Annotated in this window: 56 protein-coding genes and 1 pseudogene (2 of these 57 running past the window's edge); 31 read left to right on the forward strand and 26 right to left on the reverse strand. The window is 40.0% G+C overall.

Translation table 11 applies throughout. The features are described from left to right. Positions 1–680, reverse strand: partial view of a curlin gene (locus D172_RS17775; RefSeq protein ID WP_007378425.1) — the 5' end (the start) only. Its footprint begins 823 nt before the window's first position; 680 of the gene's 1503 nt are visible here — the first part of the coding sequence; the start codon lies at positions 678–680; its stop codon lies off the left edge, out of view. A 582-nt stretch (positions 681–1262) separates the two neighbouring features. Between D172_RS17775 and D172_RS17780 the strand changes: the two genes are divergently transcribed. Continuing rightward, a complete protein-coding gene (locus tag D172_RS17780; RefSeq protein WP_007378423.1) occupies positions 1263–3767 on the forward strand; it encodes a S8 family serine peptidase in 2505 nt (834 codons plus the stop codon). A 102-nt stretch (positions 3768–3869) separates the two neighbouring features. On the opposite strand, the gene puuE is transcribed toward D172_RS17780, so the two are convergent. The 8 genes and pseudogenes from puuE to xdhA form a co-directional block, all read right to left on the reverse strand. Continuing rightward, positions 3870–4802: an allantoinase PuuE gene (puuE, locus tag D172_RS17785; protein ID WP_007378422.1), complete on the reverse strand. Its 933-nt coding sequence runs from the start codon at positions 4800–4802 to the stop codon at positions 3870–3872. A gap of 1 nt (position 4803) precedes the next feature. Beyond that, on the reverse strand, positions 4804–6015 hold the full coding sequence (locus D172_RS17790) for a urate hydroxylase PuuD (RefSeq protein WP_007378421.1): 1212 nt from the start codon (positions 6013–6015) through the stop codon (positions 4804–4806). Between the two features lie 5 nt (positions 6016–6020). Further along, the gene (gene guaD, locus D172_RS17795) at positions 6021–7385 is read right to left on the reverse strand and encodes a guanine deaminase (RefSeq protein ID WP_007378420.1); all 1365 of its coding nucleotides are present in this window, start codon (positions 7383–7385) and stop codon (positions 6021–6023) included. 2 nt (positions 7386–7387) lie between these two features. Next, positions 7388–7726 carry a hydroxyisourate hydrolase gene (gene uraH / locus D172_RS17800; protein ID WP_024595278.1) on the reverse strand — a complete coding sequence of 113 codons (339 nt, stop codon included), beginning with the start codon at positions 7724–7726 and terminating at the stop codon, positions 7388–7390. 8 nt (positions 7727–7734) lie between these two features. Beyond that, a pseudogene (gene uraD, locus D172_RS17805) lies at positions 7735–8234 on the reverse strand (2-oxo-4-hydroxy-4-carboxy-5-ureidoimidazoline decarboxylase). After that, entirely contained in the window at positions 8231–9121 is an 891-nt protein-coding gene (gene xdhC / locus D172_RS17810; protein WP_007378417.1) for a xanthine dehydrogenase accessory protein XdhC, read from the reverse strand. The pseudogene uraD and the gene xdhC overlap by 4 nt, the downstream one beginning before the upstream one ends. Next, a complete protein-coding gene (gene xdhB, locus D172_RS17815) occupies positions 9114–11453 on the reverse strand; it encodes a xanthine dehydrogenase molybdopterin binding subunit (protein WP_007378416.1) in 2340 nt (779 codons plus the stop codon). Before xdhB ends, xdhC begins: the two co-directional genes overlap by 8 nt. Next, a complete protein-coding gene (gene xdhA / locus D172_RS17820) occupies positions 11440–12939 on the reverse strand; it encodes a xanthine dehydrogenase small subunit (RefSeq protein WP_007378415.1) in 1500 nt (499 codons plus the stop codon). The genes xdhB and xdhA overlap by 14 nt, the downstream gene beginning before the upstream one ends. A 225-nt stretch (positions 12940–13164) precedes the next feature. On the opposite strand from xdhA, the gene D172_RS21360 reads away from it, so the two are divergent. The 4 genes from D172_RS21360 (at position 13165) to D172_RS17835 (ending at position 15417) form a co-directional block, all read left to right on the forward strand. Further along, positions 13165–13335: an ATP-binding cassette domain-containing protein gene (locus tag D172_RS21360; RefSeq protein ID WP_007378414.1), complete on the forward strand. Its 171-nt coding sequence runs from the start codon at positions 13165–13167 to the stop codon at positions 13333–13335. Between the two features lie 105 nt (positions 13336–13440). Then, positions 13441–14037 (forward strand): RDD family protein, encoded by a 597-nt coding sequence (locus D172_RS17825; RefSeq protein ID WP_007378413.1) that lies wholly within the window; start codon positions 13441–13443, stop codon positions 14035–14037. A gap of 247 nt (positions 14038–14284) precedes the next feature. Next, positions 14285–14524 (forward strand): hypothetical protein, encoded by a 240-nt coding sequence (locus D172_RS17830; protein ID WP_007378412.1) that lies wholly within the window; start codon positions 14285–14287, stop codon positions 14522–14524. 257 nt (positions 14525–14781) lie between these two features. Next, complete coding sequence (locus D172_RS17835) at positions 14782–15417, forward strand: trimeric intracellular cation channel family protein (protein WP_007378411.1); 636 nt, start codon at positions 14782–14784, stop codon at positions 15415–15417. Between the two features lie 2 nt (positions 15418–15419). On the opposite strand, the gene D172_RS17840 is transcribed toward D172_RS17835, so the two are convergent. Continuing rightward, positions 15420–15854, reverse strand: a complete 435-nt coding sequence (locus D172_RS17840; RefSeq protein ID WP_007378410.1) for a GNAT family N-acetyltransferase — start codon at positions 15852–15854, stop codon at positions 15420–15422. Between the two features lie 97 nt (positions 15855–15951). Beyond that, on the reverse strand, positions 15952–17418 hold the full coding sequence (locus D172_RS17845) for a DASS family sodium-coupled anion symporter (protein ID WP_007378409.1): 1467 nt from the start codon (positions 17416–17418) through the stop codon (positions 15952–15954). A gap of 284 nt (positions 17419–17702) precedes the next feature. Between D172_RS17845 and D172_RS17850 the strand changes: the two genes are divergently transcribed. From D172_RS17850 to D172_RS17870, 5 genes are all read left to right on the forward strand, one after another. Continuing rightward, positions 17703–18542: a DUF417 family protein gene (locus D172_RS17850; RefSeq protein WP_007378408.1), complete on the forward strand. Its 840-nt coding sequence runs from the start codon at positions 17703–17705 to the stop codon at positions 18540–18542. A 16-nt stretch (positions 18543–18558) separates the two neighbouring features. Continuing rightward, on the forward strand, positions 18559–18810 hold the full coding sequence (locus D172_RS17855; protein WP_007378407.1) for a Rho-binding antiterminator: 252 nt from the start codon (positions 18559–18561) through the stop codon (positions 18808–18810). 249 nt (positions 18811–19059) lie between these two features. After that, complete coding sequence (locus tag D172_RS17860; RefSeq protein ID WP_007378406.1) at positions 19060–20178, forward strand: ISAs1 family transposase; 1119 nt, start codon at positions 19060–19062, stop codon at positions 20176–20178. Positions 20179–20520: 342 nt separating this feature from the next. Continuing rightward, entirely contained in the window at positions 20521–20937 is a 417-nt protein-coding gene (locus tag D172_RS17865; protein ID WP_007378405.1) for a hypothetical protein, read from the forward strand. A gap of 124 nt (positions 20938–21061) precedes the next feature. After that, on the forward strand, positions 21062–22045 hold the full coding sequence (locus D172_RS17870; protein ID WP_007378404.1) for a hypothetical protein: 984 nt from the start codon (positions 21062–21064) through the stop codon (positions 22043–22045). Between the two features lie 28 nt (positions 22046–22073). On the opposite strand, the gene D172_RS17875 is transcribed toward D172_RS17870, so the two are convergent. After that, a complete protein-coding gene (locus tag D172_RS17875) occupies positions 22074–23342 on the reverse strand; it encodes an IS110 family transposase (RefSeq protein ID WP_058230573.1) in 1269 nt (422 codons plus the stop codon). Between the two features lie 636 nt (positions 23343–23978). Continuing rightward, positions 23979–25133: an IS110 family transposase gene (locus D172_RS17880; protein ID WP_058230574.1), complete on the reverse strand. Its 1155-nt coding sequence runs from the start codon at positions 25131–25133 to the stop codon at positions 23979–23981. Positions 25134–25692: 559 nt separating this feature from the next. Here D172_RS17880 and D172_RS17885 point away from each other — a divergent pair. Further along, positions 25693–26274, forward strand: coding sequence for a hypothetical protein (locus tag D172_RS17885; RefSeq protein ID WP_007378557.1), 582 nt, complete (start codon positions 25693–25695; stop codon positions 26272–26274). 63 nt (positions 26275–26337) lie between these two features. Next, the gene (locus tag D172_RS17890; RefSeq protein ID WP_007378556.1) at positions 26338–26841 is read left to right on the forward strand and encodes a GNAT family N-acetyltransferase; all 504 of its coding nucleotides are present in this window, start codon (positions 26338–26340) and stop codon (positions 26839–26841) included. 22 nt (positions 26842–26863) lie between these two features. Here D172_RS17890 and D172_RS17895 read toward each other — a convergent pair whose 3' ends face one another. Beyond that, positions 26864–27820, reverse strand: a complete 957-nt coding sequence (locus tag D172_RS17895; protein WP_007378555.1) for an IS110 family transposase — start codon at positions 27818–27820, stop codon at positions 26864–26866. Between the two features lie 547 nt (positions 27821–28367). Here D172_RS17895 and D172_RS17900 point away from each other — a divergent pair. The 7 genes from D172_RS17900 to D172_RS17930 all read left to right on the forward strand — a co-directional run bounded on the left by D172_RS17900 (position 28368) and on the right by D172_RS17930 (position 32775). Beyond that, positions 28368–28715, forward strand: a complete 348-nt coding sequence (locus D172_RS17900) for a hypothetical protein (protein ID WP_007378554.1) — start codon at positions 28368–28370, stop codon at positions 28713–28715. Between the two features lie 109 nt (positions 28716–28824). Next, a complete protein-coding gene (locus tag D172_RS17905) occupies positions 28825–29337 on the forward strand; it encodes a hypothetical protein (protein WP_007378553.1) in 513 nt (170 codons plus the stop codon). Positions 29338–29487: 150 nt separating this feature from the next. Then, positions 29488–29712 (forward strand): ribosomal protein L7/L12, encoded by a 225-nt coding sequence (locus D172_RS17910; RefSeq protein WP_007378552.1) that lies wholly within the window; start codon positions 29488–29490, stop codon positions 29710–29712. A 335-nt stretch (positions 29713–30047) separates the two neighbouring features. Further along, positions 30048–31412 (forward strand): glucan biosynthesis protein, encoded by a 1365-nt coding sequence (locus tag D172_RS17915; protein WP_007378551.1) that lies wholly within the window; start codon positions 30048–30050, stop codon positions 31410–31412. Between the two features lie 411 nt (positions 31413–31823). After that, positions 31824–32186 carry a 2OG-Fe(II) oxygenase gene (locus D172_RS17920; RefSeq protein WP_007378549.1) on the forward strand — a complete coding sequence of 121 codons (363 nt, stop codon included), beginning with the start codon at positions 31824–31826 and terminating at the stop codon, positions 32184–32186. After that, the gene (locus tag D172_RS17925) at positions 32180–32428 is read left to right on the forward strand and encodes a DUF1272 domain-containing protein (protein WP_033023835.1); all 249 of its coding nucleotides are present in this window, start codon (positions 32180–32182) and stop codon (positions 32426–32428) included. Before D172_RS17920 ends, D172_RS17925 begins: the two co-directional genes overlap by 7 nt. Positions 32429–32472: 44 nt before the next feature. Continuing rightward, entirely contained in the window at positions 32473–32775 is a 303-nt protein-coding gene (locus D172_RS17930; RefSeq protein WP_033023834.1) for a hypothetical protein, read from the forward strand. 128 nt (positions 32776–32903) lie between these two features. Here the strand turns inward: D172_RS17930 and D172_RS17935 are convergent, their stop codons facing one another. The 7 genes from D172_RS17935 to D172_RS17965 all read right to left on the reverse strand — a co-directional run bounded on the left by D172_RS17935 (position 32904) and on the right by D172_RS17965 (position 40527). Then, positions 32904–34187, reverse strand: coding sequence for an allantoate amidohydrolase (locus tag D172_RS17935; RefSeq protein ID WP_007378547.1), 1284 nt, complete (start codon positions 34185–34187; stop codon positions 32904–32906). Positions 34188–34201: 14 nt separating this feature from the next. Then, the gene (locus D172_RS17940; RefSeq protein ID WP_007378546.1) at positions 34202–35431 is read right to left on the reverse strand and encodes a pyridoxal-phosphate-dependent aminotransferase family protein; all 1230 of its coding nucleotides are present in this window, start codon (positions 35429–35431) and stop codon (positions 34202–34204) included. A gap of 3 nt (positions 35432–35434) precedes the next feature. After that, on the reverse strand, positions 35435–36259 hold the full coding sequence (locus D172_RS17945; RefSeq protein ID WP_007378545.1) for a sulfite exporter TauE/SafE family protein: 825 nt from the start codon (positions 36257–36259) through the stop codon (positions 35435–35437). Then, positions 36247–37848 carry a gamma-glutamyltransferase family protein gene (locus D172_RS17950; RefSeq protein ID WP_007378544.1) on the reverse strand — a complete coding sequence of 534 codons (1602 nt, stop codon included), beginning with the start codon at positions 37846–37848 and terminating at the stop codon, positions 36247–36249. The genes D172_RS17945 and D172_RS17950 overlap by 13 nt, the downstream gene beginning before the upstream one ends. Then, the gene (locus D172_RS17955; protein ID WP_007378543.1) at positions 37845–39050 is read right to left on the reverse strand and encodes an amidase family protein; all 1206 of its coding nucleotides are present in this window, start codon (positions 39048–39050) and stop codon (positions 37845–37847) included. The genes D172_RS17950 and D172_RS17955 overlap by 4 nt, the downstream gene beginning before the upstream one ends. Positions 39051–39387: 337 nt before the next feature. Beyond that, a complete protein-coding gene (locus D172_RS17960) occupies positions 39388–39870 on the reverse strand; it encodes a putative 4-hydroxy-4-methyl-2-oxoglutarate aldolase (RefSeq protein ID WP_007378542.1) in 483 nt (160 codons plus the stop codon). A 3-nt stretch (positions 39871–39873) separates the two neighbouring features. After that, positions 39874–40527: a TetR/AcrR family transcriptional regulator gene (locus D172_RS17965; protein ID WP_004334664.1), complete on the reverse strand. Its 654-nt coding sequence runs from the start codon at positions 40525–40527 to the stop codon at positions 39874–39876. 447 nt (positions 40528–40974) lie between these two features. Here D172_RS17965 and yddG point away from each other — a divergent pair, with 447 nt between their 5' ends. Next, positions 40975–41895, forward strand: coding sequence for an aromatic amino acid DMT transporter YddG (yddG, locus tag D172_RS17970; protein WP_007378541.1), 921 nt, complete (start codon positions 40975–40977; stop codon positions 41893–41895). Between the two features lie 56 nt (positions 41896–41951). On the opposite strand, the gene D172_RS17975 is transcribed toward yddG, so the two are convergent. Together D172_RS17975 and D172_RS17980 are read right to left on the reverse strand one after the other, a co-directional pair. Next, complete coding sequence (locus tag D172_RS17975) at positions 41952–42467, reverse strand: ankyrin repeat domain-containing protein (protein ID WP_007378540.1); 516 nt, start codon at positions 42465–42467, stop codon at positions 41952–41954. A 99-nt stretch (positions 42468–42566) separates the two neighbouring features. Then, the gene (locus tag D172_RS17980; protein WP_007378539.1) at positions 42567–44093 is read right to left on the reverse strand and encodes a catalase; all 1527 of its coding nucleotides are present in this window, start codon (positions 44091–44093) and stop codon (positions 42567–42569) included. A 427-nt stretch (positions 44094–44520) separates the two neighbouring features. On the opposite strand from D172_RS17980, the gene D172_RS17985 reads away from it, so the two are divergent. The 5 genes from D172_RS17985 to D172_RS18010 all read left to right on the forward strand — a co-directional run bounded on the left by D172_RS17985 (position 44521) and on the right by D172_RS18010 (position 51506). Beyond that, positions 44521–45195 (forward strand): HAD family hydrolase, encoded by a 675-nt coding sequence (locus D172_RS17985; RefSeq protein WP_007378538.1) that lies wholly within the window; start codon positions 44521–44523, stop codon positions 45193–45195. Between the two features lie 372 nt (positions 45196–45567). After that, positions 45568–47289, forward strand: coding sequence for a purine-cytosine permease family protein (locus tag D172_RS17995; protein ID WP_007378536.1), 1722 nt, complete (start codon positions 45568–45570; stop codon positions 47287–47289). 34 nt (positions 47290–47323) lie between these two features. Next, the gene (locus D172_RS18000) at positions 47324–48847 is read left to right on the forward strand and encodes a mannitol dehydrogenase family protein (RefSeq protein ID WP_007378535.1); all 1524 of its coding nucleotides are present in this window, start codon (positions 47324–47326) and stop codon (positions 48845–48847) included. A 2-nt stretch (positions 48848–48849) separates the two neighbouring features. Further along, complete coding sequence (locus D172_RS18005; RefSeq protein ID WP_007378534.1) at positions 48850–49767, forward strand: carbohydrate kinase family protein; 918 nt, start codon at positions 48850–48852, stop codon at positions 49765–49767. Between the two features lie 269 nt (positions 49768–50036). Further along, positions 50037–51506, forward strand: a complete 1470-nt coding sequence (locus D172_RS18010) for a carbon starvation protein A (RefSeq protein WP_007378533.1) — start codon at positions 50037–50039, stop codon at positions 51504–51506. An 84-nt stretch (positions 51507–51590) separates the two neighbouring features. Here D172_RS18010 and D172_RS18015 read toward each other — a convergent pair whose 3' ends face one another. Continuing rightward, positions 51591–52109 (reverse strand): TetR/AcrR family transcriptional regulator, encoded by a 519-nt coding sequence (locus D172_RS18015; RefSeq protein ID WP_007378853.1) that lies wholly within the window; start codon positions 52107–52109, stop codon positions 51591–51593. Positions 52110–52498: 389 nt separating this feature from the next. Here D172_RS18015 and D172_RS18020 point away from each other — a divergent pair, with 389 nt between their 5' ends. The 3 genes from D172_RS18020 to D172_RS18030 all read left to right on the forward strand — a co-directional run bounded on the left by D172_RS18020 (position 52499) and on the right by D172_RS18030 (position 54340). Next, the gene (locus D172_RS18020; RefSeq protein ID WP_007378854.1) at positions 52499–53119 is read left to right on the forward strand and encodes a glutathione S-transferase family protein; all 621 of its coding nucleotides are present in this window, start codon (positions 52499–52501) and stop codon (positions 53117–53119) included. Positions 53120–53168: 49 nt separating this feature from the next. Further along, positions 53169–53861: a cupin domain-containing protein gene (locus D172_RS18025; RefSeq protein ID WP_007378855.1), complete on the forward strand. Its 693-nt coding sequence runs from the start codon at positions 53169–53171 to the stop codon at positions 53859–53861. A gap of 98 nt (positions 53862–53959) precedes the next feature. Continuing rightward, positions 53960–54340, forward strand: a complete 381-nt coding sequence (locus tag D172_RS18030; protein WP_002960091.1) for an STAS/SEC14 domain-containing protein — start codon at positions 53960–53962, stop codon at positions 54338–54340. A gap of 95 nt (positions 54341–54435) precedes the next feature. Here the strand turns inward: D172_RS18030 and D172_RS18035 are convergent, their stop codons facing one another. After that, positions 54436–55323, reverse strand: a complete 888-nt coding sequence (locus tag D172_RS18035) for a LysR family transcriptional regulator (RefSeq protein ID WP_007378856.1) — start codon at positions 55321–55323, stop codon at positions 54436–54438. 119 nt (positions 55324–55442) lie between these two features. On the opposite strand from D172_RS18035, the gene D172_RS18040 reads away from it, so the two are divergent. From D172_RS18040 to D172_RS18050, 3 genes are all read left to right on the forward strand, one after another. Then, a complete protein-coding gene (locus tag D172_RS18040; RefSeq protein WP_007378857.1) occupies positions 55443–56321 on the forward strand; it encodes an MBL fold metallo-hydrolase in 879 nt (292 codons plus the stop codon). A 40-nt stretch (positions 56322–56361) separates the two neighbouring features. Next, entirely contained in the window at positions 56362–57012 is a 651-nt protein-coding gene (locus tag D172_RS18045; RefSeq protein WP_007378858.1) for a DsbA family protein, read from the forward strand. A gap of 82 nt (positions 57013–57094) precedes the next feature. Continuing rightward, positions 57095–57484, forward strand: a complete 390-nt coding sequence (locus D172_RS18050) for a nuclear transport factor 2 family protein (protein ID WP_007378859.1) — start codon at positions 57095–57097, stop codon at positions 57482–57484. A 43-nt stretch (positions 57485–57527) separates the two neighbouring features. Here D172_RS18050 and D172_RS18055 read toward each other — a convergent pair whose 3' ends face one another. Then, on the reverse strand, positions 57528–57671 hold the 3' portion of the coding sequence (locus tag D172_RS18055) for a carbohydrate kinase family protein (protein ID WP_007378860.1). Its footprint extends 804 nt past the window's final position; the window shows 144 of its 948 coding nt (coding positions 805–948); the start codon falls outside the window, past its right edge; the stop codon is at positions 57528–57530.

Genomic DNA, 57671 nt, shown 5'->3' on the forward strand with positions numbered 1-57671 from the left:
CCATCTTGCTCAATATCAAGCTCGTTGTCGTTACCTTGTAAAGAACTGACTTTAAAGGTGTTCCAGTAACCTGCTTGCTCTAAATCGAGTGTATTTTGATCGCCAGTGAGCATTGTTATTTCAGCTTCATGCCATTCACCCGTTTGCAGCGAAGTTATTTCGTTGCCATTACCTTGCATATCCATGTTGTAGAACCAATGACCGCCAGTGCCTTGTTCTACTTCAATCAAGTTGTCATCACCAGTTACTGTATTTATAGCTTCGTTATTGACCAAAACACCTTGGCCAACCTGTGTTACAAGTAAGAGGTTATTATTACCAGTAACTTCGGTTATTAATCCATTCGCAGTACCATCTTGAGCGTATGCTTGTGAGTTGCTATCACCAATTGTAGTTACTTCAGCATAGTTACCAAACTGTGCTTGGGTTACTTCTGTATCGTTATTATTGCCTGTTGTTGTGACAAGCATGGTATTGCTATCGCCATTTTGTATTAACAATGCCGTATTGTTGTTTAATGTTTGAGCAAGTGTCATTGAATTAGCTGTACTTGCAATAGATACCTTGGTGTTAAGTTCAGAGCTAGATACTGATTTATTACCTGTTTCAGCATATGAGGCAAAGCTAGTACTCATTGCAATTGCAACCGCGCAGCTTAGAATTGATTTGTTCAACTTCATTATTTTTCTCCTTGAAATGATAAAATCAAACACCTTAAATGTTATAGGTTTTAATAAGGTATTTGCTGTCTCAGCATGCCGTGCCGATATAATGTTTTGTGATCCGCTTTAGTTACTTATGTAAGTGAGTGAAGCGAAATATATGATTATTGAGTAAAAACGAGTCTTGTCGTAAAGCTAACACTGACAAAGTTTAAGCTTAAATTCATAATCAAGTACTAACTGTATTCCTCAATATGAATTTCTTAAATCATCATTTTTTACCAATTTTTTTTATTTTATATTTCAAATGGTTAAGCTTATAACCTTGCTTTTTTAGATTTTATTCGAAAAAAGCAGTAAAAAAACATGACCCTATATTGGGTAGAGGTAAGTGTAATAAATTCATTATAATGACTGTATTAGGTGTTTTTTTTTGCCAATTCTAGTTAAAAATAATGGTTTTTTGTTATTTTTAATCTTTATTACTTGTTTAATTTGGTGTTTGGTTGTTTGCTTATATCTTGCCATGTGATCCCTTGTACTTGAAGTAGTGAAAAACTTGCTTAGTGTTTCTAAGCCTTCCCTACTATGGATAGAACAATGAAAACAAAATTATCTATTATTACGCTCGCGCTACTACCTTGTTTAGCTTCTGCAAAGTTACCTGATGCAGGTGCACTGCAACAAGTTACTGCAAGTAGTGACTCTATAATTGTTAAATATAAAAAAAATACAACGCCACAAATGCGTAAACAAGTACGCGCTATGGTTAAAGCTAAAATATCGGATTTAAATAATGATGAGGTTGATGATAACTTTACGTCATTATTTTCGGGCCGTTTAGCTAAGTTTAAAGTCTCTGGTATGAGTACCAAAGAAGCTATTGAGCGTTTGAAGTCAAATCAAGCTATTGAATATGTAGAGCCAGATTACCGAGTGAGTATTGCTACAAGCTCTCCTAATGATCCTCGTTTTGATGAACTATGGGGTTTAAATAATGAGGGCCAAACAGGTGGTGTTACAGATGCCGATATTGATGCACCTGAAGCGTGGGACATTTCTATCGGTAGCCGCGATATTGTAGTGGGTGTTATTGATACAGGTGTTGATTATAGTCATCCCGATTTAGTTGATAACGCATGGGTTAATGCGGGCGAAATTGCTGGTGATGGTATTGATAATGACGGCAATGGTTATATTGATGATATTCATGGTATTAACGCGATTACAGATGCTGGCGACCCAATGGATGACCAAGGACATGGTTCTCATGTGTCAGGCACAATCGGTGCAAGCGGTAACAATTCAACGGGTATTGTAGGTGTAAACCAAGAAGTATCTATTGTTGGTTGTAAGTTTTTAGATGCGGCTGGTAATGGCTCAACATCAGATGCAATTAAGTGTATTGACTATATGGTTAACCTTAAAAATTCAGGTGTTAATTTACGTGTTCTAAACAATAGTTGGGGTGGTGGTGGTTTTAGCCAAGCTTTAGCTGATGCAATTACAGTAAGTGAGCAAGCTGACATTTTATTTGTTGCCGCTGCCGGTAATGATGCAGTTGATAATGATGCAAACCCGCATTACCCATCAAGCTATGAACACGAGAGTGTTTTTTCTATTGCGAGCACTGATAGCAGCGATAATTTATCTGACTTCTCACAATGGGGTTTAACCAGTGTTGATATGGGGGCACCCGGTAGTGCTATTTTATCAACAGTCCCGGGTAACGGTTATGCTACTTACTCAGGCACTTCAATGGCAACACCTCATGTTGCAGGTGTTGCTGCACTTGTGTTGTCAATCAACCCAGATTTAACAACCACAGAACTTAAACAGTTATTGATGAGCAGTGGTGATGTAAATACTGCATTACAAGGTAAAACGGTTGCTGGCACTCGACTCAATGCAAACCAAGCATTACTTGATGCAGACCCAACCCCGAGTTTTATAATGTCTGTGACACCTGTATCACAGCAAAAAACAGTAGGCGAAACTGCATCGTATACATTTGAAATAGGTTCTATTGCACAGTGGGATGGTGAAGTAACACTTGATCTAACATCTAGTCTTGGTGGTGCATATTTATCTGCATTAACAGCACGTCCAGGCGAAACAGTACAGCTTAGTGTTGAGACCGATGAAAATACGCCATGGGGTGATTATGAGTTTACTGTTACAGCAACATCAGATGATATTGTTAAAGAAAAAACAGTAAGTTTAATGTTACAACCTGCTGGTTTAAATGACTTTACGTATAGTAATGAAGAAAATCTACCGATCCCTGATAACGATCCATTAGGCGTTAATTCGGTTATCACAGTTGCTGATGATTTAACTATTTTTGGTACTTCAGCAGATGTAAATATCACACATACGTGGTCTGGCGATTTAGTACTTACACTTACTTCACCGCAAGGCTCTGAAGTCACTCTACAAAGTAATCAAGGTGGTAGCGAAGACGATATTGTTAAAACGTTTACATCAAGTGTATTTAATGGCGAAGTAGGAACCGGTGATTGGACATTAAATGTTGTCGATACGGCAGGTATAGATACAGGCAATATTAATAGTTGGTCACTTACGTTCAGTGCTATTGGTGAAGTAGGTTCACAACCACCTCTTGCTAGTTTCACTGTTGATACACAAGGGTTAACCGCTGCATTTGTAGACACAAGCAGTGATGCTAATAATGATATAACACAGTGGAGCTGGAACTTTGGTGATGGTGCAACATCAACTGACTCAAGACCAGTACATGCCTATGCCCAATCAGGTAGTTACGATGTAGAGTTAACTGTTACAGATAGTGAAGGTAATACTGATTCATTTACTCAAACGGTTGTTGTAAGTGACGTGACCCTTGAGCTGAACTTAAAACGCGCTAACAAAACACGTTTAGGTACAATGCGTGTAGAACTTAGCTGGGAAGAAGTGGGTGCAGAGTCATTAAGCGTTTACCGTAATGGCGAGTTAGTTGATACCGTTTCAGATAACGGTCGTTACCGTGATTACGTGCGTGGAGCTACGTTACCATCGTACGATTACCAATTATGTGTAACAGAAAATGTGTGTTCAAATATCATCACCGTTTCTTTTGAATAAACTTTATTACATCTAAAGTAATTTAAGCCCAGCAAAGCTGGGCTTTTTTATGTTTACGATGAGGGTAATAAGTAATTAGAATTTATTTTTAATGGATTACAGCTATGCTTTTTTATACGGGTGGGTTTTAAGCCAGTGCTCGGCTATTTGTTCACGCGTGGCAAACCAAACTTGCTCATGCGATCGGGCATATTCTAAAAACCGTGCTAATGCTTTTATTCTTCCTGGTCTGCCAATTAAGCGACAATGCAAACCTATCGACATCATTTTTGGGGCGTTTTCACCTTCTGGAGCGCCTTCCTCGTATAGTGTATCGAATGCATCTTTTAAGTAATTATAAAACTGATCGCCTGCGTTAAAACCTTGAACAGCGGCAAAGCGCATGTCGTTTACATCAAGCGTGTAGGGCACTATTAACTGTGGTTTACCTTCTTTAATACTGTAAAAAGGTAGGTCGTCGCTGTAATCGTCGGCATCATATAAAAAATTACCATTTTCAACTACAAGGGCTGCTGTGTTAGGGCTTGTGCGCCCTGTGTACCAACCTTTGGGCTTTTTACCTGTGAGCTTTTTAATGACATCAATGGCTTGTTGCATATGCTCGCGTTCGGTTTGCTTATCTATATTTTGATAATTAATCCAGCGCAGGCCATGGCTTGCAATTTCGTGGCCCGCTTCAACAAAGGCTTTAGCTACATCGGGGTGGCGCTCAAGGGCCATCGCCACTGCAAAAATGGTGACCGGTATATCGTATTTTTTAAATAAACGCAGTAGCCTCCACACGCCAGCGCGTGAGCCATATTCGTAAATAGACTCCATGCTGATATGGCGGTCTTCAACATGGGGAGCAGTGACTATTTCTGATAAAAACGTTTCGGCCGCTGCATCACCATGTAATACACAGTTTTCGCCGCCTTCTTCGTAATTTAATACTACTTGCACGGCAATGCGGGCTTTATTAGGCCAGTTTGCATGGGGTACATCTGGACCATAACCAATTAAATCGCGCGGGTAGTTTTTAAAATGCTCACTCATTTTATTGCTCCTTTTTAAGTGCTGAGAGCCAAGCGCCTAGCGTTTCGCGCTCTGTGTCTGTCATTTTTGTCATATTGGCCAGTGGCATATCTTTGGTTATAACCGCGCGAGTATGAATAAGCGTGCTGGCTTTTTTTACATCACTAATAGAGTCGAGCTTAAAACCTAGCGGCGCTGTTTGAAAAAGCTCAGAGGTGGGTGTTTCGCTGTGGCACTGTGTACAGTGCTTACTAATTATATCCCACGCTTGTGCGTCGGTAATACTTGCTTGTAAAGGCGCGCTTTCGCCTGCATTTGTTGGTGTACTGGGCCAAGGGGCTATGGCGAGCATAAGAGCAAAAAAAGCTGCAATACCGCTTACAAGTACTGAGGGTTTATTAACGCCTTGATGCTTTAAGTTAAAGTAATGGCGTATCCACATACCAATACCAAACAGCGCAATTAAAATAAGCCAGCCAAAGTTGTGGCTATACGTGTAAGGAAAGTGATTGCTAAGCATTATAAATACTACAGGTAATGTGGCGTAGTTATTATGAATAGAACACAGCTTTGCCTTTAAACCTGGCGCTGAATCAGGGATTCTACCGGCTTCTACTTCACTTACCATATAGCGTTGGCCTGGCATAATAATGTGATACACATTACCCACCATACACGTGCCAATAAGTGCACCTACATGAATATACACAGCGCGGTCGCTAAATAATTGATCAACCCCAAAAGTCCACAGAGCTAATAAACCAATAACGACAGCAATAAACACTTTGCCGTTTTCAACCAGTGGGCTTTTACACAATAAACGATAAACACCATAGCCTAAGCCAATAAAACCAAGGGATGCGCCAATAGCTGCAAATTTACTTAGCTCACTTTTACTGTTATCAATTAAATACACATCGGCGCCAACATAATAAAGTAAGCTAAATAGTAATATACCGGTGATCCACGTTGTGTAGGCTTCCCACTTAAACCAATGCAGAGTATGAGGCATTTGTTCAGGGCCATTTTGATACTTAGCCACTTCGTAAAAGCCACCACCATGCACGGCCCATAAATCGCCTTTTATGCCTTTATCTATTTTCCACTGCGGTGGTGTTTGTAGGTTGTTATCAAGCCATGCAAAATAAAATGAAGCGCCAATCCATGCTATACCAGCAATAACATGAAAATAACGCAGTACTAAATGAGCAAGCTCAAATAAATAGTTTTCCATAACGGTTAAGCCTCTTCTAATACCGGTGAGCGGGTGTCTGAAAATTGATTGTTATCATCGCGCTTATACACACTTTTACCCATAATGTAGGTTTGCTCAACGCAGCGGTCGTCGCCTAACATCATCATTGCAAATAATTTTTCATGCAGGGTTTTGGCATGCTGTATTCTAAATTTTAAAAATGGGGTTGCTGAACAATCCATTACAATAAAATCGGCTTCACAACCGGCTTCAAAATTACCAATTGTCCCTTCTAAATCAAGTGCTCTGGCACCGCCGAGAGTTGCTAAATACAGCCCTTTAAATGCTGAAAACTTTTGACCTTGTAATTGCTGAATTTTATAAGCTTCGTTACCTGTTTGTAGCATAGAAAAGCTTGTTCCTGCGCCTACATCGGTACCCATGCCTACGTTTATACCGTGCTCTTCACAGGCTTTTAAATTTAAAAGTCCTGATCCTAAAAATAGGTTTGAGGTAGGGCAGTGCGATATTGCCGCATTGTTATCTGCAAGGCAGCAAAGCTCGCGCTCAGATAAATGAATACTATGGGCAAATACTGAGCGTTTACGTACCATTTTTGCTTGCTCGTACACGCCTAAGTAATCTTCAGCTTCTGGAAATAGCCCTTTAACCCATTCGCACTCGTCTTTGTTTTCCGATAGGTGTGTATGCAGGTAGGTGTCTGGGTATTCTTCAAGTAACTGAGTGCATTTTTGTAATTGTTCAGGGGTTGATGTGGGGGCAAAACGCGGTGTAACTGCGTAGCTTAGCCTGTCAACATTGTGCCATTTTTTTATTAGGGCTTTGGATTCGTCATAGCTTGTTTGCGCGCAATCAGATAAGTCGTCAGGGCAGTTACGGTCCATCATTACTTTACCGGCAATCATGCGTAAATTGCGTTTTTGTGATTCTTTAAAAAACGCATCAACCGATTGCGGATGCACTGTGCCAAATACAAGGGCAGTGGTTGTGCCATTGCGCAGCAGCTCGTCTAAAAAGCGGTTAGATATCTCTTTTGAATAATGCTTACATGTAAACTTTTTTTCGGTTGGGAAGGCGTATTCGGTGAGCCAACTTAGCAGTTGCTCGCCGTACGCACCCACCATTTCGGTTTGTGGTAAGTGTATATGGGTGTCAATCATACCAGGCATAACGAGTTTGCCATCGTGGCGGATAACACGTGCTGATTTATCAATTGTAGGTAATATGTCTTGCTCATAGCCAAGTTTAACTACCTTGCCGTGCTTGATAACTAATGCGCCCTTTTCAAAAAAACGATGGGCGTTTTCGCCAGAAATGGCAGGGTCGTCAACAAAGTCGAGTATATCGGCACAAACTACTGTTAAGTCATTATTGTTTTGTGTGCTCATAGTTAGCTACCTCTGTATGTAGAGTAGCCAAACGGGCTAAGCAACAATGGGATATGATGATGTTTAGTATCTTGTAATCTAAATGTTATTTGCGCCTCTGGGTAAAACGCAGGGGTAGGTTGGTTTTGGTAATAGCTATCTAAATCAAATACTAGCTTATAGGTTGCAAATTCTACTTCTGTATTTAGCCAATCAGTAATACGCCCATCGGAATCGGTTTTGCCTTGGGTTAGTTGTACCCATTCGTTATTTGTAAGTTTAAATAGCTTAACAGCAACATTTGCTGCTGGCTTTCCGGTGCTGGTATCAAGTATATGGGTGGTTATAGGGCTTTTGCTCATACTTTTATTCATAGCAGTGACTCCAATCTTATTTTTGTTATTTTGGCTTGTTCGCCCGCGGCTATATTTAGCTCTGTACTGCGGGTGTTGTGTATGCGCTGCTCTATGAGTTCGAGCATTTGTTCGGCCGTTTTACCGGTGGCGCACACAATAAAAATAAAGCCAAACTTGTTCAGGTACTCTTTATTAAGGGCAATCATTTTGGTAAGTACGGCTTCGTTTGCTTTACTCATACCCGATTGCTCATGCCCCGCTTTTTGTGCGGTAGCAGCGTATTTTTTGCTAAGGGTTGATAAGTCGCCTATTTGCGGGTGGCCTTCGAAGGCAGCTAAATAGTCGCTCTCGCCAAGGCTATCCCATATGCTTTGTGCGCATTCAAACAGCTGTTGAGCACTTTTAAATGGCATTGCTTTTATCATGCCCGCTACCCAGTTAGGGCCGCGCAGCAATGCTCAAGTGCTTGTTTTGCTTGTGCATCATTTAGCGTATTTATTTGTAAACTGCTCATGCGTCTACTTCCTCCTGCGTGGTGCTAATTAAGGCATTTTTTAGTGTGCGCCATTGCAAGCCTTGGCGTTTTGGCGCTTGGGTTTGCATAGCCTGATAAAGGCCAATTAGCTGTCCACTAATCGAAATAGCCACTTCCATTGGTAATTTGCCCGTAATATTTTTAAGCCCAACAGGGCAGGTCATTTGTTGTATTTGAGCGGCTGTAAAATCGCGATGTGCTAGGCGTTGTTTAAAACGTTTTGCTTTAGTGTCAGAGCCAATAACGCCCAGCCAATTGGCATCAGCGCGTTTAATAATGGCTTGGGTGAGTGCAAAGTCGAGCTGGTGGTTATGGGTCAATATTAAGTAGTTGTTAGACTTAGGTGCACGCTTTACTTGTTCTGTGGGCTCTTCATCAACCACTTTTACTACGTTATTTGGAATAGTCTGTGGGAATACATCTGCGCGGCTATCTATCCAACGTATGCGCATAGGCAGCTGTGCCAATATACCAATAAGCGCTTGTGCTACATGGCCTGCGCCATAAATGTCGAGGGTAAAGCGCTCGCATTGCATGCATTCAAGCATAACGGTGGCAGCTCCGCCGCAGCACTGGCCTAAATTTGCACCTAGGTTAAATTGCTCAATTACTTGGGCGGCTTCGCCTTTGGCAAGTAGTTCGCGGGCTTTTTCTATTACTACGTATTCAAGGTGGCCACCGCCAAGAGTGTCGTAAATATGCTCGCCGCTTATTACCATTTTTGAGCCTGTGCCGCGTGGGGTTGAGCCATTTGTGCCAAGTACCGTGGCAATTACATAATTAGTGCCGCTTTGTTCGTGCTCGTTTATAGCCTGCGCCCAGTTTTGAGTATGAAAACCCTGAAACGACTCATTTAAATTAGTCATGTTGATGCTCCTTAAACCAACTAGCGGTTTGCTCAATTGCACTCAATACTCGCTCTGGGGTTGCGGGTGTATCCAGTGGGGCTGTGTATTTGTAATCAGCCACACTACTTATGGCATTACGAATAGCGCTCCATACACTAAAGGCCAGCATAAATGGCGGCTCGCCTACGGCTTTTGATCTAAACACGGTGGTTTCTGGATTTGCTGAGTTATAAAGATTGACGTTAAATTCGGCAGGTGTATCGCCAATGGCTGGTATTTTGTAGTTGGCTGGGCCAAAGCTTGCAAGCTGGCCTTTATCATTCCATTGTAAGTCTTCAGTTGTTAGCCAGCCCATACCTTGCACAAAGGCGCCTTCAATTTGCCCTATATCAAGTGCTGGATTAATTGAACTGCCTACATCGTGCAGTATATCAACGCGGGTTACCGTGTTTTCGCCAGTTAGGGTATCTACTTCTACTTCGCTGAGCGCTACGCCGTGAGCGTAGTAAAAAAATGGGCGGCCTTCACCTTTAGCTCTATCGTAATGAATTTTTGGTGTGGCGTAATAACCGGTAGATGAAAGCGATATACGATTCATATAAGCAAGATTTGCAAGTTCGCTAAAGCTAATTTCCCCTTTACTAAAAGTAATGAGGTTATCTTTAAATACAACAGTGTTGCTGTCTACTTCAAAGTGCTCGGTAATAAAATCAATTAAGCGCTCTTTTATTGTGTTTACTGCATTTAGCGCCGCCATACCGTTTAAGTCGGTACCGCTTGAAGCTGCTGTTGGCGAGGTGTTTGGCACTTTGTCGGTACGCGTAGCACTAATACTTACCGCGTTAAAATCCACCCCAAAGCCGTGGGCCACAATTTGCGCAATTTTGGTGTTTAGTCCTTGGCCCATTTCGGTGCCGCCGTGGTTTAAATGTATAGAACCATCGCTATATACATGTACTAATGCACCGGCTTGGTTTAAGTGTTGTACCGTAAACGATATACCGTATTTAACCGGCGTCATCGCAAGGCCTTTTTTGATAATAGGTGACGATACGTTAAATGCTTTAATAGCCTCTTTACGTGCCCAGTAGTCACCCGACTCCTCAAGCTGAGCAATCATATCTATTAAAATATGTTGCTCTACGGTTTGATGGTACGGCGTGGTATCGCGGCCTTTTTTATATAAATTGAGTTTTCGGATCTCAAGCGGATCTTTACCTAATTTAGCGGCTATATCGTCCATTATTAGCTCGCCCATAATCATTCCTTGCGGGCCACCAAATCCTCTAAATGCGGTATGGCTTACGGTATTTACTTTACAGCGATTACCCTTAATTGTGGCGGCTGGGTAGTAGTAGGCGTTATCGGCATGAAACATGGCGCGGTCTACTATTGCATCTGATAAATCGGGGGAGTAGCCACAAAATCCGTTTACGGTAATGTCGGCACCTTCTATTAAACCATTTTCGTCAAAACCAACATGATAGTGATTATAAAACGGGTGGCGTTTACCGGTTAATTTAAAATCGTCGCTACGGGCTAGGCGCATTTTTACTGCGCAGCCAAGGTGGTAAACCGCAAGGGCTGCAAGGCATGCCCATGGTGCGCCTTGGGTTTCTTTGCCGCCAAAAGCACCGCCCATACGGCGGGTTTCTACGTTTACAAAGCTAAATGGCTTTTTTAAAATTTTAGCAACTAAGTGTTGAACCTCAGTAGGGTGTTGCGTAGAACACTGAACATGAATGCCCCCGTCGTTATCAGGTTGCGCCAGCGCTATTTGGCCTTCTAAATAAAAGTGTTCTTGCCCGCCTATGTTTATTTCGCCTTTAAGCTGGTGGATTGCGTTATTAATGGCTTGTTCGCTGTTACCACGGTTAAGTGAATGGGGCGGCCTTACCCAGTGCTCTTTGCTAATGGCTTCTTTAATATCAAGTATGGGTGTAGTTTGCTCGCACTCTATAACCACTAAACGTGCAGCGCGGCGCGCTATTTCATAGGTGTCGGCAACTACTACCAGCACAGGTTGCCCGTGGTATTGAATTTCATGGCTGGTCAGCAGTACATCACCTGGAAATACTGGGCCAATATCTAATTTACCCGGAACATCTTCGGCAGATAAAATACGTTTAACGCCTTTAACTGCTAGTGCGTGACTGGTATCAATTGATTTAATAAAGCCGCTTGTAACAGGGGCGAGCACTGGGTATGCATGCAGGCAACCGTAAGGCTCAGGATTATCGTCGGCAAAATTTGCACTGCCACAAACTTGTTTAATAGCGCTTTCGTGATATTTAGATTCTCCAACGCTACCACCTTGCGCTTTTAGTTTATCCATTTCAAAGTGACGCATGTGAGATCCTCGTAATGGCAATGTTGTTATTGTTGCGTGCTTGCGGCTCACAAAACTCAATACCAATGCGTTGTAATAAGTTTTTGCTTACCGTAGTGCGATAATGCGCACTGCTTCTTACATCGCTCATAGGCGTAAAGTCATCGTTAATAGCCGTTGCTGCGTCTATAAAACTACTTACTTGTAATGATTGAGATATCAGCTTTTGCTCAATATGCTGCGCGCGCTTAGGAATAGCTGCCATACCGCCCATAGCGCAGCGGGCTTGAGTAATCATGTTTTGTGAATGCTCTATAGCAAGCACCAAACACACGGTAGATATATCGTCTTCAAAGCGTTTTGATATTTTATGACACGCCAGTTTTAGTGACTCTGGGCGCTTTGGGATGGTGAACTTACTAATTACTTCATCGCTTTTAAGAACTGTTTTTTTGTAATCAATAAAGTAGTCGGTAACTTTAATAGTGCGCGTACCAGCGCTGCTTAATAAATCCATTGATGCATTAAGAGCGATTAAAAGGGGGGCGGGATCGCCAATAGGAGAGGCATTCCCTATGCTGCCACCGAGTGTGCCGCTGTTACGTACTTGGCTTGAGCCTAAGCGTTCAAATAGCTCTTTTGACTCTGGGTAATGGTTATAAAACACCTCAACAAATTGGCTATAAGGTAGTGCTGCACCAATGTGTAACTCACCGTTGTTATCTGCCAAGGTGCAAAGATCCTTTACTTGGCTAAGGGAGATAATTACATCCGGTAAGAGCATGTTTTGGCTAAGCTCAATGGCAAAGTCGGTGCCACCAGCAACTAAATGTGCATAAGGATAAAGCGCTTTTAGCTCAACAAGTTGTTGGGCAGTTTGTGGTAAGTAAAATTTGCGAGGACCATTTTTTAAAAATGGAATATCGTCATCATATTGCGTATTAAGTGATGCTTTAAATTGAGCGGCCATTGCTGAGTACGGTTCAGCTTTACGCTCATAGCTATAGGCTTTTTCGGCTGCAAGTAATATTGGGCTATAACCTGTACAACGGCATAAGTTACCACCAAGTGCATGAATAACCGCTTTTTTACCAGGGTACGTTGGTTCATTAATATAAAGAGCCAACAAACTCATTATTATACCGGGCGTGCAAAAACCACATTGCGAACCATGGCACTCTACCAGTGCACGTTGTACGGGGTGTAAATCGGTTAAGTTTGGGTATAAGCCAGTAGTCACAGCCTCTACTGTTACTATATGTTTTGCATGCGCATTACCTAATAACAATAAACAGCTGTTCATTGTTTTGTATTGCCAACTAGTTTGCCCGTTTGCATTTATACGCTCTTCACCTACTAAAATTGTGCACGCGCCACAGTCGCCAGTTGCACACCCTTCTTTGGTGCCCACTTTCCCTTTTTTGGTGCGTAGCCAGTCCAAAATGGTGAGACTTGGCGAACATTCTTGTACTTCAATTGGCGTGTTATTTAATAAAAATTGAATCACACAGACCCCCTTAACTTTTATAAAGCCCTGATACATAAAGGCTTGGCGTATGTTTTTTCTTGTTGTTTGCGCACGGGTAACAAAAATACTTTTTCATCTTTAGTTAGCTTATTGCAGTTACTATGCCATTGTTGACCGCTTGGTCAGTTAGTGGTTCAAAGCGGCAAAATTGTCGAGGTGTAGGTAATAACGGCGTAGCCTTAAAAATAAAGCTCGGTAAAGTGAATGCTTTTAATATGTGGATCCAAAGGTGAAAATGGTGCTGGTAAAAACACATTAATGAAAATGCTTTATGGTGTGATTAAACCTGACCAAGGGGACATGTTTTTTATAATGAATATAAAAGAACTTGCTGATACGCGCGATTTAGGAGCACGCTTGCGGTTCGAGTTATAACAACGTCAACACGTTATGGTATGTTATTAAAATCACATAAACATTTGAATAACCTAAATTAATTGTGTTAAATTACGATTAAATGAAAATGCGGACTTGATTTAAATGGACTCTCAAATTGATTTTTCTACCTACACTTTAGATGAGCTTTACTCATCAGCGAAAGCTATAGATCGCGAAGCCTACCCAGAGCGAGCAAAAGAAATAGACAACTTAATTAAAACGCGAGAAGCGCAGAGCCCATCTGTAAATGTTGTATCAAAAGTAGCAGGAGAAAAAGCAACGCGCTCAGATAGGTTAGTGGCTGCTATTGTTGATGGCGTTTTAGGTGTTGTTTGTTTTATACCTGTATTCATACTCGTAGGGTTTGATAATTTAAGCCAACCAACACTTACTTTATCTGCAGGTTTGCTAGGTTATGGCATATTAAGCACGTTAGTGCTTCATGGTTACCTTATGTACCAACGCGGACAAACAATTGGTAAATCTTTAATGTTTATCCGCATTGAAAATTTAGATGGTACACAAGCAAGCTTTACTACAATTTACTTTAAACGCATGCTTTCTATGCAACTATTATCACTTGCACCTTCGGTAGGTCAGTTTATAGCAGGTCTTGTTAATCCATTATTTATACTTGGAAAAGATAAACGCTGTTTACATGATCATTTAGCGGGAACAAAAGTGAGTTATGTAGATTAATCAAGATATTAATTATGGCAACTTTGCCCAGATTTAAGTTTGATTAGCAAAAGTTACAAAATGGCGTATTTCATTAAATTGGTAATATAATTAAAAAACCTTACCGATTTTTTTGACTAGTAACCAAGGATGATTATGAAAAACAACACACAGCTAATTTTAGCACTAGCGGCTTCTTTAATTTGTTACTCAACATATATATTATTCATTGGTTTTCTTACCGCGGCGAAAATCAATGAGGTGATAAATGAGAATATTTAGGAAAACAAACGAGTTTGATAAACTGGCAAGGCGTTATGCATGTATTAAATGTGGTACTTGGGTGAGCATAAAAGCCCAAAACTGTATGCAGTGCCAGCATAGTTTTACCAATAATGATAAAAGCTCAATGCAAACACTCTATAATCAAAATAAAGAACAAAATTGGCAACATGCAATATTGCCTATTATTTTTGTAATATTGGTAATAGCTTTATTGTTCATTTAATTTTTGCTTAAAATTTAAAAGTGCTCGGCTGCAACTCTGTAACAAAATCCCTCTGTACTTTAACGTGTAAAAACTACCCATAATTAAAATAATTACTCTTGTTAATCCTTCACTAAATATCACATAGCTAATATTTTTTAATAAATGAAATAAGCTTATAAATTTCAGTCGCTTAAATTGTGGGTTTGTTTATATTCACTCAGTTTTTTGGCACGTAAGTTGATACAACTCCTTATAAATTTTAAAAAGGAACTACCATGACTGCTGAATACTTTATGGTACTAGGATTACTCGGTGTCGCATTTTTTGCTGTTGCAGGCGCGTTGCTTGGGTATGAGAAAAATATTAGCGGCTTTGGTGTCGTAGTGGTGGCAACGGTTACTGCATTAGGGGGCGGCACCCTCAGAGATATACTTTTAAACAAACCGGTATTTTGGATTGCTACCCCAGAGTATTTATATTCGACCTATGGGGCCGTTATAGCTGCGGTTGTATTTATTCGATACTTACCGCGCGTTAATAATTACTATTTTTTATTAGTAGACGCTGTTGGTATGGCGTTATTTAATATTATGGGGATAGAAAAAGCACTCATTAATGGCTCTGGCATGGTGGTCGCAATTACCATGGGCATTACTACAGGTATATTTGGTGGTTTAATACGCGACGTAATTTGCCGTGAGGTGCCAACTGTTATGCGCAGCGAACCTTACGCCTCTGCGTGTTTAGCGGGTGGTGCAGTTTATGCCGCTTTATTTAGCCTTAATGTAGATTACATTTGGTGTATTTTAGGCTCATTTTTCACGACTATCTTTTTAAGATTAGGCTCTTTGCATTGGGGTTGGCATTTAACTATTTTCAGAAAAAAAGACTTCAGAGATCAAAGCGACTAATTTTAGCTACGAATAGCCCGCGTTTGCATGTGGTACTCGTAATTATCCTCACCCGTTATAGTAAAACCCAGCCGCTTATAAAGTCCTAATGCTGGGTTGTTTTTAAGCACTGTGAGTTTAATGGGTTTTGACTGCGCATTTGTAATTACTTGTTCAATAACCGCTTTCCCATACCCTTTATTTTGGTGCAATGGATGTATTTGTAATTGCATTATTTCAACGTGTTGAGCGTGTGTTTGGTATTTTAAAGTACCAATTGGTACCTCATTTATAACTATAAGATGGGAGCAGTCATATTGATCATCAAGCCTTAAAACATGCTGTTGCTTAGTTAAAAATAACCCGGCACTTTCTAAGTGTTCAACCATAGTCAGCTTTCTGAGGCTTAATAAGTAGTCTCGGTCTGAATATGCTGCTTTTATGAATTTAAAAACCATAGTGCTCCCTTGCAACAGCCTTAATGTTTATATTTGTAGAACGAATCAAAATAAGTGCGCAGTATTAAATGTGCAAGCCAAGCTAACAAAGGCAATACTACCAATACCCAAGTGCTTTCCACCAAAGCCCGCCAACAATTCCCCATACACTTAAATTAATAACGCTCATTATAAGGCCCATTACCCACCAGTCTTTTAACGATACATAGCCTGAGCCAAACACTATGGGAGATGTGCCTGTTGCGTAATGCGTTAACGACATCATCAGTGATGAAGCGCCAGCTAACAGTAAACCTAAAAATAAAGGTGGAGCGCCAAGCGCCAAACCTGCGGCGTAAAATGCGGCAAACATAGCAGTAATATGTGCTGTGGTACTGGCAAAAAAGTAATGAGCGTAAAAATACACAGCTACCAGTATAATAGCCGATACAATCCAGTCAAAGCCCAGTTGCGCAATATTGCTCTCAACAAGTGTTGAAAACCACGTTACCAAACCTAGTTTATTTAAAAAAGTGGCCATCATTACTAATGCTGAAAACCAAACAACGGTATCCCACGCAGACTTTTCTTTAAGTACATCGTCCCAGCTTAATACACCAGTGACTAATAAAACCGACAAGCCTAAAAAAGCCACTGCGGTAGTATTAACCGCGTAGTCAGCCCCTAAAATCATTGCAGGTACGCCGGCCCATAAAACAAGCAACATAGCAAAAACACCCACCATTATTTTTTCGCCATAACTCATTGGGCCCATTTCAGTTAATTTAGATTCTGCGTAGGTTTTAGCGTCGGGTGTACTTTTAACTTCAGGTGGGTAAATGGCATAAACAACCAAAGGCACAAGGGCAATACATAGCAAACCAGGAACAAGCGCTGCCAGCGCCCATGTACTCCAAGTAATACTGATATTTGCACCAGTAGCATCTGCAATCAGCTTTACAATTAGCGGGTTAGGAGCCGTGGCGGTAATAAACATAGCTGATGTAATAGGGTTTATATGGTAGCTCACTAAAGCAAGGTAGTGGCCAATTTTACGAGAGGTGCCTTGCTCAGGGGACGAGCCAAAACTTGTTGCTATCGACTTCATTATTGGGTGAATAATAGCGCCGCCTCGCGCGGTATTGCTTGGCGTTACAGGCGCTATAACAAGTTCAGAAAGTGCGAGTGCATAGCCAATACCAACTGTTTTTTTACCAAAAAGAGAAATAAAATTATAGCCAATACGATTTCCCAAACCTGTTTTAGCTAAACCCCGAGAAATAATAATAGCAATACCAATCAACCAAATTAATGAATTAGAAAAGCCACTTAATGCATCTTTAATAGCGCCAGATGGGCTGTCATTAGTTACCCCGGTTAACGCAACAGAAGTAATCGCTAAAATAGCAATGGCGCCGATTGGCATTGCTTTACCAATAATGGCAACTACAGTACCAATAAATAAAGCGAGCAAATGCCATGCGTTTTCGGTAACACCCTGCGGAGGTGGTACAGCAAACCAAAGTAGTAAAACAATGGCTATAGAAATCAGTCCAGAGGTAACTCGAATATCAGTACCCTTCATTAAAAATGTCCCTAAGTTTTAGAAATGCATGCATTCTGTTTATTGAAAAGGCGACGTTATTCTACTTCATTTAATAATAAAAAAGATGACGCACATCATATGAATATTAGACTTATTTAATTTTATTAATAAAGAGGAAATAAACCATAAACTAAAGTGATTGATTACATTACCCGATAAGAGCTTACAGTGTGCTTAATCAACTCTGATTTTTAAGAGTTAGCTTGAATTGTTTTATAGGTTCGTAAGGTCTTTATAAACCTCAACGAATACTTGGAAATACAATGAACTTAAAACTAACCAATAACGTGATTACTTTTTTATTAGCGAGTAGCTTTTTACTACTTGGCTTGTCGTTTGCGTTAGGAGCAAACCCTAATACGTTAACGGCTACGTTTAGTTTTTATGGCGTTGATTCGCTAATGTCTGTATCTGCGTTAGGTTTAATTAGTGGCTCACTTATGATTGCCTTAGCGTTTGCTACCGTGCTCGCTCGCCTTAAACTAATGAAACCTACACCAGCACTTTTACTTGCAGCAATTATAAGTTTAGTTGCATTACTTACCTTGTTTGCCAGTAACCGTTGGATGGCTCAACTTGGCGGCTTTCCAATCATTGGTAGCGGGCAGGGCATAATTAAATACTTTGCAGTAGTGCCTTTGTATTTGTTTTTGTTTTATAAAGAAAAACTTACCGACAAACAACACGTACTTTTAAACTTTATACCGGTTGCCATGGTTTTATTGTGGATTGGCGGCATGAAGTTTTATGAGTTTGAAGCAAAAGGCATTGTAAGTTTAGTAGAAACCTCACCGTTTATGTCGTGGTTATACACGGTATTTAGCGTACAAGGCGCGTCTAACGTAATTGGCGGGTTTGATGTATTATTTGCCGTGTTATTGGGCTTAGGGTTATTTTTAAATAATAAAAAGCTAATTATTGTAAGTGGCTTAGCGTGTTTAAGCGTATTTATGATGACTCAAACATTCTTAATTACCGCAACCGGTGCATTTAGTGCCGCCACTTTATTAGATGGTCTCGGTATGTTTGTAATTAAAGATCTTTGGTATATAGCCAACCTTGCATTAATTGCTAATTTAATGCTTTTTCAATCAGCTAAGTAATTTATAACGAGGCTTTATGATCAGTTGCCACCAATATGACTACATTGAAATTGCCTGTATGCACAGGCTGAATATTGAGCTTGTATTAAAAAATGGTGATGGTGTATGTGGTGTAGCCACTGATACAAAGCGCAATGCAAATAAAGACGAATGCATAGTTGTTAACGTAAATAACGAACTGCAACTCATTGTGCTCACTACAATCAGCGTACTTAAAGCGCGTGAACAAAATCCATACTTTGACCACGTGAATTTTGATGTAAAGTAAACACCTCACTCATTCGTTTTATTATAAACACCTCAGCGAGCCTGTATCATTAATATGTTAAGGCTCACTTATCTCACCAATGCTTTAGCTAATTACGCGCTAAATACATAAAGCCAAAATTTTCCTACAACTTTCTTTTGTTCTTTACTCGAGTTTTTCACCGAACAAGGCTAAACGCCAGGGCAAGATCACGAACTTTACCTTGACTTAAAAGTATGATCTTATACTCCTTTTTTAAGGAGCATCCCCATGTCTAACATTCAGCTATTTAAATATTTCGAATCAATCGACGACCCTCGCCAACAAGGTAAAGTTGTTCATAAACTATTTGATATCATATTCTTAGCTGTTAGCGCTGTTGTTTCAGGCTGTCAGGGCTGGGAAGAGATTGAAGATTTTGGTCATGATAGACTAGATTGGCTCAGAAAATATGTTCTTCTTGAACAAGGGATCCCTCGCCATGACACAATTGCTCGTGTAATGAGCCGTATTGACATGACGCAATTCCAAGATTCCTTTTCTTCTTGGATGAAAGCCTGCTCCAAATTAACTCAAGGCGGTGTAGTTGCTATTGACGGTAAACGATTGAAAGGTTCATTTAATCAGTCAGATAGACGCGATGCGCTTTATATGATCAGTGCATTTGCATGCGAAAATGGTGTTGTTTTGGCACAATGCCCTGTTGATAAAAAGTCGAATGAAATAAAAGCGTTGCCAGAGCTGCTTGAATTATTAGAGATAAAAGGCTGCTTAGTAACGATTGACGCTATGGGGTGTCAAAAATCAATTGCAAAAAAAATAGTTGGTAAAGAAGCCGATTACTTACTTGCGGTAAAAGCAAACCATAAAAGGCTACTGTCACAAATAGAAGATGTGTTATTACCTGAGGTAGCACGACAAGCATCTGATGGGCTCTTGTTTAACGAAGCCGATTATCAAAAAAATAGAGAAGAATTTAGGTGCTGTGCAGTGAGCCATAACGTGAGCGGTTTATCAGAAACGATACACTGGGAAGGTGTAAAAACAGTGGGTGTTATTGTTTCTTATAGAAAAGAAAAAGGTAAATTAAGCAATGAGTTATGCTATAGATACTATATTAGTTCAGCGAATTTAACAGCGGAAGAACTCGCGAGAGGAGCACGACAACATTGGCAAATAGAAAATGGATTACATTGGCGTTTAGATGTAGGATTTAAAGAAGATGAGTGTCGAATTAGGCGCGAAGGTGCAGCACCTGTATTTGCGGGGCTGAGACACATCGCATTTAATCAGCTAAAAGCAGAAAAAAGCTTTAGTAAAGGCATGCCCGCAAAACAGAAAAAAGCTATGCGCAGTACAGCCTACCTTGAAAAGGTACTGAACGCATAGACTTTTTTCATGCTCTTGCCCTGGGCTAAACGCCAACTATTAAAGCGTATAAAGCCTCTAACAAGTAGTAAGTAAACCTTCAAAGCGAGCTGTTTATATAAACAGCTATTTTAGTTTGTCCAATAACATTATTAAAAGTCGTTTTGGTGCAAAATAACAAAGGCTTTTCATTACATGCCTAATTACTTGTTTACATTGAAGTTACTTAGTGGAATTATTGAACAATGTAATATACGCCGTTTTGGGGTGTTATAAACCCCCAGAGTGGTGTTCAATAAGATGTTATACGTACTTAAAGTTTGGATGTTAAATTAAACTTTTGTATTAAAAATGGAGTAAATCATGTCGATGAGTTTGTTTGTTGTTTTAGCTCTTGAGATTGAACCAAACACTAGAGAATTAAATCAAACCGCCAATGAACTTGGCTATCTAATTGAGTACTCGCCGAATATCGAGCTAAAAAAACATTCAGGTTTTATCCCTGTCACCCTTGATGGTCAAAAGGCTGGTGTTGAGCTTTATTCTTATTCTACCAATGAACTTCCCGAGCAATTTAAAACATTATTGCCAGACAATTATAAGCAAGGTGTTGTTTATCAATTTAGGTTTGGCGGCAACCCGAAGGAATCTCAAGTAGCTTTTACTTCAGCAATAATTATTAATACTAAATATAATGGTGTTGCTATCGAAGATCAGTCTGGTGCATTATTATCTGTAGAGCAGTTGGCAGAAGCGTTACCATATTTCAGCGCTATGTAGCAGGTACGTATAACAAGTCACTGCAAAGGACTAAAAACAGCTGGCTGTGCTCGTGCCTCGCTATTTTAGCCATCAATTTTTAGCCTCTGAGTGAGGCGTTAAACGGCAAGGAGAATCTCACATAGTGAAGGGTATCGAAAAAAGTAAAGCTGAAAAAATAATTCTTAAAATTGAAAATGATCAATTTGATGAGAATGATATAGATAGCTTATTTATGCGTCTAAGAGCGTACTCTAAAAAGATGCCTGTATTTCGAGAAATTGCTGATTTTGTTGCTCACAATGATCAAAGAGACCGAGGGTTAACAAACCAATCATTAGAAACAATGTACTTAAGGATGAAATATTTCTTAGAGTATAACTCTCCGAAGAAGTCTTTAGATATCACATCTCCTTTTCCTCTTTGGATTAAGAGGTTAATGATCTTACAGGTCAGTAAATTTAAAGAATCAGTTCTTAAAGAAAAGTTTAATGTAACTCAACAACGATTACAGAGTCGCATTGAAAATGCTTTCAAGGAAGATAGAAAAAATCAAATAGCAACTTTAAAAAAAGGTAAGTTATCTCAACAAACATTAGAAGCTATCCAATATATTATGGGGGTTCTAGTTCTTAATGCGGTAATTACACAAGAAGATTTAATAACTGAGCTTATAAACGTCATTGTTTCAAACAAACTTCGAATAGATCAAGATTTGTTTCTGAAACAATCAGATAAAATAACGCTTTGTACACTTCTTTTGTTGCATAACGCCACTTTTGACTTTAAAGGTCATAAGCTTGGTCATACCGAAATAAGTACAAATAAAGAATCAATCTCCCATAATACAAAGTTTGTGGACGCCGATGGAAATGAGGTCGAGCATATAGAGTCCTTTGGAAACTTACAAATTACTGGCTGGGTGGTGTTAAATAATAACGGCAAAGATTCCAGAATGGGGCATCCTATTATGTCCACAAATTTAGATGCGGAATCTTGGTGTGCAAATGAGCTTTTTAATATAGAACCCTTTAATGAAGATCTACCAAATCACATGTGTAAAAGAATAAAGCTTAAAGGGGATTTAACTATTTCTGACAGTTTCAAAATAGAAAAAATTGCCGTTTAACAACACGCCCTGAGGTGGACAGCAAGCGCTAAAGCTCACTTTCCACCGCAAATTTTAACAGCGGTGATCCCTTACTTTTCAATGCCGTTAAGTAAGTTGATTCATCGTAGGGCGTATGTGTCTTCCAGCACCTAAATAGGATTCGTATCCACTTAAATGCCAATGATCTGATGATGGTATTATGGGGTTTTCCTTTGGCTTCTTGCTGCCGATAATAGGCTTTTGCCCAAAATGAATAGCGCACAGATAATCCTGCCCATTCCACAAATGTTTGCCTTAAAAACTTAGTGCATGAGTACCGCCAGTGTATCCATTCTTTCTTGCCACTGCGTTCGGTTACTGGAGCAATGCCTGCGTATTTTTGTATGTCAGCGGCGCACTTATAGCGGTCACGATTTGATCCCATAGCGGCTAATAATCGAGGTGCTAATTGTGGCCCCGCCCCAGGTAAACTATCAAAAATAGCGCGATCTTTATGTTGCTTATAAAGTGTTTTAATTTCGTCATCAAATCGTGTTATTGCCAACATCAGCTGTTTAAGTTGCGGAACTAGGCATTCAATAAGCAATAAATTTGGCGTGATCACCGCCATATCTTCGGTGAGTATTTCTGCATCCTTGATTTCTTTTATCCGCTTTTCATTAACGAGTGGATAGCGGGAATTATGTTGATTAAAGAAGTCGAGTAGTGTTTGTTTCCTCGCTTTTTTAGCGTGAGCAAGAGAGGGCCAGCGCAGTAAGAAGTCACAGAATATTTGAGTGTCTTTTTCTTTAAACCAATCAATCACGTGGGGATAATAATTTTTTAGCGTTGTGGCTATTTTATTGGTTAAATTAACACGATCTTGTACTAGTTTACGTCTGTATTCGACAAGCTGCGCAAGACACCTAACGTCCTCTGAATCCGGCCTAATAACCGTTAATTTATCCATATGAAGTTGTAAAATTTCAACTTGAATAATCGCATCAGTAGGATCATCTTTAGCCCCGCTGTGCGTAAATGCTGCACGGTATTTAGCAACACTTGATGGGTTAATCACAAATAATACAATGTGCTTAAATTTACTGAGTGCATATATAAGTGGGCCTTTTTTTAGCTCACACGCGACAGCAACAGATCTGCCGTTGTAGCGTTGTTTTAACTCAAGCGCCCATGCATTAATTGACTTAGGCTCAGAGGAAATCACACTTAAATGTTGTGTATTTGTGTCACGATTTATTTCACAAATATCGTGTTTACGGTCAGCCCAATCGATCCCGATAAGGGCAGCAAAATCTGAGACGTTAAAGGCTTCCATTTTGGGCCTCCTAGAGGTAAAGTGAAAGAATAGATAGAGGCTAATAGTGTTTCTCGCAGGTCTTATAGATAGTCGGCATTACGACAATCCCTGAGTATGCGTATTGAAACAAATAACTTCTGTTGATCCGAAAGTCTTGTTACAAACATTAATTGTTTCCGCTCAAATATTCGTGATCAACAGAAGCATATTCCATGTATTAATGAGATAGGTAAATACATTAATTAATGGAACGGAGTAACTATAAGTTGCTCAAACGGACAAATAACAGTTTGCTCGCGCTCCGCGCATTATAGCAAACCATAATTTGCCCCTTAGCAAGGCGTTGGTATGACTCCCACTGTCAAGTTAAACACACTGATCCTTGCTTAACTTTTTAAGCCATAATTACTTCAGCTCGAATTAGAGCGAGTTAATACATAGGATGAAGCAAGTAATGTCGTCGGTTATCTTGCTGATATTCGTTGGTTATTACTATTTCTAGTAACAGAGCAGACCTTACTTATTTCGTCGTGGCACCTGTCTTCAGTCTATGTTCGTGGTTCAATGCAGCGTTAGCTGCATTGCCATCCTAACGCCGTCGGTGGTTGTGCCACACCCGATGCTTGATCCCATGCATTAACTCTAATTCGTTTATCATGCAGGTACTCTTGCCAATCTAAGTTTTGTATTTACTGGCGTAAGCACCACTTCTTTTGCAATAGCCCATATGTACGCAATCATTTCTCGGGCAATGGCGGTGACAACAAGGTTGTAGTGCTTCCCTTTGGCTATCATTTTTTTATAGCGCTTGCAGAGCCTAAGTTGTGCTTTCCACGCAATATCAATAATGTCCTTTGGTAAACCTTCTTGTCTTTTTTGCATATCTGTGGATATATTTGCTGCATAGCGATAAGTGTGTGCACCTTCAACAAGAAGGCGTCTTGCTCGGCCATTTCCGCATTTTGTGATGGCGCCAATATGGCGTTTGCCACCACTCGAGTGTTCACTGGGTACAAGACCGAGATAACTCATTAATTTGCGAGGATGATCGAAGCGCGATAAATCGCCAAGCTCAGCAACAACGCCGGTGGCGACCAACAAACGGACACCACGCATAGCTTGTATTGCTTTGACAACAGGATAATAACGCCACTGGTGAACGTGGTGTGTTAGTTCATTGTCTAGCCGTTCAAGTCGGCTTATTCGCTCGGTAATTGTGTGTAAAAATTCTTGTAAGACGATGTGCTGCGCGGGGTGTGGCAACACAAGCTCAGTGAGCCAGCGTAGATGTTTTTGTGACCAATTTGCAGTGCCTTTGTAATTAATATTATTGCGAAGCAGCAGCGCCTTTAATTGATATTTGGCATCTTTTAAATCCTTCATGGCTACTTCGCGTGCACGAGATAAATCGCGTACAGCTTCATCTTCAAGCTCGGGAACATAGATAGGTGTTAAATCTTCAGACTTAAGTAATTTAGCGAGCTTAAGTGCATCACGTTTATCGGTTTTAATCTTCTCACCAGGCTTTTTAGGAATAAGAGAGGGGGCAACCACGTAGCAGCAATGGCCAAGGCTGGTAATTAATCGGTAAATCCAATAACCACATGGACCTGCTTCATAAACAAAATGGAGTGTTGCGCCAGGGTATTTCGATTCGAACTGACGAACAAGCTTTTGAACGGCCACTTTGGAAGAGGAAATTCGACCAAGATGAACGGGTTTCGCACCTCTATGTTCTTCAATATAGGCGACTTCATTGAATTCTTTATGTGTATCAAGACCGATAAAAAGTATGCTATGTTTATTCATGTTAGCCTCTGCTGTTTAGTTAATTGACAAACTAATTATGGCTCTGGCTTTGAATTAAGCTAACCCACGAAAAGCGGAGGCTAACACCGTGTGGGAGTCATTATGTCTAGTTGCCACCATTTTTTACGGTAACTTTCTTTGTGGCTTTGGTGATGAACGTTAACTTTTTTCACGCGCTTTATTCTTTTTCGTGGTAAGTTTATCGTCATGTTTTAGCTTAATATTTTTGTCTAAGTGGTTTTCGCCTCAAAGGGGTTGGTGTTTTTCGCTCAATCACTTTTAGGCAATAAGTTTTAGTTTACAGGTTTCGCTTTAAGCGTTTTGTGTAAACGGCTCAAATTAAGTTTTGGGTGTCAAGTGGTGTTGGGTAGTTGTCATTTCTTTCGGGAATCCAATACCTTTAGTGCACGTTAAATGTTGGTCACTTTTCTTAAACAAGCAACTAACAAATTATTCAACGGGACAAATAACAGTTGGCTTTTGTTCACTTCGTTCACCATTTTAGCCAACTACAATTTGCCCGTTAATATGGGTGTTATGCATCTAGGTAGATTGTGTAATGGAAGCGAGACCTAATAAATCTGAAGAGTTATTCCTCAGTCTTGGGTACAACCGGTTTTACGACTTGTTCGATGAAATCATGATGGATGATTTCTGGACAAAAGAGGATTGGTATAGGTTTTGTAAAGTGTCGAGCATCTTTGCAGTTTATGCTGAGCTTTTAACTTATGAGCCATTCAAGCATGTACTTGAAGCGCTAAAGACGCAGCGTCCTCCGATGGAATCTGAGATTGGAGGTCCTCTGTTTAAGTTCGTACGTAACATACTCGCTCATTTCCCCGTATTTGAAACATGGGATGAGGTGTGGGTGAGTAAAGAGCTGGTTAATTGGCAGAAAGAAGGCTTGACGATTGACCGCTTCCTAAAGAAGTATGCAGGCCACGATGAAGTTAAGTATCGCTTCTGGGAAGCAGATAAAAAACGCATGACTTATATGAGCATTCGTTTCCCCGAAAAGTATGACAACAACAAGATATATCTTAAAGGTATGATCGAAGAAAAAGATGGAGTGAAATTTTCACTCATAATGATGCGCCAGATACTTAATACACAAGTAGAGTCAGTTGGTGAAAATGCATAACAAACAAAGGCAGCGGATGCCAAAAAGCGGCGCTCGCTGCTTTGGGCGTTAGGCAGAAACAATATGATACCCACCCTTGATACGCCGCAATTCAGATTAATACCACCAAATCTTGATTGCTATGAACTCTATAAAGCATTTTATACCGATGCTAATGCGTCGAAAATGTATGGAGGACCCATAGGCATTGAACAAGTTTGGACTAGATTAAAAGCAGATATTGGTTCTTGGTACCTATTAGGTTATGGCGTTTGGATAATACAGCAAAAATCTGACGATAAACTTATTGGGACTTGCGGCTTTTGGAAAGGTAAAGATTGGCCAAAAGAGCTTACTTGGTGGGTTATGCCGGAAGGTCGTGGAAAAGGTGTGGCTACAGAAGCGTCAAAGGCCGCTATATTTCATGCTTACAATAAGTTTAAATGGAGTTCTGTTGAAACCTATATGAATGATGACAATATTGCTGCACGTTCTTTGGTAGAAAAACTGGGTGGTAATAAAGTAGACAGGAAAGCATTTCCAGATGGTTTATCAAGGGATATATATAAGTTTCCTAAATCTGCCTAACAAGAGACTATGGCGTCAATAGTTAATTTATAGCTTTTGGCGCTACCCATGAAACACCGTCTCTTAGCATTGAATTTAAGATAACAATCATCTTTCTAATGCAGGCAATTATTGCGACTTTTTTAGGTTTTCCTGCGGCTAATAAACGTTGATATGTCGCTTTAAAAACAGGATTAGATTGCATTGCTGACATCATGGCCATGTATAAAACGGTTCTGACTTGTGGTCGTCCACCTTGTATTTTTCGATGACCTTTAAAGCGTCCACTTTCTCGATTTATCGGTGCAACACCAATCAAAGCACTGGCTTGTTTACTGTTGATATAACCCAATTCAGGCAAGTTACTGATGATAGAAGCTGCGGCTATTTTTCCAATGCCAGTCATGCTTTGTAATATTTCATTTTTAGCTTTATATTCAGGACAACTCTCAATCAGCTTTGCTATTTTTTCTTCTATTTTAATAATTTGGTTTTTGAACAAAGTGAGAATAGGTTTAATCGTCATGGCTAATGCTTTAGGCATAATTTGTAAGCGATTCTTTTCCATGGTTTGCATAGTTAATAATTGATTTCTGCGCGTTACTAAATCACTCATAGCTTGCATTGTTTCTGGTTTTAGCTGTGATAATTTAGGCTTGATTGCTTCGCTATAATGCGCAATTAGTTGAGCGTCTAATTTATCTGTTTTTGCACGTTGTCCAATGGCACCAGCAAAGCGTTTTACATGGACAGGGTTGGCAATAGTAAAAGGTAATCCTGCTTTAGCACATGCTAAAATAAATGCCATTTCAAGACGGCCAGTTGCTTCGATAACAATGCGCTCAGGTTTGTGTTTTTTAATAATGTTAACGGCTTCTTTTATGCCTTTATCATCATTAGTAACGGTGAAATAGATATCTAAAGGTCGAATATAAATATCTAATTGGAATTTGCCAGTATCGACACCGACATTAATGTTTTGATTCATATTTGATTTCATAATAAGCTAACTCTTACTTGCATAATGCGGGTTCGAGACCCCGTAGACTATTCGAGTGTGGTGCTTGGAGTCCTTTGTCGCGTTCGTTCTTGTTATCGGTCTCTCAATAGAGGAGCCATCGCTTAATCGAACTACGACAAGGAAAGCTTTAGTTGCTGCTAAAGCCTGGGTCTCACATTACCCGAACCTGGTATTAATATTAATTAATTTATGGGTTTATTATCCATACAAGTCATTTAAATGGAAAATTAACAGTTGGCCATCGCTTCGCGATTATAGCCAACCATTAATTTCCACTTAATGAGGCGTTGAGGCTGTAGAATTACTCATTTTTAAGAAAAACAGCCTGTTTTATGGGTTCCAAATGCATTACCTAATGCTATAAAAGCGCTTAGAGTTAATTACAGGAATTTGTTTTTTAATTGAATTTGGCTGTTGGAGTTATTCTACAGGCTCGTTAGCATTCAAATCTACAGCCTAATTATATTACTAAAGGATTATCGTGAAATACTCTAGGATTGTACTCTTTTCAGTAGGCTTGTATTTATTGCTAGTTGCTTTATCAACAATAGCAACGTTGATCGTTGGCTTTGATGAAATGACTCAGAGTACCTCATTAACTTTTACTTATTACGCCCTCGGATTTGTAACCTCTTTAATCGTTTATTGTTACCTAGGCTATAAGCAAACAGTGAGTCCGTATAAACAAGCCTTTTTAGTTGCGGCGGTTTATTGGTTTATTGATCTAAGTGTCGGTGCCTTACTATACATTTTGTTAAAAATACCAATGGAGCTTTTGATATATTTAATTTCAGCTTTGTTGCATGTTATTGCTGTTTTATTAGGGACATTACTTGGTATTCAATTACGTCGTAAAATAGTTGAGCGTAAATAAACAAATCGTAAAGCAGAACAAAAACAGCTGGTTTTTGCTTTTTCACCCAAACCTTAGACAACAACCTTACGGCCTATTTATTCGGCATAAGTAAAAAAGGAATTTAAATTTGCTATTCAATTGGTTTAGCTCTGAAAAGCCAAATGTTTATTTGGGATCGTTAGCTGTAGCTAATAGCAGCCATTTTTCTAAGGTAGAGTCGTTTTTTTATATAACGGGCGATTCACTACAAGATCATATGCACAAGAAGCTTGAAGATATTTTTTGTCTTCACAGCATCTCATCTATTAAAGAGCCTAAAAAATCAGATATTGGTTTAGATGTTGTTATAGTTACTTTGCATGGTGGTGATGCATTCACTATAGATTTTGATACAGCTATTATTCCGCTATTTTGGCGACCAAAAGTTAAGTTAGTATCGCGCTTGTATAACATTAAACACAACAAGACGATTAAAACGTTCAGCGTTTCTAAATCTGTTACGTGGCGCGAATTCATAGCTAAAAAATTTAGCTTAAGAGGCTTTTTTCGTTGGGGTCCTTTGTACCATAACGAAGACATGGAAATACTCTTGTATAAAGCATGCTACGAGTTATTAAATAAAATGCGAAAGGTTATTTAACCAGTAGCCAATAAGATAAAAATACATTTTGCTCTTGGTGAACATTATTACAAACAAAATAGGAACTCAGCTCTGGTTTGTTTATCAATAAAAACAAATAGAAAACGAGTTAATTTACAGGCTCATTATTTTCGAACATCGAGGATATTTATGGAAATTGAATATATTTGGGGTGTTTTAGCGGTTATTGCAGTTTTATTTATATTAATATTTGGTAACTCAATACCTAAGCATGGCAGCGTAACTGAAGGTGATGTTATTGTTGCTTTAAAATCAGGTCATAAAGTTAGAGCAATAAAATATTATAGATCTGTTCATGGTGTAAGTTTGAAAGAAGCTAAAGATGCTATTGAAAAATTAACTTCAAAAACATAAAAACATGCCCTGAAGTGAGGGCCAAATAGAATTCAGCCATTAATTGCAAGTTTTAAAAGTGGTGAGCCTCTTCGTTTTCCACCACCTAAATACAACCCTTATCCATTTGAATACCAGCGATCTAATAATAAATTGCGTTATCCCCACTTATTTTTACTTCAGCGATATCATTAAACGCGCCGCCCCTAAAAAATTAACTAAGAGTTAAATAACAATACTTTAGTAAACGCTAGTTCATATTACGTCACGTAATATTCATGCAGAACTTTAAGTTAAACATACGTTCTTGCAGCGTTCCCATTTTTATTTGACTCAATTTATTGGACATTCTTTTTATGAAATTAAAGTTATTTATCGCAATTATTTTTAGCACTTCGATGTCGTCTTACGCGACAGAAGCAGTAGATAAAACGGAGTTTTCATTCGAAGACTTAAAAGCGCAGGCAAAAGCCTCAGCCGAAAAGCCCTATACAGAAACCAAGGTGCCAGCGCCGGAGTTAATCGATAAAATTACGTATGACGAACACTGGAAAATACGCTTTAAAGAAGATGAAACCTTATATCCAAGTGGAAAAAAGGCGCCCGTACAGTTATTTTACCCTGGGCGATATTTTCCTGAGCCAGTAAGTATTTACATCAGAGACGATAAAAATCAGGTTCAAAATGTACCTTTTAGTAATGATGTTTTTGATATGCCTGATGACAGCCCAGCTCACGATCTCCCAGAAGGGTTTGGATTTGCAGGTTTTAGAATAATGCGCCCAGATATGAAACCCGATTGGATATCTTTTTTAGGCGCGTCTTATTTTCGTACCGACGGGCCAGAGGGGCAATATGGACTGTCGGTGCGAGGTATTGCAATTAATACGGGTATGAATCAGCCAGAAGAGTTTCCGCGCTTTTCTGCATTTTGGATTGGCCCCGCAGAGAAAAAAGGTGAAAGTGTGTCTGTTTGGGCATTGCTTGAAGGGCCTTCTATCACTGGTGCTTATCGGTTTGGTTTAAGCAAAGATAACAAAGAAGCCAAAGGCCATATTACCTCTGTAACGGCAAATTTGTATATGCGCGCCGATGTTGAACGCTTAGGCGTAGCACCGTTAACCAGTATGTATTGGTACTCACAAAAAGATAAAACAGAAGCTAAAGATTGGCGCCCAGAAATTCACGATAGCGATGGCCTTGCGATTCACACAGGATCGGGTCAATACGTTTGGCGCCCATTAAATAATCCTCAGTCGGTGTCGACCAATAGCTTTATTGATGAGAACCCAAAAGGGTTTGGTTTAATCCAAAGAGATCGTGACTTTAATAACTACCAAGACGACGGCGTATTTTACAATAAGCGTTCATCAGCGTGGATTAAACCTACTGGCGATTGGGGCAAAGGCGCAGTACAGTTAATCGAAATTCCTACAAAAGATGAAACGTTCGACAATATTGTTGCCTATTGGGTGCCCGAAAAACCAGCACGTAAAGGCGATGAGTTTACCTTTTCTTATGATATTGAGTGGCGTCCACTCGATCCAAAATCAAAAACGCTTGCAAGCGTTGTAAATACTCGCCAAGGCTTAGGCGGGATCCCCGGCCAGCCAATCCCTGAAGGCGTTAACAAAATGGTGATTGATTTTGAAGGTCCAGTATTTAAAGGCTTAGATAACAAAAGTGGTATAAAGCCGATTGTTGAAGCCAGCAATGGTTGAAATACTAGAGCCTATTGGGGTTTATCCGGTAGTTGGTACAAACCAATGGCGATTAGCGTTTGACTAAAAAAAAGCTAACAACAATCCGGTGAACATACGCGCGTATTTAGTTGATAAAAATGATGAAGCTATAACTGAAACATGGGTAAGTGATGCAAAAGTAACGATTAAATAAGCCCTTAAATAAGCATTAAAGTAAAACGGGTGGCTATATTTTGATTTTCTTGTCAATTATAGCCACCATAATGTCTTTTAAAACGCCAATCAAAACACCATTAAAACTCTCTTTTATATCCCACGTAAAATACAGTAAACGATTGAATCAAAATATGAACTCGGCTATGGTTTGTTTATCAATAAAAATAAAACAACAAGTTAACCTGCTGCTTGTTAGTTGTTTTGAGGGATTGTATGTTTTTTTTGAGTAAATTATTTTGTTGGGAGCGAGGTAGGCAAAAATCAGGCTACGATAAAATGTTGATTTGTGGTGCTAAGTGGCCAATTAAATTTGATACATATTTGCTTAAATTCCCACAAGGAAGTGAAATAGCACCACACACAGACAAAGTTGAATCTGGTAAACACTATCGATTGAATATAGTGCTTAAAAAAGCAGATTTGGGTGGTGAGTTTATTTGCAGTGATCCGATATTTGAAACAAAGCGGGTTAAGCTATTCCGCCCTGATGTAAGTGAGCATCAGGTATCAAAAGTTATAAAAGGTAATAGATATTTACTCAGCATTGGGTGGATAAAAGGGAGCGCTAAATGCTAGATTTAAGACCTAATTGTGAATGTTGTGATAAGAATCTACCTGCACAGTCCACAGAGGCTTTTATTTGTTCATTTGAATGCACGTTTTGTTCTGGCTGTGCTCAAACGGTATTAAATAACGTGTGCCCAAACTGCTCAGGTAATTTGGTTCAGCGACCAATTCGCCCTTTGGCTGCACTAAAAAATTACCCAGCATCGACTAAGCGGGTATTAAAAGAAAGTGGTTGTGCGCAAAACACGTAAGAACATAAAGTATAGTAATTACATTTTCTGGGTATGGAGATCTGATGAGAAAATCCTTTGAATTTACTATTAAGTCAATCAAAGTTAAAATAATTAACAATTGGTTTAGTGGTGCTAAATTATATGTGAATGGTGACTTACGAGATACTGACAAAACTTTGTTAGCTATTAGGAATAATACTTTACTATCTGCAAATTTAGGTGAGTTGGGTGTTCTAGAAATCAAGCCATTATCGGGGCTAATTACTGTTGAAATGGATGCATATTTGGTTAATGGTACAAACATTCAACATGTATATAGCTCACATAAACGCCTTAGCCTAAAAGAGCAAAGGGCAGTCCGATAAAGCTACTTTAAATAACGTATATTCCTGCATTTACCTGCCTTCAGTAATAACCTCCAAATGACTTTGAGGAGGTTTAAGTCCCTAAGCATACCAAGTTAATATACTTAGTTTACTCGATTACCTTAAAATCACTCACACTCTTTCACATAAAGTAAAAGCGCGCTGTACATTACACTGAGTGCTTTTGTTACATCTTTGTCGATAACGGCTTCTGCTGGGTGATGGCTTATACCGCCAGGGCTGCGTATAAACAACATGCCAACGGGGCAAATAGGCGCGATTGCCATTGCATCGTGCCCTGCGCCTGAGGCAAGTGAAGGCGATGCTTGGTTATTGAGTTTACATGCGCTTGAAAATAAATGTTGAATAGTGGTGTCGCACGCTACGGCATCGGCGGCATGCGTCCATTGCCAATCAAGCGTTAAATTGCGTTTGCTTTCTATAGATTGTGCGCTGCTTTGTATGGCGCTTAGTAAGTTAGCGAGATCGGTGTCGCTTTGTGCGCGTGCGTCTAAGCTTATGGTTGTTTTGCCTGCAATCACGTTTGTAGCCCCAGGGCGAGATTGTATTTGCCCTACGGTGGCAACTTCGCCATTTTTAGCATTGTTTGCTAGTTTTTCAATTTCGATTACTAATTCAGCGCAGCCTGCTAGTGAATCCTGCCTCAAGTTCATTGGGGTTGTACCCGCATGACCGCTTTGGCCTGCTAGGGTGATCATCGCGCGTTTAGCACCTGCGATTGCAGTTACTACGCCTAACGCCTGATTAACCGATTCGAGTACAGGACCTTGCTCTATGTGGGTTTCCCAGTAACCGAGTAATTCGCTTTTGTTTAGTGCGGCCTTTGCGTAGTTTGCAGGGTTTAAACCAAAGTCGAGCATGGCTTGGCGCATAGTTATGCCGTTTGTGTCTTGTATATTTAGCCACTGTGGGTCAAATTCGTTAGCGAGGGCTTTTGAGCCAATTAAAGTTGTGGCAAAGCGGGTGCCTTCTTCATCGCAAAAGCCCACTACATCTAAATGAAAGGGCAGGTCGAGCTTTAACTTATGTGCAAGCGCTGCAATTTCTATCCCCAGTAGTACACCTAAAATACCATCAAACGCACCTGCGTTTGGTACTGTGTCGAGGTGCGATCCTATAATTAAACGTTTAGCATGTGGGTTTGATGATTTAAGCCGCCCCCAAAGGTTGCCCACTTCGTCTTGCCACGATTGCATGCCTGCCTCAACCATCCACGATGCAGTAACAGCGTTACACTCTTTGTGCTCTTTTGATAAGTACACGCGGTGAATACCGCCTTGCATTTGCGATAGTGCGCTGAGGGTTTTACAGCGAGATAAAGCGCGTGTTGCGTATTCATCAGCAAGCTCTTTATCTAATAAAGGGCTGTGTTGTGGGCTTACAATCGTCATGCTAAATCCTTTTTTTATTTATAGTGAGCAAGGGCGGCAATGGCGGCTTCGCCTTTAGGGCCTTTGTAACCGTTGGCATGTAGGCAAGCGTCTAAGCTTGCAAGTGTTTGTAATAAAGCATCTTTTCGGGCGTTGTAGCCCATAGTGCCAATACGCCAAATTTTTCCATGCAATGGTCCAAACGAGGTGCCAATTTCTATTCCGAAATCGGTTAGCATTTGTCCGCGTACGTGATCGGCATTAATGCCCTCGGGTATATACACACCCAGTACGTTGTTCATTTTATGTGTTAAATCACCAAATACATTTAAGCCGAGCGCTTGAATGCCTGTTAGCATGGCATCGCCATGTAATTTGTGGCGCGCTACGCAGTTATCCACGCCTTCTTCAATAACAATGCGAGCACATTCTGAGGCGCAATACAGCATGCTGGTGGCTTCGGTGTGGTGGTTAAGGCGCTCCTCCCCCCAGTAATTCATGATCATGCCTAAATCAAAGTAGTTTGAGCGTACAAATGGCTCGGTGCCGTCGGTATGCTCCGCTGTACGAATACCCGCCTCTACTTTTTTACGTTTTTGGATCCAATCAGCGCATTTGTCGCTTAGTGTTAATGGCGCAGACCCAGAAGGTCCGCCTAAACATTTTTGCAGGCCAACCGAAAGTGCATCGAGTTTCCACTCATCGGCAGGAAGTTCGTTACCAACAATAGAGGCGGTGGCATCGCAATAAAATAGTACATCGTGCTTTTGGCAAATATCGCCAATATGTTCAAGAGGTTGGTTCATGGTGGTGGATGTATCGCCTTGTACCATAGCAAGTACATGGGGTTTTACATCAACAATGGCTTTTTCGATTTGTTCTGGCGTAAACACTTCGCCCCACGGTACTTCTATTGTGTGCACTTTTGCGCCAACGCGTTCTGCTATTTCAGCAAGTAGGTGGCCAAAGCGCCCCATAATTGGTACTAGTACTTTATCGCCTGGGCGTAAAATTGAGCATAATACGGCTTCAATACCCGCGCGCGATGTGCCATCTATTAGCATGGTCCATTCGTTTTTAGTTTTAAAAATTTCGCGGTAACGTGCCATGGTTTCGTTCATAAAACCGGTCATTACTGGGTCGTATTGACCTATAAGTTGCGCCGACATAGCACGTAAAACACGAGGATCTGCATTAATAGGGCCTGGTCCCATTAATAAACGCTGTGGTGGGTTTAAGGTTTGAACTTTCGTGTTATTAAACATATTTTAGGCTCCCAGAGTCTGAATGAGCATGCGTATGCCGGTTATCATTAAGACAACGGCAAAGGCGCGTTTTAGTTGTTTTTGATCCAGCTTGCTACCGATTTTTACGCCAATAGGCGCAAATAAAATAGTCAACGGAATAATAAGAAAAAAGGCAGGGAGGTTAACCAACCCCCACGTTCCTAGGGGAGCATCGGTTGGCGTTGTGCCAATACTTAATAAGGTAATAACGCCAGGTAGTGCAATCAATAAACCAAAAACGGCCGCAGTACCTACTGCAACATGGGCGCGTACATTAAATGCGTTTAGCATCGGTACGCCAATAGTACCGCCACCTATGCCAATCATTACCGACAAACCACCGACAATACTTGCCATAACGCCTTGACCAAATTTACCTGGTAGTTGTTTTACAAGCGCGGGTGCGCCGGCTCTAAATAGCATGTTTAAACTGACTAAAATAGCAATACAGGCAAACATAAGTACCAGTGCATTACCGCGTATTGAGTGCGCTAAGTAGCTGCCTACAACGGCCATAACTAAAATAAATGGTGCCCAGTATTTTATTAGCGCAAGGTCAATATTCCCTTTGCTATGATGCGAGCGAATAGATGAAAGCGAAGTAGGTACTATGGTTGCAAGTGATGTAGCGGTGGCTATCATCATTGCCGACTCTGGGCTTACGCCAAAACCTTGCAGTAAAAAATACAGCACGGGGACGATAACAATACCGCCGCCTACACCAAAAAGTCCTGCTAAAATACCGGCAAAAATACCGGTTGCTATTAAGGCTACTATAATTGGCCATTGATTTATTATTTCTGACATTGTGTTCCTGCTGTAGTTACTGTTGCACGTCCATCTGAACGAGGATCTGTTGCAGCTTCAAGGCTTGTAGGTGTATCTAAAATCGCCCCAGCGTGCCCCATCATTTCGTTATTATTATCAACGCTTACCCAATCGTGGTCACGTTGATTTAATTCATGTTCTATATGAAAAACTAACCCTTTTTCAATTTTTAAATTTGTACTTGTATCGCCCCATGTGCGTCCAAGTAACCAACGAGGGTCGCTAATTGCTTGTTTTATTGATTTATTTCGCCACGCGTAGCCTGCAAAAACAGCGGCTTGAGTTTGTGGCTGCCCTTCACCGCCCATTGTTCCGTAAGCAAGTCGACGACCATCGCTAAACTTTGCCATTGCTGGGTTAAGTGTATGAGCCGGCTTTTTATTTGGCGCAAGGGCATTATTATTGTTACTCGCAGCAATATCTTCATTGTTTAAACTAAAGCTTAAGCCACGGTTATTCCACACAAAGCCGCCTTCACTCATTAGTATTCCGCTGCCAAATTCCCAGTAAATACTTTGAATAAAACTGACTAATTGCCCGTTTTTATCTCTTGCAGCCATCCACACAGTATCGCCAGGCTCTGCGTTAAATGGCCATTTTTTGGCTTTGGCCATATCAATATTGTTAGCAAGTTCGCTTAAGCGATCATCGGTAAGTGCGTTTTTATAATCATCCCCTAACACATCAGGGTCAGCCCAAAGGGTAGGGCGATGGGTAAAGCTTTGTTTAGTTGCCTCAACAATTAAATGTGTCCAGTCGGCATCGGTTTTAGCTAAATGCTTTAACTTATTTACGGCACCAATTATTTGTAGTGAATGCACGCCCTGTGTTGGCGCGGGTAAGTTGTAGCAATCAATACCACTGAGGTTTGCATTTAGCGCAGTAACTACCTCGGCTTTAGTATTTGCAATGTCACCTGCGGTAATTGAGCTGCCTGCTTTTGCTAAGTCGGCGGCAAATGAGTTGGCAAGTGCGCCTTCATAAAATGCGTTTAAACCATGCTTTGCTAGGTATTCAAACGTTGCTGCAAGTTTAGGGTTTTTAAAATGCTGGCCTGCTTGTAAGGGCTTGCCATTTGGTATGTAGAGGTTTTTAAATGCGTCATTGGTATTGTTAGCAGCGGCTAGTTTTTCGCAGCCTGCTTGCAAGCTTTTTGTAACGGTAAAGCCCTCGCGCGCAAGCTCAATAGCGGGTACTAAAATTTTTGACAGTGGTAGTGCCGCATGCTCATCTAGTTCAAGCGCTTTTTGCCAGCCGCGTATTGTGCCCGCTTGAGTTAGTGCGCTTAATCCGCCGCGCTCTGGTATTTGCGTGAGCGGGTTATACGCCGTTGTATTAGTTGCAGCGCGGCCGCAGGCGTCAATAGCTGTGGGCGTTTTTTGATTTGGGTTATCGATAAGCCAAAAGCTGTCGCCACCAATTGAGTTCATATGTGGATATACAACGCTAATAGCAGCGGCAGCCGCGACCATAGCCTCGGTAGCTGTACCGCCTTGTTTTAGTATATTTATACCCGCCTCAGTGGCCGAAAAATGAGACGCGGTAAATGCAATGTTGTGTGTGGTCATGCCGTTGTGCCTTGTTTAAAGTGTGCAGCTAGGTGCTTAACGCAAGCAAGTAGGCTTTTATCGTTACCGTGGCTCATCATTAATGAAAAACCATACGGATGATCATTTGCTAAATCAGCCAGCGGTAAATGCACTTGCGCTGAGCCACTAAGCCCTGCAATTGCCGAAAGCGTAATAATTTGCATGCGTAAGGCGCTTGTGTCGGCGCCTAATTTAGGTGCGGTTGTGGGGGTGGTTGGCAAAAATAAACAGCTGTTTGTATTTAGGTTTTTAGCTATTAGTGTTTGCCATTGGGTTTGTACTTTTAGTGCTTCTTGTTCTTCTTGATCAGTTAGGGCAAGCGCCATATTAAAACGTGCCGCAATTGCTGGAGCAAACTGGGGAAGTTGCCCCGGCAATTGAAGCCAATCTTTATGCGTTTTTGCGATTGCTCGCCCTTGCAGTACTCTAAAACTATCAGCAAGTTCATTTAATAAGTTGCTGTTAGGTAGTTCAAATTCTTTATGGTGCTTAAAATTAGGCTTGGTTTTTTCAAGCAATTGTTTAAGTGGGGCTTGTAAAGCAGGGTCAACGAGTTCAAATAACGGCTCACAAATAACTAAGGTATCAACGTTATTAATAGCTTGATTTGGTAGCAGTACACTACCTACATCGCTTAATAGCTCGGCGCTTTGGGTAAGCCAACCTATGGTATCAAAAGGCGGAGCCAACGGTATTAGGCCGTCTTTTTCAATCACGTTATGGCTTGGCCTTATGCCATATAAACCACAATAGCTGGCGGGTATTCTAATTGAGCCGCCGGTGTCGGTGCCTAAGCCAATATCAGCTAAGTTTGCAGCAACTGCAGCAGCAGACCCCATACTCGAACCACCGCAAGCATGCCCTTTTAATTTAGGATTTTGCGCAGCGCCGTAATGTATATTATTACCCTCTAAGCTATAAGCTAGCTCGTCAGTATGGGTAAAGCCTATAAAGTTACAACCAGCGGTCATGAGCTTATTAACCGAGCTTGCCGTATTTTGAGCCGGTTTAGCTGTTTTAAACCAGTGTGGGTTGCCTGCGCTGTTACGCTCGCCCTTTACTGCAAATACATCTTTTACAGCTAAGCGATTGTTTGCAAGCACTCCAGAGTGGTTTGTTTGCCACAGGGTAGGACCATGGTCACAAAAAATACCGGTCGTATTATTATTTTTGGTACTCATATCACCACTCGTTATAAAAAATCTGACCAAGCAGTTCAGATTTAGAGTGATTAAAAAGACGGATTAATTTTTATTATTTTTCAGCTCACTGCGTAACATCTTGTTTTTATTTTACAGAGCCTGATCCGCTTTTTAATCGTTTAGCTTATTATATTGTTTAAAACCTAAGCAAGAGGAATGCCATAAATTAAAATCCTGTCCAACTGGTCAGGTTTTATTGGGTTGTATGAGGTTTGTAAATGTGGGCTGTAGAAATAGTGAGATTAAAATGAGCTAAAACAAACCAACTTGGTGCGTAGGTGCACCAAGTTGGTCTCTATTTATATGGTTTTGAGTGCTAAATAAGGGGCGTTTTACTGATGATTAAACCGTTAATATCGGCGTAAACCCAATCGTTAGGTTCAATAGTGGTGCTAAGCATGGTAACAGCTTGGTTTTTATCACCAAAGCCGCGCTTTAAGGTACTACGCGGTGTAGAGCCTAGCGCCATTACAGGTAAGTTCATCGTGGCAAGTATCTCAATATCTCGGCAACAGCCATTTATTATTACGCCTTCCCAGCCATTATTTAGGGCACGCTCAGCCATAATATCGCCTATAAACGCAAAGCGTTTGCTCGCAAACCCGTTTATAACTAACACTTTACCTTTACCATTTTCATGCAATATATCGGCGGCAAAAGAGTTGTCTTCTGGGCAGGTAACGGTAACTACTTTGCCATAAAACGTGGTTTTTTTACCAAAGTGATAAAGGCCGCTGTCTGCTACTTGCACGTTATCGCGATGATCGTCAAATAAATCGGGTGTAGTAAAGGATGTCATGGGTTAAGTCTCACTTTGCTCAGGTATTTTAAGACCAATACCTTTTAAAATTATGTGGGCAATTGATTGCGTAATTTGTGCCACATCGGTTTCGTCGTACTCTAATTTGTTCATTACGAGTAAAACCTCAGCCTGAAAGTCGGCGTAATATTGCGTGGTAGACCAAATAGTAAAGAGCAAATGGTAGGGATCAACCTTATCCATTTTATCTGCGTCCATCCATGCTTGAAGTACATCAACCTTTTGTTTAACCCAAGGGCGGGTATTGGTTCTAAAGTAGTTTTGTAAATAGGGTGCACCGCGCAGTATTTCACTGGCAAATAAGCGAGATTGCATTGGCTGATTTACGGCCAGTATTACTTTGCTTTTAATATAGTTATAAAGCACGGTAGCTGGATCGTCGTTAATTGTGACGTTATCAAGCCCTAAGTTCCAATTAGCTATTATGCGGTCAATCACAGACTCGTACAGACCATCCTTACTTTTAAAGTAATACAAAATATTAGCTTTTGGCACCTGCGCTTCTTTAGCAACCATGCTCATACTTGCTCCGTCGTAACCTAATTGCGAAAACAATTGCTCGGCGGCATCTAAAATTAGTTTTTGGTTTTTCTCGCGTGTGACTTCTTTTTTATTTGGCTTTATTTGTGTGGTCATTATAAAGTTTGCGTGTTTAACGTATTGATTGATTGTAGCTTTACTGACCAAAAGGTCAATTACTAAAAAGGGTAAATGTTAAAAACAGGCGAGAGGTTTAAGCTATAAACTTTAGGGTCTGTTGATCTTTGCGGATTAAAATTTGTTCAAACTAGGGGCTATTTAATCGCGGCGCGAGATTTGTAACCTAGTGGGCTAAGTAAAAACCGAGCAACAAAGAGTAAGTAGCCCCTAGGAAGAACCCTTTGGGCAGCGCCTGTTTGGCATTAATGCTACGTTATCGCCCATTTATGGGGAATAACCACACTATATAGGCTCTGCCTTGCCTAAATACCAAACAGACTGCTGCAAATTTAACCTTGAAAGATCAACAGACCCTAATTGTTTAATTAAATAATTACTGTTAGTTTAGTTTCAAATTTACGAGTAGTACTTTTAGGTTGGTAAATGGACTTTATAAGCAAAAATAAATATACACTATATGGAGTTGCTGCAATATTACTGTGGAGTTGCTTAGTTGCATTACTACGGGATATTTCTGAGTTGTTTAGTCCAATTGGTGGTGCGGCGGCTATGTATTCTGTCAGTGCGATATTTTTAATTTTGGTTATGGGAGTGCCCAAGTTTAGTGGGTTTTCAAAACGTTACTTGGTAATAGGTACTTTATTATTTGTAGCGTACGAAATTTGCTTGGCGCTTTCTATTGGTATGGCAAACAGCCGTCATCAGGCAATGGAAATGGCGGTTATTAATTATTTATGGCCCACGCTGACTATACTGCTCTCTATTATTATTGGTCGTAAAAAAGTAAGTTTCTGGGTTTACCCAAGCATGATCATTGCTTTTTTAGGCGTTGCCTGGTGTATTACAGGCGATCAAAAAATGTCACTCGATACGCTTGTTACTAACTTTGCTGATAATCCTGCTACTTACTTAATGGCATTAGCTGCAGCGTTTATATGGGCTATTTATTGCGTAGTAACGCAAAAGCTGAGTAATGGTAAAAATGCCATTACGTTATTTTTTGCGGTTACGGCAATGAGTTTGTGGGCGCAATATGGTTTTAGTAATGAAGCGCCATTAACGTTTTCACTCAGATCAAGCATAACATTGCTATTAGCCGGTGTAGTCGTGGGGAGCGGTTATGCACTGTGGAATCAAGCTATTATTGGCGGTAACTTAATGCTTTTGGGAACGCTTTCGTACTTTACACCGGTGTTTTCTACTATTATTTCGGCGTTGTATTTATCTATTACGCTGAGTGCTTCGTTTTGGCAGGGGGTTGTACTGGTAACAGTGGGCTCGCTAATTTGCTACTTTGTAACGCGAGAAAAGCCTAAACAACCTCAAATAGCGTCTGCAACATAAGACTAATTTTATTAAAAATAAGCCCTATTATTTTAGGGCTTTTTGTTGCGTGCAGATTATTTTGCATTATTTACCTGCGCTAGTAACTCTATAACTTTTTGTTGACCAAATGTTTGTGCAAACTGCTCGGCTGTTTGACCGGCTTTGTTTTGATGCGCGTTATCGCAATCAAGTGATACGAGCGTTTTAGCGATACTAAATTCACCTCTAAAAATAGCGGCCATTAGCGCTGTGTTGCCACGGTTATCTTCTAAACAGGCATTAGCGCCTAAGTGTAAAAGCGTGTTAACCGTGTTTTTATTACCGTGATAAGTGGCAATCATTAACGCGGTGTAGCCTTTGTTGTTGTAGCTGTCGATAGGAATACCGGCATCTACAAATTGCTCTATTACAGCTGTGTCGTTTGTGCGTGCTGCGGCAAAGTAATAAGCAAATAAGCTTTGGTATTGAGTTTTTGCAGAATGTTGGTTTTCAACTTGCGTACTGGGTGTTTGTGTATCTGATGTATTTTGAGCGTAAACGCTACTGGTAAAGCTCAGTAGTAGAGCGACTATAATTAATAAATTACGCATAACAATTGTCTCTTATAAAAGAGGAAGGGGTTTATTCCTTCCTCATGGTTGTGGTTTAAATAGCTATTTAGTTGGGACTAATTGCTTTTAACTAGCTACTTACAAGTTAGCGGCTAGTTGTTTAACCATTTTAATATCGCCGTTTACAGCTTTAGTTAAGCGTGTACCGTACTCGCTATCAGCTTTGTAAAAGTGGCTAAGCATTTTGTGCTTAACACTGCTGTTTTGCACTTTGCCTAAATCGCCTGCTAGGTTATTAATTAGGTTTGTACGTTCTTGCTTGCTAAAACCACGGTATATAACACCTGCTTGCGCGAAGTTTTGCTGCTTTTTAATCGCGGCTTGTTGTACAAAGCCTTTTAGCTCTGTGTTACTTCTACGTGCAATTGGGTTTTCAGCTACGTTTTCTTGGCTTGGCTGGTAGTTTACATTGCTTGTAGTGTTACCAATATTCATTGCGCCGTCTTGGTTGTAGTTAACCACTTCAACTTTTGCACGGTTAATTGGCAATTGCTGGTGGTTAGCACCTAGGCGGTACATTTGTGTATCAGCGTAAGAAAACATACGACCTTGTAATAAACGGTCTTCTGATGGCTCAATACCTGGAATAATGTTTGCCGGTGCCATTGCTACTTGTTCCGTAGATTGGAAGAAGTTAGTTGGCATGCGGTTTAAGGTCATTGTTCCTACTTTAGTTTCTTTAATGTCTAACCACATTTTTGTTGCATCTAATGGGTTGTAATCAAAGTCATCAAGCTGCGACGGATCAAGCGTTTTAATGTATAGATCCCATTTAGGGAAGTTACCTTTACCAATTTCGCTGTATAGGTCGCGTGTTAAGTGTTGGAAGTCTTGGCTTTGCACTTTAGCTACTTCTTTTGAGTCAAGGTTATCAATACCTTGTTGGCTTACCCAATGAAACTTAACGTATTTAACATCACCCGATTTATTAATCATTTTGTATGCATGTACACCCCAACCGTCCATTTTACGAAGACTTGCTGGTGTACCGTAGTCGCTGTAAACCCACGTTAGCATTTGTGTAGAACCTGGTTCATGCGAGAAAAAATCAAAAAAACGATTAGGATCTTGAATGTTATCAACCGGAGATGGTTTTAAAGAGTGAACCATGTCTGGAAATTTGATTGCATCGCGAATAAAGAACACAGGTAAATTATTACCTACTAAATCCCAGTTACCTTGGTCTGTGTAAAACTTAGTTGCAAAGCCACGTGGATCGCGCAGTGTTTCTGGGCTGCCTTTTGAGTGAATTACTGAGGAAAAGCGAACAAATACGTCTGTTTCTTTACCTGCTTGTGCAAACGGTGCTGCAATTGTTAAATCATCTAGCTCTTTTGATGCTACAAACACACCGTGTGCGCCAGTACCACGAGCATGCACAACACGCTCTGGAATACGCTCACGTGCAAAGCGTTGCAGTTTTTGAATTAGTTGCACGTCTTCTAGTAATACACTGCCACGTTCGCCAGCAGTAATTGAATTTTGGTTGTCGCCAACAGCTGCGCCGTTATCCTTAGTAAGAGTTGTTGCTGCGCTTGCCGGTAATGCTATTGCAAGTGCCAGTGCAGTGAGTGTTAATTTTGTTTTGTTTATTTGAGTATTCATTGTCGACCTCATCTATTTAAAAGTGCCGGCAGTGGTGCAGGCTGTTAATCTGTTAACGATAGTATTAATTTTATTAACTTCGGTAAAACTGATTAATTAGATTGATGTGATTTGTAAAATAGATGAAATGAATTTGCAGATACACTTTTTACATTAATGTAATTTTTTTACTACGACCTTAGTCGCAATATGCTTTTATAAAATTTATTAAATACAAAGGTGTTTAGTTTTATCTGGCGGTATTTTCACCACGTTGGTGCGTTTTATACTTACAGTGTGTTGACATACTCGCGCAATAAAGGGAATATGCTCAACCAGTGGGCTTATGCTCATTGCTGAGTTGCACTAAAAAGTTGCACAATATTAATCGCGCTTAACTCGTTATACTTAAATTAGCTAAACCAAACAGTGTTAATAAGGTGACAAGATGAATACTAATATTGAGCTAGTGATATTTGATTGTGATGGCGTTGTTATTGATAGCGAAATTTTAAGCGCACACGTACTCATTAATATGCTTGTTGAAAAAGGCGTTGAGATTGACCGCGCTTATGTACAGCAACACTTTTTAGGCTGCAACTTTAAAACAGTAAGCCAAAAAATAGCGGATGAATTTAATGTCACTCTTCCTGAAAGCTTTGAAGGTGACTACCGCGAGGCACTGTTAAACGAATTTGAAACCGGACTAACCACGACTGACGGTATAAAAGACGTACTTAACAATTTAGCTGTGCCTATTTGTATAGCTACTAGCAGCAGCCCAGCACGCACCGCAAAAGCGTTGAGCGTAGTGAGCTTAAGCAAGTACTTTAGCGATACGGTTTTTACCAGCAGCGAAGTTAAGCGTGGTAAACCAGCACCTGATTTATTTTTACATGCAGCTAAAAAAATGGGTGTAAAGCCAGAGCATTGCTTAGTAATTGAAGACAGTAAAGCAGGTGTAAATGCAGGAATTGACGCTAACATGCAAGTACTGCATTACAGCGGTGGGCAACATATGCAAGGCTCTGTTAATCATGTGCACAGTGCTTACCCAAATGTTGATCATTTAACGCATTGGCAAGATTTTTTTAGTGCATACCCTGCACTTAAAAAGCAGTAAACACGCGGCTTTTTAAATAAACAAAGTTTTAAACGTGATTTGCTCGCCTTACACACTGACAGGCAAGCAAACGCAAAATATAAATGTAGATGGTTTTGCTTTACTAAAAATAAAACAAAACATGGCAAAACATCATGTGTTTATAAGCCAAATTATAAAAGGCAAAGTATTTAGGTACTATACCAATCTGCTTGAATATGGGGTTTATTTAACGATAAGAAAATTGCACTGTAACTAGGCAAAAATTTTTATATCTAGTTGTTCTAAATATAAAATTTTTAACGACGTTATGGGGTAATTTAACTCGTTAAATTATTCAAATAGTTATGCAGATTGGTATCAAATATTTTGCTGTTAACAATAGGAAATACCATGGCAACGAGTCCACACACACAAACATTTAAAGATGTAAACGAAGAGCAACTTCCTGTTGCTAATAATAAGCTTCACGGCTGGAAACATTTTGCAGGGCTATATGCTGGCGAACATGTTGCGGCTACTGAATTTGTTATTGGTGCAACGTTTGTTGCATTAGGCGCTTCAACCATCGACATTCTACTGGGTTTATTAATAGGTAACCTGTTAGCAATGTGTTCTTGGTGGCTGATTACTGCACCCATTGCAGTAGAAACCCGCTTAAGTTTATATAACTACTTAAACAAAATTGCTGGTAACTCAATGACCAAGCTCTATAACTGGGCTAACGTGGTTATTTTTAGTGTTATATCGGCCGCGATGATCACGGTATCCTCCACCGCCGTGCGGTTTTTGTTTGATATACCTGCACAACTTGATTGGTATCCAAATAGCTTTTGGTTTGTAGCCATTGTTTTAGCTGTTGGCTCTATTGTTGTGTTTGTTGCGATGTATGGCTTTTCTACGGTTGCTGACTTTTCAAAGCTGTGCGCGCCGTGGCTATTTGTTATATTTATTGCAGGTTCGTTCGCGTTATTCCCTGAGCTTTCAAATCACGTATTAGGTTCTACCTCTTTAACTAGCTTTAGCGACTTTATGACCATAGGCGACTCCTCCATATGGACGGGCACCAATGCCGATGGTGAAAAAGGCATTGGCCTATTAGAAGTGATTGGCTTTGCATGGGCTGCTAACTCAATTACTCACTTTGGTTTAATCGACATGGCTATTTTTAGATTTGCTAAACGCAAAAGCTATGGCTTGTTTTCTGGTGTGGGCATGTTTTTTGGTCATTACTTAGCGTGGATCTCTGCCGGTATTATGGGCGCAGGTGTTGCGGTATTACTTAAAACAACTATTTCATCACTTGATCCGGGCGATGTTGCATACCATGCATTAGGTTGGACTGGTTTTGTTATTGTAATTATTGCCGGTTGGACTACAGCTAACGCAAACCTTTACCGTGCAGGCCTTGCAGCACAATCTATATTTGTTAATCAATCACGTGAACGCACCACCGCTATTGTAGGTGTTGTAACCGTAATTATTGCGTGTTTCCCATTTGTATTTTCTCAAATGCTTCCGCTACTTACCTACGCAGGCTTATTAGTTGTACCAGTAGGCGGCATTGTGTTTGCTGAGCATGTATTATTTCCTAAAATTGGCCTAACACGTTACTGGGCTAAATATAAAAATATTACCCGCAGCGTACCGGCTATAGCATCTTGGGCGTTAGCGCTTGTGTTCGGCTTTGGCTTAAACGCAATTGATGTAATGTCGTTTTACTACTTGTTTATTCCTACATGGATTTTCACCATTGTTATTTATACGCTTTTAGCTAAAAAATACGGCGCTGGTGACGATTACACACAAGAGATTGAAGCAGAAGAGCAAGAGCAATGTGATATTAAAGAATATCAAGCTGCTGAGGCTAAAGACATTCCAAAGCCAATCATTGACAGCTCTGTATTTACAAAAGTACTTAACGCGGTTTCTACGGTTTCATTGGTTATTATTTTTATATTTGCCAGCCAAGTGATGTTTTTCAGTGAAACTATGAATATGTACAGCGCTAATAAATCGCAATTCGAAATAGCCTGTTTTATTTGTACTGTTATTTATTTTGTTACTGCGTACTGGTCGTTAAAACGCCATAAAGTACTCAATACAGTATCGTAATTTATATTTTATCTTTGTTTAGTAAGGTCGCACCATGACGCAACATCAACACACTGACGCTCTAGTTACAGGGCTAAACCAACAAAGCTTGGCTCAATTACCAAGCCATGTTGATACACCAACCTACGACCGTAGCGCAGTTAAAGCCGGTATTGTACATATTGGTGTGGGCGGTTTTCATCGTGCTCACCAAGCAGTGTATGTTAACGAGCTTTTAAAAACTCCGGGCTCTGAGCAATGGGGTATATGTGGTGTTGGCCTTTTAGAGGGTAACCGTGGTCTGCGTGATATTTTAAAGCAGCAAGATTACCTTTACACGCTTACGGTTAGACACCCAGACGGTACAATAGATAACAAAGTAATTGGCTCAATGATCGACTTTTTGTTTGCTCCAGAGGACAAACAAGCGGTAATTAATAAGCTAGCGCACAGCGATACTAAAATTGTGTCGCTTACTATTACCGAAGGCGGTTACAACTTTAACCCTGCAACGGGCGAGTTTGACACCAGTAATCCAGATATTATTAACGACATTAATAACCCAAACGACCCAATTACAGCGTTTGGCTACATTACTGCTGCGTTAAAATTGCGTAAAGAGCAAGGTCTAGGCGCGTTTACAGTGCAGTCGTGCGATAACATTCAGCACAACGGTAACGTAACACGCAAAATGCTTTTAGCCTTTGCTACAGAACAAGACAAAGACCTAAGTGAGTGGATTGAGCAAAACGTATCGTTTCCAAATGCGATGGTTGACCGTATTACTCCGGTATCTAAAAAGAGTGATATTGATTACGTGGTTGATGCATATGGTGTTAGCGACGAGTGGCCAATTACCTGTGAGTCCTTTACACAATGGGTAATAGAGGACACATTTAGTGACTCTCGTCCAAATTGGGATGTTGTTGGTGCTCAGTTTGTTACTGATGTAACGCCTTATGAAACTATGAAAATACGTTTACTTAATGCAGGGCATTCTGTACTTGGTTTATTAGGTTCAATCCATGGCTATAGCACTATTGACGAAACGGTATCTGATGAATTATTTGCCACATACCTGCGTGCTTTTATGGATAAAGAAGTAACCCCAAATCTTGAACCACTTGAAGGCATTGACCTTGAAAGCTACAAAGATACGTTAATAGAGCGCTTTGCTAATCCTAATATTAAAGACAGCCTAGCGCGTATCTGTAGTGAAAGCTCAGCTAAATTGCCTAAGTTTTTAATTGCCACAATTAACGAAAACCTAGTACAAGGTCGAGATGTATCACTGGCAACGCTTGTTATTGCTACTTGGTGTTTATACAGCGATAAAGGTTTAAGTGAAAACGGCGAGCAGCTTGAAATTCAAGATGCGATGCACAAAGAGCTTAATTCTTACGCGCAAGAGACTCAAACTAGCCCGATTGCATTTTTAAAGTTAACGAGCTTGTTTGGTAAGCTTGAGCATAACGAAACGTTTACTGCTGAATATAAAAAGTCGATTGCTGCGCTGTATGCACCTAATAGTAAAGTTAAAGCCATTATGAAAAACGTACTTGAGCAAAAGAGTAACTAATTATGAGCATTTTAATTAATCATAAATCAAGCGAAAACGTAAGTGTTAGCTGTTTTGGCGAAGTGCTGTGGGATTGTTTTGATTCAGGTAAACGCTTAGGTGGCGCGCCACTTAATATGTGTGTGCGTATTAACTCACTTGGCATTAAAGCCGACATGATCAGCGCTGTTGGTAACGACGAGTTAGGCGCTGAGTTACTAGGCGAAATTACTAGCAAGGGCGTAAGCTGCGAGTACATTGCTATTAACAGTGATAAAAAAACTAGCACGGTTGAGGTAACACTCGACAGTGGTGGCTCTGCAAGTTATGAAATAGTGGCAGATACTGCGTGGGATAATATAGCGCTTACCGATGAGTTACTTAGTAAAGTTAAAAGTAGCGATGTATTTGTATTTGGCAGCCTAATTGGGCGAAGCGAAGCGTCTTTAGCAACGTTAAATCAACTCGTTGATGTAGCAAATTTTAAAGTATTTGACGTAAATCTACGTGCGCCGCATTACAAGTTAGAAACACTTGTAGATTTAATGAATAAAGCAGACTTTATTAAGTTAAACGATGAAGAGCTATACGAAATAGCAAAAGCGATGGGTTGTAAGTTTCATTCGCTTGAACAAAATTTAGCGTTTATAGCACAGCAAACAAATACCGATTACTTATGTGTAACCAAAGGTAGCCACGGTGCTTTATTAACAATCAAAGGCGATAATTTTTATAATTCAGGTTATTTAATTAGCGTAATTGACACTGTTGGCGCAGGGGATTCGTTTTTAGGTTCGTTAATTTATCAGCTTTGTAGCAACGACGACGCGCAATATGCCGTTGACTTTGCATGTGCCGTTGGAGCAATGGTCGCCGAAAGTTCTGGCGCAACACCTACTTTAACGCATCAACAAATTAGTGAGTTTATGAACCCACTTTAAAAAACATTGTGTGTGAAAGCGGTTATAACGTAAAAGTTTAACCGCTTTTTTTGTGCCCAAAATAAGACGCGTGTAATAAATATTCAATGTGGAACGTTAAGTGTGCAGGTTGCGTAAATAGTGGCTTATATCGATTATTGTATTAGCTAAACGTCTTATTGTTTGAGGGTTGAAGCTTTGTTATTGTTCGTCGATTATTCACGGATTGAAAAGGCGGGGCGACACACAATGCGCTCTATAATACAAATACAAAAAGAGAAACGTGCTTTATGATCATCTTTTTTATCTGCCTCACTATTTTAATACTGGGCTATAAGTTTTACAGCCCATTTGTTGAAAAACAAGCCGGTTTGGATTCAACTGCTGACACACCACAAAAACGCTTTAGCGAAGGTGTTGATTACGTCGCTATTCACCCTGTAAGAGCATTTTTAATTCAGTTTTTAAACATTGCTGGCGTAGGTCCAATATTTGGCCCAATTTTAGGTGCTTTATACGGACCAGTTGCACTAGTATGGATTGTACTTGGTAATGTTTTAGGTGGCGCTGTACACGACTTCTTCTCAGGTGTAATGAGTATAAAAGAAGACGGTAAAAGCCTACCAGAAATCGCAGGCCATTATTACAACGTCGTATTTAAAGGCTTTATGCTTGTATTTACTGCCATGCTACTGTTTTTTGTAGGTGTAGTATTTATTATGAGCCCTGCAGGTTTGCTAAGTAACCTTGATTTTTTTGAAGGTACAATACTGGCAAATAATACCTTTTGGGTACTCGCTATTTTAGCGTATTACTTTTTAGCTACCTTGCTACCAATTGATAAAATCATTACTAAGTTTTACCCAATTTTTGGTGCGCTAATGATTGTAATGACAGTGGCAATTGCTATTTCATTACTTATTAATGCGCCGCACTTACCTGTACCAAGTGACTTTTTAGCTTACTTTGAAGCTGATCACGCACATGACTTTTTAGAGCCAAACCCAGATGGATTACCAACATGGCCATTGTTATTTATAACAATTACTTGTGGTGCTATTAGTGGTTTTCACTCTACTCAAGCGCCTATTATTGCGCGCTGTTTAACTAACGAAAAATACGTACGTCCAGTTTATTATGGCGCTATGATGTGTGAAGGTATTGTAGGTTGTGTATGGGCACTTGCTGGTATTGCAGCGTTCCCAGAGGGTTACGCAGGCTTAAAAGCATTGCTTGATCAAGGTGGTCCAGGCTTAGTAGTAAACCATGTAGCTAACAGTTACTTAGGTGTATTTGGCGGTATAATGGCAATTATTGCAGTAGCCGTATTCCCAATTACTTCTGGTGATACAGCGTTCCGCTCATTACGTTTAACTGTTGTTGATGCGTTTAATATTCCGCAAAGCATACGTAACAGATTACTAGTGGCCGTTCCTATACTGACAATTGCGTACTTTATGACGAAGCTCGATTTCTCATTAATTTGGCGCTACTTTGCATTTTCAAACATGCTGCTTTCTACAAGCGTATTATGGCTTGCCACTAAGTACTTGTTTGATCGTGGCACATTCCATTGGATTGCCAGTGTTCCTGCTGTTATAGCAACAGCGGTAACTGTTTCTTATATTGGTACTGCCGCAATTGGTCTTAACTTATCAAGTGATTTAGGTAAACCTATTGGCGCAGCAGTCGCTGTGATAGGTTTAATTGTTTTAGCAATTGTGCACTCTAAGCATAAAGTTAAACCAACAGCGGTTTAATAATCACATAAGTTATTTAAAGCATTAAAAAAGCGAGCTATTGATTATCAATAGCTCGCTTTTTTTGTGTACTAAATTTAGGTATTACTGAGTTGCAAGTTCAAAGTAACTATTATCGTCGAGCGTTTTGCTTATCATCATAGCGCCCTCAAGCAAGCTCACTGTTTGAATAGCCGCTTTAGTAGGGTTGAGTTCACCATTAGCTAAGTGCGCAGCGCTAAGCCATGTTAGGTTTTGATTAAAAAAGCGTTTTACTTCAAGGCGTACTTTATCTGGAAGGCTATCGCTTTCGGCTCCTAGCAACCCGCATAAACACATTTTTTTATCGGTTACTAATGCACTTCTAAAAAGCTGTATGTACACATCAATAGGATTTTTACCGCTTGCTTTAAGCTCGCTTGGCTCGCCTAACGCAGCTAAAAAAGAATCAGTATATTGATGAGCAAGCTCTGCACCTAAATCGGCCTTAGTTGGAAAGTGATAGTGCACACTGGCGCTTTTAATGCCGACTTCGCTGGCGAGCTCTCTAAAACTAAAATTACTGTACCCGCCAAGGCGCACCTTGTTTTCAGCTGCTTTTAATAAAGCTTCTTTTTTACTCATTTTTAATATTTCCTATCCGTAGCAATACCAATTTTATTAAAACATGATCATTCTATCGCATTAAATAACTTACTAACTGCGTTAAAAATTATTCATTTAGAACAACTGCATGCCATAATTTTCGTCTTTTTCATTGCGCTATATTCTTAGCGCAATAATAGATCACTTATTTAATGCAATTGGTACAGTAAAATTATCGACCAGTAGGTAGTTATTTACAAGTGTTTTTACTTTTAAGCAACCCCCAAATTTTATTATGAATTAAGTTAAATCCCATAAATCAGAAAAATTTAAACGTTGACTTAAATTTAGTTTAATATTATAAATTACCTATCGGTAGGTAGTTTGCGCCGTTGATTCACTTCTAAACAATAAAGGTAGAGATTGCTATGAAAATTTATGATGTAGAAAACTTTCCAAATCCACTTCGTGTTCGTATCGCTTTAGCTGAAAAAAATGCCACTTCAAATGTTGAGTTTGTAGCTGTTGATTTATTAAATGGTGAACACAGAACAAAAGCCTTTTTAGCTAAAAACCCATTAGCAGGTGTACCCGTATTAGAGCTAGATGACGGCACGTTTATATCAGAAAGTACCGCTATTACTGAGTATATTGATACCGCATTTGAAGGCCCATCTTTAATGGGTGAAACCGCAAAAGAGCGTGCTGTAATTAACATGATGCAAAAGCGTGCAGAATCTATGGTGCTTGACGCTGTGGCAACTTACTTTCATCATGCAACTGATGGCTTAGGTCCTGAGCTTGAAACATATCAAAATGTGGCTTGGGGTGAAAAACAAGGCGAAAAAGCGCGCCAAGGGTTTAGCTATTTTAATGATGTACTAGCGCAATCGGCGTTTGTTGCTGGTGAACAATTTAGTATTGCTGATATTACTTTGTATGCTGGGCTGGTATTTGCTGGATTTGCACAAATAGCAATCCCGAATGAGTTAACCCATTTAGTTGCATGGCAAGAAAAAGTAGCAAAACGCCCAAGTGTTGCAGCTTAATTAGGTTATTAGTTTAAAATTTAAGTGAAGTTACGCTTAGGAGCCAAATATGAAAATAGCTGCCGATTTTAGTAAACGAGTTGTGGTACATAGCGAATCGCTCCCGTGGGTTGCATCGCCAATAGCGGGCGTTGATAGGCGAGTGCTCGATAGAGTGGGCGACGAAGTTGCTCGCGCAACGACTATTGTTCGTTATGCACCTGGCAGTGAGTTTTCGCCGCATGTACATACAGGCGGTGAAGAGTTTGTTGTGCTTGAAGGGGTATTTCAAGATGAGCATGGTGACTTTGCGGCAGGTTCTTATATCCGTAATCCACCGCAATCAAAGCACAAACCGGGGTCTGAAAATGGCTGCGTTATATTTGTAAAGTTATGGCAGTTTCAGCCAGATGACCGAACGCACGTGCGTTTGCAAACAAACTTGATGCAAAGTACGGTGCATCCTAGTTTTAAAAATATTGCCGTAACCCCTTTATATAAAGACGACTTTGAAGAGGTAAGCTTGCTGCACTTTAAGCCCAACGCCTGCATGGTTATAAACGCAAAAGGCGGAGCTGAGCTGCTAGTACTTGAAGGCTCATTTGATGAGCAAGCCGATACTTTTGTAAAAAACAGTTGGTTAAGAGTGCCTATCAATAGCTCCGTTAACGTTAAAGCGGGAAGTAATGGTGCAAAAGTATGGCTTAAAACGGGTCATTTAACTGATGTAGAAAACCAGATATCTCGCGTACAAAATGCGTAATTGAGTCGTTTATTTGAGACTATTTATTGATCTAGTTCAGGACTAATTAATTTTAGAAGGTGTACTTTTACCACTCAGCCTATTTAAGGAGAGCAGTAATGGTACACACAACACATGGTTTATCTATTGGTCTTGAACGTGCAGGAAGAGAGTTTTTTTTAAAACTCAAAGCCGTTGGTACGCTTACTCACGACGATTACAAGATAATTACCCCAATGATAAACTCAGCTCTTGGCGAAGTTAAGCACCCAGTCGTGAACGCCTTAATAGATGGTAGCGAACTTGAAGGTTGGGAATTACGCGCAGCGTGGGATGACTTAAAATTAGGTGTTAAGCACTCTAAAGAATTTAAAAAAGTAGCTATTTACGGTAATAAAGAGTGGCAAGCTCGAATGGCAAAAATAGGTAACTGGTTTATATCGGGTGAGGTTCAATACTTTGAAAATGCTACCGCAGCAATAGATTGGTTAGACGAATAATAAATCCCTTCTTTCAAAAAATAGCGCTTACAAAGCGCTATTTCAACTCTTAAATAAAGAACTTATAGCGAACGTTTAATAGTTTTCGCTTATTGTTAAGTATCAATTTTATCAAAATACGTTACTAAGCTATCAATAAATGAACGAAGTGCAAGTGACTGATGTTTCCTGGAGCGGTAAATACCGTATATGCTCAAAGTTTGTGGTTTAAGGTGTGGTAGTAAATGTATTAACTTTCCATTATTTATATATTTCTGCGCAGCAAACTTAGGTTGTAGAGTTATTCCTTGATTATTAAGAGCAGCTTTTAACAGTAAGCTCGAATCATTAGCACTGAAGTTACCAGCAATCGCTACAGATACGGGTTTTTCAGGGTGTGAAAAATGCCACATACTTTTTTCAAACCGTGAATAGTTTAAACAGTTATGGCGACTCAAATCATCCGTAGTTATAGGCTTAGAGTTTTTTTCTAAATATTCTGGGCTTGCACATAATACTGAATGGCATTTTCCAAGTGGGCGAGCAATTATATTAGGATCTAAGTCATTGGTAATTCTAATTGCTAAATCTATTCGCTCTTCTACCAAATTTGTAACGTGATTACTAATTTGTACATCAATACTGACTTCGGGATGAGCGTGTAAGAATTGTTGCAACATATCTGGTAGTACATCATGTGCTAAAAAAGGCGAGCACGACAACCTAATTTGCCCGTTTAATTTGTTATTACTTTCTATCGGCGCACTAATATTTTGGGCGATGGCAATGAGCTCTCGGCTATGATTAAGTACTTTTTCACCCTCTGCCGTGAGTGTTATTTTTCTTGTTGACCTATGGAGTAGTTGGGTATTTGCCCACTTTTCCATTTGATTCAAATACCGTGTAATCATAGATCTAGACATATCTAAAGCACGGGCAGCACCGGCTAGACTTTTCTGCTCTACAATTTTTATAAATACATCAGCTGCAATAATTCTATCCATTCACTTTGCCTATATGTTCGATTTATGCAACAGATAGTTGCATTCTGCCTAGTTTTTAATTCTTAAATTGCAACATACAATAGCCTCATCTTAACGAAATAACAAACAGGCTACTGAGAATGAAAAAAGTTAAACACGTATTAGCAGCAACAGCTTTATTAGCAAGCACATTAATGCAACCGGTATTAGCGCAAAGTGAATTAGTTGTGGATGTATATAACCCACAAGACAAAAGTATTTTTGCTGTCTCATCAAGCATTATAAGTGGTAATAACGAAGTGTTATTAGTGGATGCCCAATTTCAGCGTAATGATGCACAAGCATTGGTTGAAAAAATAAAAGCGAGCGGTAAAACATTAACAGCTGTTTATATTAGTCACAGCGACCCTGATTTTTACTTTGGTTTAGATGTAATTAAAGCTGCTTTTCCAAAAGCAAAGTTATTAGCGACTAAATCAACAGTAGAGAATATTAAACGCTCAATGCAAGGAAAGTTAAATTATTGGGGGCCTATTTTAAAGAGCAACGCACCTAAAGAACTTATTTTGCCAGAAGTAATACTATCAAATACCCTAACTATAGATGGGAAAGAAATTATTATTAAAAATTTACAGCATGATCCAAAGCATACTTACCTTTGGATCCCTTCTATAAAAACAGTGCTGGGTGGGGTTGTAGTATTTGATCAAATGCATGTGTGGTTGGCTGATTCGAGCACTGCCGCAGAGCGTCAAACTTGGCAGTCAACATTAGATAACATTGAGAATTTAAAACCACAGACTGTTATTCCAGGTCACTTTTTACAGGGCAGTAAACAAGACCTTTCTGGTGTGTCATTCATGAAAGGGTACTTAAATAAAGCGGATAGCGCTGCAAAAAATGCAAAAAACTCAACTGAATTTGTAGAGATCATGACTCAAGCTTACCCTGATTTAGGTGCAAGAAGCATTTTAGAGTTGGGCTCAAAAGTGGTTATGGGTGAGATGCAATGGCACTAAGTGCCCTTGCGTTAAGCGATTTTTAGATAGGAAATATTTAATGAAAAACGCAACGTTACATATAATTGTTGACCCTTTATGTGGTTGGACTTACGGCAGCGTGCCCTTGATCACCGCTGCTGAAAATATTGATGGTTTAATTGTAAAAGTACACAGTGGAGGCATGCTAACAGGTGATAATGTCAAACCTGTGACTCCTGCATGGCGTGAATTTGCACTTAAAAACGACAGTGTCATAGCGAAGAAAACCGGTCAGGTATTTGGTAGTAACTATACTGATGGGCTTTTAAAAACCAACGATATTATACTCAACTCGGCTCCGGCTATTACCGCTATATTGGCAGCGCAAGAGCTTGGTATATCAGGTGGGAAAATGCTTAATAGTATTCAACATGCTTATTATGCTCAGGGTAAAAACATTATGCAGCTGCATGTACTGACTGATATTGCATTGGAGCTGGGTTTAAACAAGGCCTTATTTGAAACCCACTTTAATGCGCTAGAAGGCGATGCAACAGATCAACATATAGCACAAAGCCGCGGCTTATTACACGATATTCATGGGCAAGGTTTTCCTAGTACAGCATTTGAATTTGACACAGGTAAGTGGCAAAAAGCTGATATAGCCCATTATTATGGAAAAACTGAGCAGTGGGTTACCTACTTACAGCAATCAGTTGCGCTAGTATAGTGTGATGAAACTTCTAAATAATAAAGCTGTTTATATTACAGCTTTATTGAGCTTCCTTTTTATAGTGCAAGGGTGTGTGAAAATGAGCAACATAGACATAATTAAAAGTACGTATGAAGGCACAACATCACAAGAGAATGGGCAAAATTTAGTTGCTCATGCAAGTGATACTATTACTTGGAAAGAGGCTGATGGTTTTGCCTATGCTGGTACTTACCATGGTATGAATGATATTACTGAACATGTTTTTCAAAAGCTTGCAAGCGAGTGGTATAACTATACGTTTACGCCACAAAACTACTTATCCCAAGATGATACTGTTGTAGTGTATGGCACGTATTCTGGTACTTATATTAAAACGGGTAAAAAAATGCAAGCTAGGGTCGCGCATATTTGGCAGCTTAAAAATCAAAAAATAACGCACTTTGAACAAATAGTGGATAGTAAAATGGTGTTTGATGCTATGCAGTAACTACGCGTTACTGCATATTTGAACTTAAAAAACATTAGGTCTATTAAATTACATCAGCCAACACCGGTAATGCCGGAAATGCCCCTTTAGCTAAACACGCTTTAGAGCCACATTTTAGGCCAAAGTTGAGTGCGCGTTTTACTATTTTCTCATCATTTATTTTAGCAGTAAGTAATACATCTTCATT

This window comes from Pseudoalteromonas sp. Bsw20308 (assembly GCF_000310105.2).
In the GTDB taxonomy this organism is placed as follows: domain Bacteria; phylum Pseudomonadota; class Gammaproteobacteria; order Enterobacterales; family Alteromonadaceae; genus Pseudoalteromonas; species Pseudoalteromonas fuliginea.

Bases quoted from the DNA above. Each gene is read 5' to 3' on its own strand.
- D172_RS17780 (WP_007378423.1), top strand. From the start codon at position 1,263: ATGAAAACAAAATTATCTATTATTACGCTCGCGCTACTACCTTGTTTA.
- puuE (WP_007378422.1), bottom strand. From the start codon at position 4,802: ATGAGTGAGCATTTTAAAAACTACCCGCGCGATTTAATTGGTTATGGT.
- D172_RS17790 (WP_007378421.1), bottom strand. From the start codon at position 6,015: ATGGAAAACTATTTATTTGAGCTTGCTCATTTAGTACTGCGTTATTTT.
- guaD (WP_007378420.1), bottom strand. From the start codon at position 7,385: ATGAGCACACAAAACAATAATGACTTAACAGTAGTTTGTGCCGATATA.
- uraH (WP_024595278.1), bottom strand. From the start codon at position 7,726: ATGAGCAAAAGCCCTATAACCACCCATATACTTGATACCAGCACCGGA.
- xdhC (WP_007378417.1), bottom strand. From the start codon at position 9,121: ATGACTAATTTAAATGAGTCGTTTCAGGGTTTTCATACTCAAAACTGG.
- xdhB (WP_007378416.1), bottom strand. From the start codon at position 11,453: ATGCGTCACTTTGAAATGGATAAACTAAAAGCGCAAGGTGGTAGCGTT.
- D172_RS21360 (WP_007378414.1), top strand. From the start codon at position 13,165: ATGCTTTTAATATGTGGATCCAAAGGTGAAAATGGTGCTGGTAAAAAC.
- D172_RS17825 (WP_007378413.1), top strand. From the start codon at position 13,441: ATGGACTCTCAAATTGATTTTTCTACCTACACTTTAGATGAGCTTTAC.
- D172_RS17830 (WP_007378412.1), top strand. From the start codon at position 14,285: ATGAGAATATTTAGGAAAACAAACGAGTTTGATAAACTGGCAAGGCGT.
- D172_RS17835 (WP_007378411.1), top strand. From the start codon at position 14,782: ATGACTGCTGAATACTTTATGGTACTAGGATTACTCGGTGTCGCATTT.
- D172_RS17840 (WP_007378410.1), bottom strand. From the start codon at position 15,854: ATGGTTTTTAAATTCATAAAAGCAGCATATTCAGACCGAGACTACTTA.
- D172_RS17845 (WP_007378409.1), bottom strand. From the start codon at position 17,418: ATGAAGGGTACTGATATTCGAGTTACCTCTGGACTGATTTCTATAGCC.
- D172_RS17850 (WP_007378408.1), top strand. From the start codon at position 17,703: ATGAACTTAAAACTAACCAATAACGTGATTACTTTTTTATTAGCGAGT.
- D172_RS17855 (WP_007378407.1), top strand. From the start codon at position 18,559: ATGATCAGTTGCCACCAATATGACTACATTGAAATTGCCTGTATGCAC.
- D172_RS17860 (WP_007378406.1), top strand. From the start codon at position 19,060: ATGTCTAACATTCAGCTATTTAAATATTTCGAATCAATCGACGACCCT.
- D172_RS17865 (WP_007378405.1), top strand. From the start codon at position 20,521: ATGTCGATGAGTTTGTTTGTTGTTTTAGCTCTTGAGATTGAACCAAAC.
- D172_RS17875 (WP_058230573.1), bottom strand. From the start codon at position 23,342: ATGGAAGCCTTTAACGTCTCAGATTTTGCTGCCCTTATCGGGATCGAT.
- D172_RS17880 (WP_058230574.1), bottom strand. From the start codon at position 25,133: ATGAATAAACATAGCATACTTTTTATCGGTCTTGATACACATAAAGAA.
- D172_RS17885 (WP_007378557.1), top strand. From the start codon at position 25,693: ATGGAAGCGAGACCTAATAAATCTGAAGAGTTATTCCTCAGTCTTGGG.
- D172_RS17890 (WP_007378556.1), top strand. From the start codon at position 26,338: ATGATACCCACCCTTGATACGCCGCAATTCAGATTAATACCACCAAAT.
- D172_RS17895 (WP_007378555.1), bottom strand. From the start codon at position 27,820: ATGAAATCAAATATGAATCAAAACATTAATGTCGGTGTCGATACTGGC.
- D172_RS17910 (WP_007378552.1), top strand. From the start codon at position 29,488: ATGGAAATTGAATATATTTGGGGTGTTTTAGCGGTTATTGCAGTTTTA.
- D172_RS17915 (WP_007378551.1), top strand. From the start codon at position 30,048: ATGAAATTAAAGTTATTTATCGCAATTATTTTTAGCACTTCGATGTCG.
- D172_RS17920 (WP_007378549.1), top strand. From the start codon at position 31,824: ATGTTTTTTTTGAGTAAATTATTTTGTTGGGAGCGAGGTAGGCAAAAA.
- D172_RS17925 (WP_033023835.1), top strand. From the start codon at position 32,180: ATGCTAGATTTAAGACCTAATTGTGAATGTTGTGATAAGAATCTACCT.
- D172_RS17930 (WP_033023834.1), top strand. From the start codon at position 32,473: ATGAGAAAATCCTTTGAATTTACTATTAAGTCAATCAAAGTTAAAATA.
- D172_RS17935 (WP_007378547.1), bottom strand. From the start codon at position 34,187: ATGACGATTGTAAGCCCACAACACAGCCCTTTATTAGATAAAGAGCTT.
- D172_RS17940 (WP_007378546.1), bottom strand. From the start codon at position 35,431: ATGTTTAATAACACGAAAGTTCAAACCTTAAACCCACCACAGCGTTTA.
- D172_RS17945 (WP_007378545.1), bottom strand. From the start codon at position 36,259: ATGTCAGAAATAATAAATCAATGGCCAATTATAGTAGCCTTAATAGCA.
- D172_RS17950 (WP_007378544.1), bottom strand. From the start codon at position 37,848: ATGACCACACACAACATTGCATTTACCGCGTCTCATTTTTCGGCCACT.
- D172_RS17955 (WP_007378543.1), bottom strand. From the start codon at position 39,050: ATGAGTACCAAAAATAATAATACGACCGGTATTTTTTGTGACCATGGT.
- D172_RS17960 (WP_007378542.1), bottom strand. From the start codon at position 39,870: ATGACATCCTTTACTACACCCGATTTATTTGACGATCATCGCGATAAC.
- D172_RS17965 (WP_004334664.1), bottom strand. From the start codon at position 40,527: ATGACCACACAAATAAAGCCAAATAAAAAAGAAGTCACACGCGAGAAA.
- yddG (WP_007378541.1), top strand. From the start codon at position 40,975: ATGGACTTTATAAGCAAAAATAAATATACACTATATGGAGTTGCTGCA.
- D172_RS17975 (WP_007378540.1), bottom strand. From the start codon at position 42,467: ATGCGTAATTTATTAATTATAGTCGCTCTACTACTGAGCTTTACCAGT.
- D172_RS17980 (WP_007378539.1), bottom strand. From the start codon at position 44,093: ATGAATACTCAAATAAACAAAACAAAATTAACACTCACTGCACTGGCA.
- D172_RS17985 (WP_007378538.1), top strand. From the start codon at position 44,521: ATGAATACTAATATTGAGCTAGTGATATTTGATTGTGATGGCGTTGTT.
- D172_RS17995 (WP_007378536.1), top strand. From the start codon at position 45,568: ATGGCAACGAGTCCACACACACAAACATTTAAAGATGTAAACGAAGAG.
- D172_RS18000 (WP_007378535.1), top strand. From the start codon at position 47,324: ATGACGCAACATCAACACACTGACGCTCTAGTTACAGGGCTAAACCAA.
- D172_RS18005 (WP_007378534.1), top strand. From the start codon at position 48,850: ATGAGCATTTTAATTAATCATAAATCAAGCGAAAACGTAAGTGTTAGC.
- D172_RS18010 (WP_007378533.1), top strand. From the start codon at position 50,037: ATGATCATCTTTTTTATCTGCCTCACTATTTTAATACTGGGCTATAAG.
- D172_RS18015 (WP_007378853.1), bottom strand. From the start codon at position 52,109: ATGAGTAAAAAAGAAGCTTTATTAAAAGCAGCTGAAAACAAGGTGCGC.
- D172_RS18020 (WP_007378854.1), top strand. From the start codon at position 52,499: ATGAAAATTTATGATGTAGAAAACTTTCCAAATCCACTTCGTGTTCGT.
- D172_RS18025 (WP_007378855.1), top strand. From the start codon at position 53,169: ATGAAAATAGCTGCCGATTTTAGTAAACGAGTTGTGGTACATAGCGAA.
- D172_RS18030 (WP_002960091.1), top strand. From the start codon at position 53,960: ATGGTACACACAACACATGGTTTATCTATTGGTCTTGAACGTGCAGGA.
- D172_RS18035 (WP_007378856.1), bottom strand. From the start codon at position 55,323: ATGGATAGAATTATTGCAGCTGATGTATTTATAAAAATTGTAGAGCAG.
- D172_RS18040 (WP_007378857.1), top strand. From the start codon at position 55,443: ATGAAAAAAGTTAAACACGTATTAGCAGCAACAGCTTTATTAGCAAGC.
- D172_RS18045 (WP_007378858.1), top strand. From the start codon at position 56,362: ATGAAAAACGCAACGTTACATATAATTGTTGACCCTTTATGTGGTTGG.
- D172_RS18050 (WP_007378859.1), top strand. From the start codon at position 57,095: ATGAGCAACATAGACATAATTAAAAGTACGTATGAAGGCACAACATCA.